This is a genomic window from Micromonospora sp. CA-249363, from assembly GCF_050950185.1.
Lineage (GTDB): Bacteria > Actinomycetota > Actinomycetes > Mycobacteriales > Micromonosporaceae > Micromonospora.
In genome coordinates this window covers 5,136,269-5,191,068 of the sequence record NZ_CP192020.1, presented here as the reverse complement: position 1 = coordinate 5,191,068, position 54,800 = coordinate 5,136,269, and the positions used below count along the sequence as shown (strand labels likewise).

At 73.5% G+C, this 54,800-nt stretch carries 56 protein-coding genes (2 of these 56 running past the window's edge); 30 read left to right on the top strand and 26 right to left on the bottom strand.

Going from position 1 to position 54,800, the window contains the following annotated elements:
• Both ACQPZK_RS22965 and ACQPZK_RS22960 read left to right on the top strand, forming a co-directional pair.
• On the top strand, positions 1–578 hold the final stretch of the coding sequence (locus tag ACQPZK_RS22965; RefSeq protein ID WP_433534964.1) for a M48 family metallopeptidase. The gene continues 682 nt to the left of window position 1, outside the view; only the last 578 of its 1,260 coding nucleotides appear in the window; its start codon lies off the left edge, out of view; it ends in the stop codon at positions 576–578.
• Positions 575–1,699: a glycosyltransferase family 4 protein gene (locus ACQPZK_RS22960; RefSeq protein ID WP_433534963.1), complete on the top strand. Its 1,125-nt coding sequence runs from the start codon at positions 575–577 to the stop codon at positions 1,697–1,699. Before ACQPZK_RS22965 ends, ACQPZK_RS22960 begins: the two co-directional genes overlap by 4 nt.
• On the opposite strand, the gene ACQPZK_RS22955 is transcribed toward ACQPZK_RS22960, so the two are convergent.
• From ACQPZK_RS22955 to ACQPZK_RS22925, 7 genes are all read right to left on the bottom strand, one after another.
• The gene (locus ACQPZK_RS22955; RefSeq protein WP_433534962.1) at positions 1,696–2,358 is read right to left on the bottom strand and encodes a lysophospholipid acyltransferase family protein; all 663 of its coding nucleotides are present in this window, start codon (positions 2,356–2,358) and stop codon (positions 1,696–1,698) included. The genes ACQPZK_RS22960 and ACQPZK_RS22955 overlap by 4 nt on opposite strands.
• A 12-nt stretch (positions 2,359–2,370) precedes the next feature.
• Positions 2,371–2,955 carry a TetR/AcrR family transcriptional regulator gene (locus ACQPZK_RS22950; protein WP_433534961.1) on the bottom strand — a complete coding sequence of 195 codons (585 nt, stop codon included), beginning with the start codon at positions 2,953–2,955 and terminating at the stop codon, positions 2,371–2,373.
• Between the two features lie 71 nt (positions 2,956–3,026).
• Positions 3,027–4,685, bottom strand: coding sequence for a putative bifunctional diguanylate cyclase/phosphodiesterase (locus ACQPZK_RS22945; protein ID WP_433539286.1), 1,659 nt, complete (start codon positions 4,683–4,685; stop codon positions 3,027–3,029).
• 79 nt (positions 4,686–4,764) lie between these two features.
• Positions 4,765–5,574, bottom strand: coding sequence for an SAM-dependent methyltransferase (locus ACQPZK_RS22940; protein WP_433534960.1), 810 nt, complete (start codon positions 5,572–5,574; stop codon positions 4,765–4,767).
• 189 nt (positions 5,575–5,763) lie between these two features.
• Positions 5,764–6,432 carry a response regulator transcription factor gene (locus tag ACQPZK_RS22935; RefSeq protein WP_007072219.1) on the bottom strand — a complete coding sequence of 223 codons (669 nt, stop codon included), beginning with the start codon at positions 6,430–6,432 and terminating at the stop codon, positions 5,764–5,766.
• A 7-nt stretch (positions 6,433–6,439) separates the two neighbouring features.
• Positions 6,440–8,131: a sensor histidine kinase gene (locus ACQPZK_RS22930; RefSeq protein WP_433534959.1), complete on the bottom strand. Its 1,692-nt coding sequence runs from the start codon at positions 8,129–8,131 to the stop codon at positions 6,440–6,442.
• A 14-nt stretch (positions 8,132–8,145) separates the two neighbouring features.
• Complete coding sequence (locus tag ACQPZK_RS22925; protein WP_433534958.1) at positions 8,146–9,963, bottom strand: AMP-dependent synthetase/ligase; 1,818 nt, start codon at positions 9,961–9,963, stop codon at positions 8,146–8,148.
• Positions 9,964–10,118: 155 nt separating this feature from the next.
• Here ACQPZK_RS22925 and ACQPZK_RS22920 point away from each other — a divergent pair, with 155 nt between their 5' ends.
• From ACQPZK_RS22920 to ACQPZK_RS22895, 6 genes are all read left to right on the top strand, one after another.
• Entirely contained in the window at positions 10,119–10,574 is a 456-nt protein-coding gene (locus ACQPZK_RS22920) for an SRPBCC family protein (protein WP_433534957.1), read from the top strand.
• 28 nt (positions 10,575–10,602) lie between these two features.
• Positions 10,603–11,295 carry a hypothetical protein gene (locus tag ACQPZK_RS22915; protein WP_433534956.1) on the top strand — a complete coding sequence of 231 codons (693 nt, stop codon included), beginning with the start codon at positions 10,603–10,605 and terminating at the stop codon, positions 11,293–11,295.
• Between the two features lie 79 nt (positions 11,296–11,374).
• Positions 11,375–12,322 carry an ROK family glucokinase gene (locus ACQPZK_RS22910; RefSeq protein ID WP_433534955.1) on the top strand — a complete coding sequence of 316 codons (948 nt, stop codon included), beginning with the start codon at positions 11,375–11,377 and terminating at the stop codon, positions 12,320–12,322.
• A 13-nt stretch (positions 12,323–12,335) separates the two neighbouring features.
• The gene (locus ACQPZK_RS22905) at positions 12,336–13,028 is read left to right on the top strand and encodes an endonuclease/exonuclease/phosphatase family protein (RefSeq protein ID WP_433534954.1); all 693 of its coding nucleotides are present in this window, start codon (positions 12,336–12,338) and stop codon (positions 13,026–13,028) included.
• Positions 13,029–13,143: 115 nt separating this feature from the next.
• Complete coding sequence (locus tag ACQPZK_RS22900) at positions 13,144–14,550, top strand: flavin-containing monooxygenase (protein ID WP_433534953.1); 1,407 nt, start codon at positions 13,144–13,146, stop codon at positions 14,548–14,550.
• A 52-nt stretch (positions 14,551–14,602) separates the two neighbouring features.
• Entirely contained in the window at positions 14,603–15,415 is an 813-nt protein-coding gene (locus ACQPZK_RS22895) for an alpha/beta hydrolase (protein ID WP_433534952.1), read from the top strand.
• 13 nt (positions 15,416–15,428) lie between these two features.
• Here the strand turns inward: ACQPZK_RS22895 and ACQPZK_RS22890 are convergent, their stop codons facing one another.
• Positions 15,429–16,910 carry an alpha,alpha-trehalose-phosphate synthase (UDP-forming) gene (locus ACQPZK_RS22890; protein WP_433534951.1) on the bottom strand — a complete coding sequence of 494 codons (1,482 nt, stop codon included), beginning with the start codon at positions 16,908–16,910 and terminating at the stop codon, positions 15,429–15,431.
• A 160-nt stretch (positions 16,911–17,070) separates the two neighbouring features.
• Positions 17,071–17,931, bottom strand: coding sequence for a DUF308 domain-containing protein (locus ACQPZK_RS22885; protein ID WP_433534950.1), 861 nt, complete (start codon positions 17,929–17,931; stop codon positions 17,071–17,073).
• Between the two features lie 440 nt (positions 17,932–18,371).
• Between ACQPZK_RS22885 and ACQPZK_RS22880 the strand changes: the two genes are divergently transcribed.
• Together ACQPZK_RS22880 and ACQPZK_RS22875 are read left to right on the top strand one after the other, a co-directional pair.
• On the top strand, positions 18,372–18,821 hold the full coding sequence (locus ACQPZK_RS22880; RefSeq protein ID WP_433534949.1) for a hypothetical protein: 450 nt from the start codon (positions 18,372–18,374) through the stop codon (positions 18,819–18,821).
• Positions 18,822–18,911: 90 nt separating this feature from the next.
• The gene (locus ACQPZK_RS22875) at positions 18,912–19,592 is read left to right on the top strand and encodes a lysophospholipid acyltransferase family protein (protein ID WP_433539285.1); all 681 of its coding nucleotides are present in this window, start codon (positions 18,912–18,914) and stop codon (positions 19,590–19,592) included.
• A 9-nt stretch (positions 19,593–19,601) separates the two neighbouring features.
• On the opposite strand, the gene ACQPZK_RS22870 is transcribed toward ACQPZK_RS22875, so the two are convergent.
• On the bottom strand, positions 19,602–23,168 hold the full coding sequence (locus tag ACQPZK_RS22870; RefSeq protein WP_433534948.1) for an ATP-binding protein: 3,567 nt from the start codon (positions 23,166–23,168) through the stop codon (positions 19,602–19,604).
• A 125-nt stretch (positions 23,169–23,293) separates the two neighbouring features.
• Here ACQPZK_RS22870 and ACQPZK_RS22865 point away from each other — a divergent pair, with 125 nt between their 5' ends.
• Complete coding sequence (locus tag ACQPZK_RS22865) at positions 23,294–23,491, top strand: hypothetical protein (protein WP_433534947.1); 198 nt, start codon at positions 23,294–23,296, stop codon at positions 23,489–23,491.
• A 93-nt stretch (positions 23,492–23,584) separates the two neighbouring features.
• On the opposite strand, the gene ACQPZK_RS22860 is transcribed toward ACQPZK_RS22865, so the two are convergent.
• Entirely contained in the window at positions 23,585–24,277 is a 693-nt protein-coding gene (locus ACQPZK_RS22860; RefSeq protein WP_007463121.1) for a Crp/Fnr family transcriptional regulator, read from the bottom strand.
• 113 nt (positions 24,278–24,390) lie between these two features.
• Here ACQPZK_RS22860 and ACQPZK_RS22855 point away from each other — a divergent pair, with 113 nt between their 5' ends.
• From ACQPZK_RS22855 to ACQPZK_RS22830, 6 genes are all read left to right on the top strand, one after another.
• Positions 24,391–24,570 carry a hypothetical protein gene (locus ACQPZK_RS22855; protein WP_433534946.1) on the top strand — a complete coding sequence of 60 codons (180 nt, stop codon included), beginning with the start codon at positions 24,391–24,393 and terminating at the stop codon, positions 24,568–24,570.
• Positions 24,571–24,581: 11 nt separating this feature from the next.
• On the top strand, positions 24,582–25,079 hold the full coding sequence (locus ACQPZK_RS22850) for a polyadenylate-specific 3'-exoribonuclease AS (RefSeq protein WP_433539284.1): 498 nt from the start codon (positions 24,582–24,584) through the stop codon (positions 25,077–25,079).
• 77 nt (positions 25,080–25,156) lie between these two features.
• Positions 25,157–25,660: a pyridoxamine 5'-phosphate oxidase family protein gene (locus ACQPZK_RS22845; protein ID WP_433534945.1), complete on the top strand. Its 504-nt coding sequence runs from the start codon at positions 25,157–25,159 to the stop codon at positions 25,658–25,660.
• Between the two features lie 159 nt (positions 25,661–25,819).
• Positions 25,820–26,848 carry a 6-phosphofructokinase gene (locus ACQPZK_RS22840; protein WP_355049614.1) on the top strand — a complete coding sequence of 343 codons (1,029 nt, stop codon included), beginning with the start codon at positions 25,820–25,822 and terminating at the stop codon, positions 26,846–26,848.
• 73 nt (positions 26,849–26,921) lie between these two features.
• A complete protein-coding gene (proC, locus tag ACQPZK_RS22835) occupies positions 26,922–27,740 on the top strand; it encodes a pyrroline-5-carboxylate reductase (protein ID WP_433534944.1) in 819 nt (272 codons plus the stop codon).
• A gap of 50 nt (positions 27,741–27,790) precedes the next feature.
• Positions 27,791–28,141, top strand: a complete 351-nt coding sequence (locus ACQPZK_RS22830) for a DUF2203 domain-containing protein (RefSeq protein ID WP_355049422.1) — start codon at positions 27,791–27,793, stop codon at positions 28,139–28,141.
• A 29-nt stretch (positions 28,142–28,170) separates the two neighbouring features.
• Here the strand turns inward: ACQPZK_RS22830 and ACQPZK_RS22825 are convergent, their stop codons facing one another.
• Positions 28,171–28,836: a class F sortase gene (locus ACQPZK_RS22825; protein ID WP_433534943.1), complete on the bottom strand. Its 666-nt coding sequence runs from the start codon at positions 28,834–28,836 to the stop codon at positions 28,171–28,173.
• The gene (locus tag ACQPZK_RS22820; RefSeq protein ID WP_433534942.1) at positions 28,806–29,660 is read right to left on the bottom strand and encodes a DUF4397 domain-containing protein; all 855 of its coding nucleotides are present in this window, start codon (positions 29,658–29,660) and stop codon (positions 28,806–28,808) included. The genes ACQPZK_RS22825 and ACQPZK_RS22820 overlap by 31 nt, the downstream gene beginning before the upstream one ends.
• A gap of 218 nt (positions 29,661–29,878) precedes the next feature.
• Between ACQPZK_RS22820 and ACQPZK_RS22815 the strand changes: the two genes are divergently transcribed.
• Positions 29,879–31,480 (top strand): glycosyltransferase 87 family protein, encoded by a 1,602-nt coding sequence (locus tag ACQPZK_RS22815; RefSeq protein WP_433534941.1) that lies wholly within the window; start codon positions 29,879–29,881, stop codon positions 31,478–31,480.
• 25 nt (positions 31,481–31,505) lie between these two features.
• Here ACQPZK_RS22815 and ACQPZK_RS22810 read toward each other — a convergent pair whose 3' ends face one another.
• Positions 31,506–32,180, bottom strand: a complete 675-nt coding sequence (locus ACQPZK_RS22810; protein ID WP_433534940.1) for an NADPH-dependent F420 reductase — start codon at positions 32,178–32,180, stop codon at positions 31,506–31,508.
• Positions 32,181–32,765: 585 nt separating this feature from the next.
• Positions 32,766–33,254: a glutathione peroxidase gene (locus ACQPZK_RS22805; RefSeq protein ID WP_433534939.1), complete on the bottom strand. Its 489-nt coding sequence runs from the start codon at positions 33,252–33,254 to the stop codon at positions 32,766–32,768.
• A gap of 166 nt (positions 33,255–33,420) precedes the next feature.
• Here ACQPZK_RS22805 and ACQPZK_RS22800 point away from each other — a divergent pair, with 166 nt between their 5' ends.
• The 4 genes from ACQPZK_RS22800 (at position 33,421) to ACQPZK_RS22785 (ending at position 38,305) form a co-directional block, all read left to right on the top strand.
• Positions 33,421–35,061: a glycosyl hydrolase family 18 protein gene (locus ACQPZK_RS22800; RefSeq protein ID WP_433534938.1), complete on the top strand. Its 1,641-nt coding sequence runs from the start codon at positions 33,421–33,423 to the stop codon at positions 35,059–35,061.
• Between the two features lie 179 nt (positions 35,062–35,240).
• Positions 35,241–35,729: a hypothetical protein gene (locus ACQPZK_RS22795; protein WP_433534937.1), complete on the top strand. Its 489-nt coding sequence runs from the start codon at positions 35,241–35,243 to the stop codon at positions 35,727–35,729.
• An 87-nt stretch (positions 35,730–35,816) separates the two neighbouring features.
• Positions 35,817–37,223: a class II 3-deoxy-7-phosphoheptulonate synthase gene (locus ACQPZK_RS22790; protein WP_433534936.1), complete on the top strand. Its 1,407-nt coding sequence runs from the start codon at positions 35,817–35,819 to the stop codon at positions 37,221–37,223.
• A gap of 50 nt (positions 37,224–37,273) precedes the next feature.
• Entirely contained in the window at positions 37,274–38,305 is a 1,032-nt protein-coding gene (locus tag ACQPZK_RS22785) for a threonine aldolase family protein (RefSeq protein ID WP_433534935.1), read from the top strand.
• A 102-nt stretch (positions 38,306–38,407) separates the two neighbouring features.
• On the opposite strand, the gene ACQPZK_RS22780 is transcribed toward ACQPZK_RS22785, so the two are convergent.
• Positions 38,408–39,001, bottom strand: a complete 594-nt coding sequence (locus tag ACQPZK_RS22780; RefSeq protein ID WP_433534934.1) for a TetR/AcrR family transcriptional regulator — start codon at positions 38,999–39,001, stop codon at positions 38,408–38,410.
• Between the two features lie 75 nt (positions 39,002–39,076).
• On the opposite strand from ACQPZK_RS22780, the gene ACQPZK_RS22775 reads away from it, so the two are divergent.
• Complete coding sequence (locus ACQPZK_RS22775; RefSeq protein ID WP_433534933.1) at positions 39,077–39,943, top strand: alpha/beta hydrolase family esterase; 867 nt, start codon at positions 39,077–39,079, stop codon at positions 39,941–39,943.
• A gap of 30 nt (positions 39,944–39,973) precedes the next feature.
• Here the strand turns inward: ACQPZK_RS22775 and ACQPZK_RS22770 are convergent, their stop codons facing one another.
• Positions 39,974–40,849 (bottom strand): deoxyribonuclease IV, encoded by an 876-nt coding sequence (locus tag ACQPZK_RS22770; RefSeq protein ID WP_433534932.1) that lies wholly within the window; start codon positions 40,847–40,849, stop codon positions 39,974–39,976.
• A complete protein-coding gene (gene pknB / locus ACQPZK_RS22765; RefSeq protein WP_433534931.1) occupies positions 40,849–42,837 on the bottom strand; it encodes a Stk1 family PASTA domain-containing Ser/Thr kinase in 1,989 nt (662 codons plus the stop codon). The genes ACQPZK_RS22770 and pknB overlap by 1 nt, the downstream gene beginning before the upstream one ends.
• Positions 42,838–42,879: 42 nt before the next feature.
• On the opposite strand from pknB, the gene ACQPZK_RS22760 reads away from it, so the two are divergent.
• Together ACQPZK_RS22760 and ACQPZK_RS22755 are read left to right on the top strand one after the other, a co-directional pair.
• Positions 42,880–43,011: a hypothetical protein gene (locus ACQPZK_RS22760; RefSeq protein WP_433534930.1), complete on the top strand. Its 132-nt coding sequence runs from the start codon at positions 42,880–42,882 to the stop codon at positions 43,009–43,011.
• Positions 43,012–43,015: 4 nt separating this feature from the next.
• Complete coding sequence (locus ACQPZK_RS22755; protein ID WP_433534929.1) at positions 43,016–43,390, top strand: Rv2175c family DNA-binding protein; 375 nt, start codon at positions 43,016–43,018, stop codon at positions 43,388–43,390.
• Between the two features lie 152 nt (positions 43,391–43,542).
• Here ACQPZK_RS22755 and ACQPZK_RS22750 read toward each other — a convergent pair whose 3' ends face one another.
• Entirely contained in the window at positions 43,543–44,625 is a 1,083-nt protein-coding gene (locus ACQPZK_RS22750) for a polyprenyl synthetase family protein (protein ID WP_433534928.1), read from the bottom strand.
• A gap of 9 nt (positions 44,626–44,634) precedes the next feature.
• Positions 44,635–45,024 (bottom strand): helix-turn-helix domain-containing protein, encoded by a 390-nt coding sequence (locus ACQPZK_RS22745; RefSeq protein ID WP_433534927.1) that lies wholly within the window; start codon positions 45,022–45,024, stop codon positions 44,635–44,637.
• Positions 45,025–45,268: 244 nt separating this feature from the next.
• On the opposite strand from ACQPZK_RS22745, the gene metF reads away from it, so the two are divergent.
• Both metF and ACQPZK_RS22735 read left to right on the top strand, forming a co-directional pair.
• On the top strand, positions 45,269–46,186 hold the full coding sequence (metF, locus tag ACQPZK_RS22740) for a methylenetetrahydrofolate reductase [NAD(P)H] (protein WP_433534926.1): 918 nt from the start codon (positions 45,269–45,271) through the stop codon (positions 46,184–46,186).
• 21 nt (positions 46,187–46,207) lie between these two features.
• Entirely contained in the window at positions 46,208–46,921 is a 714-nt protein-coding gene (locus ACQPZK_RS22735; RefSeq protein ID WP_433534925.1) for a CDP-alcohol phosphatidyltransferase family protein, read from the top strand.
• A gap of 15 nt (positions 46,922–46,936) precedes the next feature.
• Here ACQPZK_RS22735 and ACQPZK_RS22730 read toward each other — a convergent pair whose 3' ends face one another.
• The 6 genes from ACQPZK_RS22730 to ACQPZK_RS22705 all read right to left on the bottom strand — a co-directional run bounded on the left by ACQPZK_RS22730 (position 46,937) and on the right by ACQPZK_RS22705 (position 52,304).
• Entirely contained in the window at positions 46,937–48,424 is a 1,488-nt protein-coding gene (locus ACQPZK_RS22730; RefSeq protein WP_433534924.1) for a phytoene desaturase family protein, read from the bottom strand.
• Positions 48,425–48,435: 11 nt separating this feature from the next.
• Positions 48,436–49,563, bottom strand: a complete 1,128-nt coding sequence (locus ACQPZK_RS22725) for a glycosyltransferase (protein WP_433534923.1) — start codon at positions 49,561–49,563, stop codon at positions 48,436–48,438.
• Complete coding sequence (locus tag ACQPZK_RS22720; protein WP_433534922.1) at positions 49,560–50,453, bottom strand: carotenoid biosynthesis protein; 894 nt, start codon at positions 50,451–50,453, stop codon at positions 49,560–49,562. The genes ACQPZK_RS22725 and ACQPZK_RS22720 overlap by 4 nt, the downstream gene beginning before the upstream one ends.
• On the bottom strand, positions 50,450–51,001 hold the full coding sequence (locus ACQPZK_RS22715; RefSeq protein WP_421472336.1) for a GNAT family N-acetyltransferase: 552 nt from the start codon (positions 50,999–51,001) through the stop codon (positions 50,450–50,452). Before ACQPZK_RS22715 ends, ACQPZK_RS22720 begins: the two co-directional genes overlap by 4 nt.
• Entirely contained in the window at positions 50,998–51,717 is a 720-nt protein-coding gene (locus ACQPZK_RS22710; protein ID WP_433539283.1) for a monooxygenase, read from the bottom strand. The genes ACQPZK_RS22715 and ACQPZK_RS22710 overlap by 4 nt, the downstream gene beginning before the upstream one ends.
• Positions 51,718–51,815: 98 nt before the next feature.
• A complete protein-coding gene (locus tag ACQPZK_RS22705) occupies positions 51,816–52,304 on the bottom strand; it encodes a YbaK/EbsC family protein (protein ID WP_433534921.1) in 489 nt (162 codons plus the stop codon).
• Between the two features lie 454 nt (positions 52,305–52,758).
• Here ACQPZK_RS22705 and ACQPZK_RS22700 point away from each other — a divergent pair, with 454 nt between their 5' ends.
• From ACQPZK_RS22700 to ACQPZK_RS22690, 3 genes are all read left to right on the top strand, one after another.
• Positions 52,759–53,208 carry an SAV_6107 family HEPN domain-containing protein gene (locus ACQPZK_RS22700; RefSeq protein ID WP_234589090.1) on the top strand — a complete coding sequence of 150 codons (450 nt, stop codon included), beginning with the start codon at positions 52,759–52,761 and terminating at the stop codon, positions 53,206–53,208.
• Positions 53,209–53,304: 96 nt separating this feature from the next.
• Positions 53,305–54,030, top strand: a complete 726-nt coding sequence (locus ACQPZK_RS22695) for a hypothetical protein (RefSeq protein WP_433534920.1) — start codon at positions 53,305–53,307, stop codon at positions 54,028–54,030.
• Positions 54,027–54,800: the beginning of a DNA polymerase Y family protein gene (locus ACQPZK_RS22690; RefSeq protein ID WP_433534919.1), read on the top strand. 1,083 nt of this gene lie beyond the right edge of the window; only the first 774 of its 1,857 coding nucleotides appear in the window; its start codon is at positions 54,027–54,029; the stop codon falls past the right edge of the window. The genes ACQPZK_RS22695 and ACQPZK_RS22690 overlap by 4 nt, the downstream gene beginning before the upstream one ends.

Below are 54,800 nucleotides of genomic sequence, written 5' to 3'. Positions count from 1 at the left end.
TGCGCGACGTGCTCGTCGCCGACGCCTCGCGGCGAACCCGGGCGGTCAACGCGTACGTCTCCGGTCTCGGTCCGACCCGCCGGGTGGTGGTGTACGACACGCTACTGCGCGAGGCCACTCCCGCCGAGGTGACGGCCGTGGTGGCGCACGAGCTGGGTCACGCGAAGGACTCCGACGTGGCGGTGGGCACCTTGACCGGGGCGCTGGGCGCCGCCGCGGCGGTGGTGGCCCTCTACCTGCTCGGCTCGTGGGGCCTGCTGCTGCGGTTCGCCGGCGTCGACTCGATCGCCCATCCACGCGCGTTTCCACTGGTGATCGCCTTGGTCACGGTGGCCGGTCTGGTCGCCGCGCCGGTGCAGGCGCTGATGTCGCGGCGGGTGGAGGCGCGGGCCGACGCGCACGCGCTCGCGCTCACCGGCGACCCGGTGGCCTTCGAGTCGATGCAGCGCCGTCTCGGCACGGTCAACCTGGGCGACCCCGACCCGCCGCGGTGGGAGTACCTCTACTCGGCCTCGCATCCGTCCACCGTGGAGCGGATGGCCGCCGCCCGCGCGTATGCCCGGGAGGCACGCCGATGAGCCGCACGTTGCTGATCACGAACGACTTCCCGCCCCGCCCGGGTGGCATCCAGTCCTTCGTGCACAACCTCGCGGTGCGTCAGCCCGCCGGGTCGGTGGTCGTCTACGCGTCGAGCTGGCGCGGTGCGGAGAAGTTCGACGCCGACCAGCCGTTCGAGGTGATCCGGGAACGCACCCGGGTGCTGTTGCCCACCCCGCTGATCGCCCGGCGGGCGGCCCGACTCGCCCGCGCGTACGACTGCGACACGGTGTGGTTCGGCGCGGCGGCCCCGCTGGGGTTGCTCGCCGCCGGCCTGCGCCGGCGTGCGGGCGTACGCCGGGTGGTGGCGCAGACCCACGGCCACGAGGTCGGCTGGGCGGCGCTGCCGGCCGCGCGGCCGGCGCTGCGGCGCATCGGGCGTGGCGTCGACGTGACCACCTACCTCGGCGAGTACACGCGGGCCCGGCTCGCCCGGGTGCTGGCCGGGGTGACCGATCTGCGGCGGCTCGCGCCCGGTGTGGACGTGGACACCTATCACCCATCGGTGGACGGCGAGCCGGTCCGGGCCCGGTTAGGGCTGACCGACCGGCCGGTGGTGGTCTGCGTGTCCCGCCTCGTGCCGCGCAAGGGCCAGGACATGCTGATCCGGGCACTGCCGGAGATCCGCCGTCGGGTGCCGGACGCGGTGCTGCTGATCGTCGGTGGCGGTCCGTACCGGGCCACCCTGGAGAAGCTGGCCCGCCAGATCGGCGTCGAGCGGGACGTCGTGTTCACCGGCTCGGTGCCGGCGGCCGACCTGCCCGCGCACTACGCGGCCGGCGATGTCTACGCGATGCCCTGCCGTACCCGCAACCGGGGCCTGGACGTGGAGGGGCTGGGCATCGTCTACCTGGAGGCGTCCGCGACCGGCCTGCCGGTGGTGGCCGGCGACTCCGGCGGCGCGCCGGACGCGGTCCGGGAGGGCGAGACCGGGTACGTGGTCCGTGGCCGGGACGTCGCGCAGCTCGCCGACCGGGTGGCCCGGCTGCTCGGCGATCGGGACCTGGCCCGCCAGCTCGGCGCGGCCGGCCGGGCCTGGGTGGAGCGGGAGTGGCGCTGGGAGGCGCAGGCCCAGCGGATGGCGGCCCTGCTGGCCGGCTAGGGTCCGGGGCGGGCCGGCCGGGGCGGGGCGTAGCGGGGGACGTATTCCTGGTTGGTGAGCCCCTGGATCGCGGCCATCACCTCGTCGGTGACGGCCCGGATGTCGCGCGGCCCGGTGATGCGGTCGGCGACCGGGATCGCCGGGCCGAAGCGCAGGGTGACCGGGTGTCGGCGGGGGATTCGCGCGTCGACCGGCAACACCTCGGCGGTGCCGAGTACGCCGACCGGGATGATCGGCACCTCGGCGTCGCGGGCCAACCGGGTCATTCCGGTGCGACCGCGGTAGAGCCGCCCGTCGGGGGACCGGGTGCCCTCCGGGAAGATGGCGACGAGACCGCCGGCGCGCAACACCGGCACGGCCGCGTCGAAGGCCGTGAGGGCGGCCCGGCCGCCGGCGCGCTCGACGCGGATGGCGCCCATGCCGGCCACGACGTACCGGCTGAGCCAGCTGCCGGTGAAGTACTCGGCCTTGGCCCAGAACGTCACGTGTCGGGGTGTCAGGCAGCCGAGGACCACCTGGTCGGCGACGGACAGGTGGTTGCTGGCGAGGATCGCCCCGCCTCGGCGGGGCAGGTGCTCCAGCCCTTGGACGCGGGGTCGCCAGCCCAGTCGCAGGGCTGAGCCGACGGTCAGTTTACTGAGGTCGTACAGCAGGGGCACGTCTTCTCCCGTTCAGTTCCGCGCGGGGCCGAGGTGCGCGTCGAGCGCGGCTCGCAGCAGGGTGTCGTCGTCGCGGTCGCCGGTGGCCAGCGGCAGGCTGCCCCAGGCCCAGAGCTGGGCGATGCCGTGCAGGTTGGCCCAGAGCGCGCCGGCCACCACCGGCGCGGGCGCGTCCGTCGGCCGGCGTGTCCGGGCGACCAGGTCGGTCAGGAGGGTGAACAGCGGCAGGCTGGTCTCGCGCAGCCGCAGACGACCGCTGGCCAGCAGGTCGTGGCGGAACATCAGCTCGAACATGCCGCGGTGCCCCGCGGCGAAGTCCAGGTACGTCCGGGCCAGCGCGACCAGCTGCGTACGCGGCTCGTCGCCGGCCGTGTGCATCGTCCGCTCGACCCGGGCGGTGAGGTCGGCGAAGCCCTCCCGGGCGATGGCGGAGAGCAGGTCGACGTGGGTGGGGAAGTAGCGGCGCGGAGCGCCGTGCGACAGGCCCGCCCGCCGGGCGATCTCCCGCAGGGACACCGCGGACTGGCCCTCGCGCAGCACCAGGTCGACTCCGGCGGCCACCAGTCGGGCCCGAACTCCGGCCTCCTCCACACTCATAGACACTGTCTACCAGGTCTCCGTAGACAATGTCTACGGTGGTGGCCGCCGAGGCGGACGCGCGTGGGCGCTCAGCGGATGCGGGCCAGGATGCGGTCGGCGGGCGCCGGACGGCCGAAGTGCCAGCCCTGGGCGGCGTCGCAGCCGATCGCCCGCAGCCGCTCGGCCTGCCCGGCGGTCTCCACCCCCTCGGCGGTCACCGTGAGGTCGAGCGCGTGCGCCAGCGACACCAGCGAGGCGAGGATCCGCTCGTCGGTACGCCCCACCGCCGGCGACCGCAGCCCGGCCACGAACTCGCCGGCCACCTTCAGCTCGGTGACGGGCAGATCCCGCAGGTACGCCAGGTTGCTGTAACCGGTGCCGAAGTCGTCGATGGCGATGCGTACGCCCAGATCGGCCAGCACCCGTAGCGCCCGGACGGGCTCCTTGGCGCTGCTCATCATCGTGCTCTCGGTGATCTCCAACTGGAGCCGTTCGGGCGGCAGGCCGGTCTGGCTCAGCAGCGTACGGACCTCGGCCACCAGGCCGGGCCGGTGCACCTGCCGGACGGCCAGGTTGACGCTCACGAACGGCGCCTGCGCGCCACCCGCCGACCACGCCTCCGCCTCCCGGCACGCCTCGGCGAGCACCCACCCGCCCAGTTGCACGATCAGCCCGGTCTCCTCGGCCAGCGCGATGAAGCTGTCCGGCCGTAGGACGCCCAGCTCCGGGTGCCGCCAGCGGACCAGCGCCTCCACGCCGAGCAGCCGGCCGTCGCGCAGCGAGGTCAGGGGCTGGTAGTCGAGATAGAACTCGCCCCGCTCCAGCGCGGCCGGGATGGCCGCCGAGAGGGCGTACCGGGCCAGCTCGCGGCGGTTGCGCTCGGCGTCGTAGAGCGCCCAGCGCGCCCCTCCGGCCGACTTCGCCCAGTGCAGGGTGCTGTCGGCGGCCCGCATCAGGTCGGTCGGGCTGGAACCGGCCACCTGCCGCTCGACGATGCCGAGGCTCGCCGTGACCTGGAGCTCGTGCCCGTCGACCACCGCCGGTGTCCGGACCGCCGCCAGTGCGCTCTCGGCGACCTCCACGACCGCGTCGGTGCCGCCCGCGCCCTCCACCAGGATGACGAACTCGTCCCCGCCGAGGCGGGCCACCAGATGCTCACCGAGGGCCTGGCGCAGCCGGTCGGCCACCGTGGTCAGCAACCGGTCGCCGACCTGGTGGCCCAGACTGTCGTTGACCACCTTGAAGCGGTCCAGGTCCAGGAAGCACACCCCGACGCGCTGGGCGCCCCGACCCGGTTCGTTGAGCGCGGCGGTGAGCCGCTCGGTGAACAGCGTCCGGTTGGGCAGACCGGTGAGCGGGTCGTGGGTGGCCTGGTGGCGGAACCGCGCCTCGCTGGCCCGCAGTGCTCGTTCGGCCTGCGTGCGGGCCATCATGGCGGCCCGGCGGATGGACTCCTGCTCGTCGAGCGTGCGGTCCCGCAGCGCGCGGGCGTAACCAGTCGCCACGGCGGCCAGGAGTCGGGCCATCCGGTCCTCGACGTCCTCGGCCACCAGCCCCAGGTCTCGCACGAGACGGAGCTGGATCACCTCGACGGTACGGCCCAGTCCTTCGGCGGACGCGATGTACGCGGCGACCAACTCCGCGCCGACCCGGTGCCCGGCCCGCAGGTCGAACGGCTCGGCGAGCAGCGCCTGCGCCAACTGACCGGTGAGCCTCTGCAACAGGGCCTCGAGCTGAGCCTGTGTCATCGGCAGGTAGCTCGTACCGGAGACCGCCTTGGCCCAGGCGCGGGCGAAGGTGCCGGGGCGGGTGACCGCCGAGGGCGGCTCAGTCACCGAGTCGCCCGACGCCGCCCATGAAGACCGCCCGCTCGGCGTCCTCGGCGCTCTCGGGGGTGTCCGGTCGCCACTGCGGCACCCAGACGACGCCCGGGTCGACAAGCTCGAACCCGTCGAAGAGGGCGGTCAGCTCGGCCCGGCTGCGGATCGTGAGCGGGCTGTCGGTACGCCGGTAGACGCGTTCGGCCTCGGCGCGCTCCTCCTCGGCGCGGCCGTCGTCGCTGGCCTGCGACAGCACCAGGTAGCTGCCGGGCGCCAACGCGGCCCGAAGCGTCGCCAGCAACTCGGCCGGCCGGTCGTCGTCGGGGACGAAGTGCAGGACGGCCACGATCATCACGGCCACCGGCTGACCCAGGTCGAGCAGCCTGCGCGTGTCGGGGTGCGCCAGGATGCGGTCCGGGTGCCGCAGGTCCTCCTGCACGATGGTCGCCCGGTCGTTGCCGGCCAGGATCTCCCGGCTGTGCGCCACCGCGACCGGGTCGACGTCCACATAGACCACGCGCGACGCCGGGTCGATCCGCTGGGCGATCTCGTGCACGTTGCCGACCGTGGGGATGCCCGAGCCGATGTCCAGGAACTGGCGGACGCCGGCCTCGGCGAGGTGGTGGACCGCCCGGCGCAGGAACGCCCGGTTGGCCTGCGCGGCCAGCGGCGCCTCCGGGACGGCCGCCACCATCGCCTGCGCGGCGGCCCGGTCGGCGGCGAAGTTGTGCGATCCGCCGAGGTAGTAGTCGTACATCCGGGCGACGCTCGGGCGCTCGATGTCGATGGTCTCGGGCGCCCAGTCCGGCCGCTGCATGCGCTCACCCCTTGAGTCCACGACGCGGGCGCACTCGCCCGCGCGGGTATTCTGCCCCCGCGGTACCCGCCAGACCATAGCGTGCCCGTCCAACCGTCGCGGACGTCGGTCGATACGCGAAGGTCCGCACCGGCGGCGAGCCGGCGCGGACCTTCGATCAACGGATTCCGCTCGACGAGCGGGCGCAGGTCAGAACTTCGGGGCGTCCGGCGCTTCGAGCAGGCCGAGTCGCAGCGCGGTCATCAGGGCCTGTGCCCGGTTGGCGGCGCCGAGCTTCTCGTAGAGCTTGGAGATGTGCGTCTTCGCCGTGGACTCGCTGACGAAGAGCTGCTTGGCGATGCCCGCCACGCTCATGCCGTCGGCGAGCAGCCGCAGCACCTGCCCCTCGCGGGGGGAGAGCTGCGGACCGGAGGGAGCGAGCCGACGCTTCATCGCCTCGGCCAGGTCGGCGGCGGTGAACGCGCTGGGCGACGAGGCGGCGTGCCGCGCGGCGGCCACGACCTCGTCGGCCGGGGCGGTCTTGGGCACGAAGGCGCTCGCCCCGGCCTCCAGGGCGCCGAAGAGCTGGTCGTCGCCGGCGTACATGGTCAGCACCACGATGCCCATCGACGCGCTGGACTTGCGCAGCGCGCGGGTGGCCTCCAGGCCGCTGCCGTCGGGCAGCCGCAGATCCATGATCACCACGTCCGGCTGGAGGGCGCCGGCCTGGCGTACCCCCTCTGCCGCGGTCGCGGCCTCGCCGACGACCTCGAACTGGCGGTCGCGCTCGAAGGCGTGCCGCAGGCCCTTACGGATCAGGTCATGATCGTCGACAAGGAGGACCTTGGTGCGGGTGGCCGGTGTCGGGCTTGTGGTCATCCTCGGGTTACTCCCCTTCTGGTGCTGCACTGTCACGCACGTTATCGCGCCGGGACGAGGTGCCGAGAACCACCGCCACGGTCGTGCCGCTGGGTTGCCGCGGCCTGATCTCCAACCGGCCCCGGATACGTTCCGCCCTCTCGGCCATGATCGCAAGACCGTACCGCCCGTCGGGGCGCTGGTCAGCCATCCCCTGACCGTCATCCGACACTTCTATTTGCGCGTACGGGGGGTCGACCTCACACGTGACCCACAAATTCGACGCCCCGGCGTGCTTGCGGGCGTTGGTCACCGCCTCCTGGGCGATGCGCAGCAACTCGGCCTCGGTGGCGGCCGGCAGGCGGGCCGTGGACTCGTCCAGCGACAGGTGCACCCGCAACCCGCCGGAGGCGCCGACGGTGCGGGCGTACTCGGCGATCGCCGCGGCCAGCCCGCCCTGGCGGTCCACCTCGCTGCGCAGCTCGAAGAGGCTCAGCCGCAGCTCCTGGATCACCCGGGTCACCTCGGCGCGCAGCGTCCGCAGCGCCTCGGCGGTCTCGTCCGCGTCGTCGAAGACGGTGGCCATGGCGTTGTCGATGCCGTAGCCGACCATCACCAGTTCCTGCGCCACCCCGTCGTGGATCTCCCGGGCCAGCCGCTGCCGCTCCTCGTTGGTGGCCAGCGAGCGGACCTCGTCGAACAGCAGCGCCGCCTCCAGCCGCAGGGCGGCCGGGCGGGTCAGCCCGGTCACCCGGGCCACGACCGGCGGCGGGTACGCCTGCGCGACATCGGCCTCCAGCACCACCAGCCCCACCGTGCGTACGCCCGCGACGAGCGGGACGATCAGCGCGGACACGTCCCCGCCCCGGTGGGAGCGGGACTGCGAGCGGGCGGCGGTGGTGGCCTGCTGGCTGGCCCAGGCGTCGGCGATCGCCGAGTCCGCGTCCAGCGTCGTCTCCCAGTCCACCCGGTCCGCCCCGGCCTGGGCGAGGACCACGAGCCGGCCGCCGCCGCTGGCGGACAGCACCGCGCCCCGGTCCGCCCGGGCCACCGTGCGCAGCTCCTCGATCAGGTGCTCGGAGATGCCCCCCGGGTCCAGGGTCGCCCCGGGCAGTTGCCGGGCCACCGTCCGCAGCTGGGTCAACAGGCGGGTGGCCTCGGCGTACGGCTGGGGCTTGCCGTCGGCGCGTACGGCCATCACCCGGTGCAGGGTGCCGGCGGCGTAGAGCCCGAGCGCGGCCAGGATCAGCCACTGCGCGCAGACCGCGAGGTAGCCCACCTGGCCGAGCTGACGCCCCCCGTCGACCTCGGTCAGCGACCCGCTGACCAGCAGCGTGCCGGCGGTCACCGCGAGCAGTGCCGCGCCCTCGCGGAAGCGGCGGCGCAGCGCGGTGACGGTCACCGGCACCGCCAGGTACGGCAGCACGGCGGAGGCGCCGAGCCCGTCGACCGTGCCGCCGATCGACGCGACCGCGGCGACCTGACTCGCGGCCAGCCCCAGCACCACCACCTCGGCCACCCGGCTGAGCGGCCCGACCAGCCGGTGCTGCGGAGCGAGCAGGGAGGGCAGCCCGGCGACCGCCAACAGCGCGATCCACCACAGCTGGGTGACGTCGCGGGTGGCGAACAGGGTCAGGATCGCGACCAGCGCCAGCATCACCAGGCGGGCGGCCGCGGCGAGAGGATGCGGGTGTGGGGCGGCGGTTGTGGATGCGGGCACGTGACGGATCGTAGTCAGCCGCGGTAGATGTCGGCGATCTCCGCCGCGTACGTCTTGTGGACGACCTGCCGTTTGACCTTGAGCGACGGAGTCAGCTCGCCGGTGGCCTCGGTGAAGTCACGGGGCAGGATCCGGAAGACCTTGATCGCCTCGGCCTTCGACACCGCCTGGTTCGCGGTGTCGATCGCGGACTGCACCTCGGCGCGCAGGCCCTCGTGCTCGCGCAGCGCCTCGACCGACGTCTCCGGGGGCATTCCGGCGTTCGCCAGGAAGGTCGGCAGCGCCTCCTCGTCGATGGTGACCAGCGCCGCGATGAACGGCTTCGCGTCTCCGACGACCACGCACTGACTGATCAACGGGTGCGCCCGGACCTGGTCCTCCAGCACCGCCGGGGCGACGTTCTTGCCGCCGGCGGTCACGATCAGCTCCTTCTTGCGGCCGGTGATGCTCAGGTAGCCGTCGGCGTCGAGCTGGCCCAGGTCACCGGTGCGGAACCAGCCGTCGGCGCTGAGCGCTTCGGCGGTCGCTTCCTCGTTGTGCCAGTACCCCTGGAAGACCAGCTCACCGGAGATCAGGATCTCGCCGTCGTCCTCGATCCGGACGGTCACGCCGGGCAGCGGCCGGCCGACGGTCCCGATCCGGGTGCCGGTGGGCAGGTTCGCGGCGGCGGCGGGCGACGTCTCGGTCAACCCGTACCCCTCCAGGACCGTCACGCCGACGCCCCGGAAGAAGTGACCGAGCCGCGCGCCCAGGGGCGCGCCGCCGGAGATGGCGTCGCGGCACCGCCCGCCGAGCGCGGCGCGCAGCTTGCGGTAGACGAGCCGGTCGAAGACCGCGTGCTGCGCGCGCAGCGCCAGGCTCGGGCCGCGCGGGGTCTCCAGAGCCTCGCTGTACGAGATGGCGACCTGCTCGGCGCGGGCGAAGACGCCGCCCTTGCCGTCGGCCTCGGCCTTCTGCTTGGCCGCGTTGTAGACCTTCTCGAACACCCGGGGTACGGACAGCACGAAGGTCGGGCGGAACTCCTGTAGTTCGCCGACCAGGTTCTTGGTGTCGGCGCAGTGCGCGAGGGTGGCCCGCGCCTGCACCACCCCGATCTGGATGAGCCGGGCGAACGCGTGCGCCAGCGGCAGGAAGAGCAGGGTGCTCGCACCGGCGTTGAACAGGTTCGGCAGCACCGGTACCGCGTTGGCGACGTCGGCGTACATGTTGCGGTGGGTCAGCACGCAGCCCTTGGGGCGGCCGGTGGTGCCGCTGGTGTAGATGATGGTGGCCAGGTCGTCGGCGCGGACGGCCTTGCGGCGCTGCTCCACCTCGGCCAGCTCGACCGTCGCGCCGGCGGCGACCAGCTCGTCGACCGCGCCCCGGTCGATCTGCCAGACGTTGTTCAGCTCGGGCAGGCGGTCGCGGACACCGGCGATCAGGTCGGCATGGGCGCCGGTTTCGACGAGCGCGGCGACCGCGCCGGAGTCGGCGATGATCCAGGCGGCCTGCTCGGCGCTGGAGGTCTCGTAGATCGGTACGGTGACCCCGCCGGTTGCCCAGATGGCGTAGTCGAGCAGCGTCCACTCGTAGCGCGTGCGGCTCATCAGGGCGACCCGGTCACCGGGCTGGACGCCGACGGCGATCAGGCCCCGGGCCACGGCCGCCACCTCGTCGCGGAACGCCAGACAGGTCACCTCGGTCCAGGTGGTGGCGCCGCCACCGTCGGCGGAGCCGGTGGCGCGGGCGAACTGGACCGTGTCCGGCGCGATCTCGGCGTTGTCCCAGACCGGATCGGTGAGGTTGGCCGCCTCGCCAACGGTGACGATCGGCGGAACGGAGAACTCGCGCACCTGCACTCCTTCGTGCTCGCACTGGCCTGGGCCGGTCGCTGCCCGAGGGCATCGACTCTGTCGAAACCTACCCGGCGGGGGGTTCGGGTGAGGTAGGCAGGGCGCGGCGGGGGCGGCGCGGGGTGTGGACGGTGTCCGCCGGGTAGCCTCCCCCCATGGCGGACTCCTCCACCCAGTCGATCACCATCGGCGCGTCACCCGACCGGGTGGCGGCGGTCATCTGCGACTTCCCGAGTTACCCGGAGTGGACCGAGGCGGTCCGCCGTGCCGAGGTGATCGAGGAGTACGAGGACGGCTACGCCAGCCAGGTGCGTTTCACCATCGACGCCGGCGTGATGGCCGACGAGTACGTGCTCGCCTACGAGTACGCCGAGGACCTGTCCCGCGTCGAGTGGCAGCTGGTCGCCCCCTCGAAGATGCAGAAGAGCCAGCGTGGCTCGTACGACCTGGTGGCGAACCCGGACGGGACCACCACGGTGACGTACACGCTGGAGGTCGAGCTGTCCGTGGGGATGCTGGGGATGTTCCGGCGCAAGGCCGAGAAAATGATCATGGATACGGCGTTGAAGCAGCTCAAGCGCCGGGTAGAAACACCCGGTGCGGCGCAGTGACGCGTCCGGCGGCGTAGAGGAGCCGAGGGTGGGCGGAACGGACCCGGGTTCGGCCCGGGAAGAGGCGGAGCGACTCGTGGCGGCCCTGCTCGCGGGGGCGCGTCTGGCGTCCAGCGGGTCGGCGGGCGGCGCGTTCGGCCCGTTGGGCGGGATGGTGGCCGGTGTCCTCGGTCACAGTGCCGCTCCGGGCGGCGGTGATCGCGCGCGTGGTGGTTTCGCCACCGGTTCGGCCGAATGCTGCGTCTGCCCGGTCTGTCGCGGCATCGCCGCGTTGCGCGATCCGAGTCCGGAGTTCGCCGAACGCCTCGCCACCGGCGCGGGCGACCTCGCCGCGGGCGTGGCCAGCCTGCTCCGCGCGTTCGCGCCGCCGGAGCCGTCCCCGACGACCGCGCCGGACCGGTCCGCGTCGTCGCAGGCCGCAGCGGGCGCGGGCGGCGACGGCGAGCCGGTGCGGCCGACCCCGAACGCCCGGTCGGCCGAGGCCGTCGACGAGCACGTGTGGCGCGATGCCACCCGCACCGGGCATGATTCCCAACCGGCGCCGGAGCGGGATGTCTGGTCGGTCGCCACCCGGTCGGCGGACACACCCGCCCCGGCCACCGCGGCACCCGTCGACGACGCCGGGGCGGTGGCCGCGCCGGTGCCGGCCAGCCGACCCGTGGTGCCCGCTTCGCGGGCGTCCGACGACACCGGCGCGGACGCGCCGGGCGGCGGCGCCTGAGCGCGGGACATCGCGATCCGGACCGGCGTGCCTCGTGGCGCGCGCGGGCCGGACAGCACAGCAGAGGGGAGCGGCGGCGGTGACGCTGACCATCGGAGTGGACGTGGGTGGCACGAAGGTGGCCGGCGGTGTCGTGGACGACACCGGCACGGTCCTCGTGCAGAGCCGACGGGACACCCCCGCCGACGACGTCGCCAAGACCCGCGACGTCATCATCGAGCTGGTCGACGAGCTGGCCGCCGGGCGGACGATCGAGGCGGTCGGCATCGGCGCGGCCGGCTGGATCGACGCCACCCGCTCGACCGTGCTCTTCGCCCCCAACCTGGCCTGGCGCGACGAGCCGCTGCGCGAGTACGTCAGCAGCGCCGTCGGCCTTCCGGTGATCGTGGAGAACGACGCCAACGTGGCCGCGTGGGCCGAGTTCCGCTACGGCGCAGCCCGCGCCGCCGACGACTCGATGATCATGTTCACCATCGGCACCGGCGTCGGCGGTGGCATCGTCCTCGGCGGCGAGCTGATGCGCGGCGCGCACGGCATCGCCGCGGAGCTGGGCCACATGTTGGCCGTGCCGGACGGGCACCAGTGCGGCTGCGGGCGGCTCGGATGCATCGAGCAGTACGCCAGCGGCAGCGCCCTGGTCCGCTTCGCCCGTGCCGGCGCCCGACAGGAACCGCAGCGGGCCACCGCCCTGCTGGAGCTGGCCGGCGGTGAGCCCGAGGCGATCACCGGCCACATGGTGACCGCCGCCGCGCAGGGCGGCGACCCGGTCTCCGCCGAGGCGTTCGCGCAGATCGGCCGGTGGCTCGGCACCAGCCTCGCCGACATGGCGCAGATCCTCGACCCGCAGACCCTGGTCGTGGGCGGCGGTGTGATCGACGCCGGTGACCTGCTGCTCGGCCCGACGCGTCGCTCGTACGTCGACGCGCTGGCCCAGCGGGGACGCCTGCCGGTGGCCGAGGTGCTCCCGGCGGAGCTGGGCAACAGCGCCGGGGTGATCGGCGCGGCCGACCTGGCCCGCCGGATCTGAGGGCGGTCAGGAGATGGGCGTACCGCTGCGCGTGGTGTCGTACAACATCCACAGCCAGCGCGACGACACCGCCGCGCTGGCGGCGGTCGTCCGGGCCGCGAAGCCGGACGTCGTGATCGTGCAGGAGGGCCCGCGCCGGTTCCGGTGGCGGCAGAAGTCCGCCACGCTGGCCGAGTCGTTCGGCCTGGTGGTGGCCGCCGGAGGTCTGCCCGCCCTGGGCAACCTGCTGCTGACCAGCCTGCGGGTGCAGGTGCGGAGCGCCCGGTGCCAGCGGTTCCCGCTGACCCCGGGCCGGCACCTGCGCGGCGCCGCGTACGCCGACTGCCGGGTCGGCGACGCCCGCTTCACCCTCGCCGGCTCGCACCTGTCCACCGACCCGGCGGAGCGGCCCGCGCAGGCCGCCGAGTTCCGGCGCGGTCTGGACGCGGCGGGCGCGCCGGTGGTGGCGGGCGCCGACCTGAACGAGGGCCCGGACGGGCCGGCCTGGGCGACGGTGGCGCGCGGCCTGACCGACGCCGCGGTCGCGGCCGATCGGGCGGAACGACTCACCTACTCGTGCGCCGACCCGCGTCGGCGCATCGACGCGCTCTTCGTCGATCCCCGGATCACCGTGGTCGACTACGACGTGGTGGACACTCCGCAGACCCGCCGGGCCAGTGACCACTTCCCGGTCCTGGTCGACCTGCTGCTGCCCACCACGGCCTGACCCCCACCGGTCGAGACCCGCCGATCGGTCCGCGCCGGGGCTGGACATCCGGCTCCGATGTGGAGAGGATTTCGCGGCGAACCGGCACCCGTGCCGCACAAAAGGAGATGTCCCGGTGTCCACCTCCACCGACCAGGGCCGGCCCGACCCGGACGCGATCCCGTCCGCGCAGAGCCGCGACGGCCGCTCGCTCTCCGACCGGGGCGACACGGTCTGCGTCATCGGGGCCGGGGCCAGCGGCCTGACGGCCATCAAGAATCTGCGCGAGCACGGGTTCGGGGTGGACTGTTACGAACGCGAGACCGGCGTCGGCGGCGCCTGGAACTGGCGGCACGACCGCAGCCCGGTGTACGCCAGCACCCACCTGATCTCGTCGAAGCCGTTCACCCAGTTCCCCGACTTCCCGATGCCGGACGCCTGGCCGGACTACCCCCACCACAGTCAGCTCCTGTCGTACTTCGAGCGGTACGCCGACCACTTCGACCTGCGCTCGCACATCTGGTTCGGCACGGAGGTGGTCCGGGTCGAGCCCGCGCCGGGGGAGCGGTGGGACGTGACCACCCGCTCCACCGGCGGGTACGGCCCGGAGCGCACCTCCCGCTACGCCGCCGTGGTGATCGCCAACGGTCACAACTGGTCACCGAAGCTCCCCCGCTACGAGGGCTTGGAGGAGTTCCGCGGCGAGATCATGCACGCGTCGTCCTACAAGGACCCGGCGCAGTTGCGCGGCAAGCGGGTGCTCGTGGTCGGCGCCGGCAACACCGGTTGTGACATCGCCGTCGAGGCCGCCCAGCAGGCGTCGCGCTGCTGGCACTCCACCCGGCGTGGCTACTGGTACGCCCCGAAGTACGTCCTGGGCCGTCCGGCCGACCAGATCAACGACGCGATGCTGGCCCTGCGGGTGCCGCTGCGGGTCCGCCAGTGGCTCTACCACTGGACGATGCGGTTGACCGTCGGCAACCTGACCCGCTTCGGGCTGCCCAAGCCCGACCACCGGGTGTACGAGACGCACCCGATCGCCAACAGCCAGCTCGTCTACTACGTGGGCCACGGCGGGATCGGCCCGGTGCCGGACATCGCCCGGTTCCAGCCGTACGGCGTGGAGCTGGCCGACGGCCGCGAGATCGACCCGGAGCTGGTCATCTTCGCGACCGGCTACCTGCCGCGCTTCGAGTTCCTCGACGCGTCGGTGTTCGGCGACAGCGCCGGCACCGGCCGCCCGACGCTCTGGCTCAACGCCTTCACGCCGGGGCATCCCACGCTGGCCGTCGCCGGTCTGGTGCAGCCGGACTCCGGCCTGTTCGCCCTGTCCCACTGGCAGACGGTGCTCTTCGCGCGGCTGCTGCGGGCCCGACGGGACCGACCCGAGCGGGCCGCCGCGTTCGCGCAGCGGGTCCGGGACCGGGCGGGGGAGCGTTACGCGGGCCAGGTCAAGGACAGCAGCCGGCACTGGTTCGAGGTCGGGCACGCCGACTACCTGCGCGCCGTCCAGCGCGCCCTGCACGACCTGGAGGGCAAGTGAGCGCGACGAGTGAGCTGGCGAGCCCCGCAGTCGCGAACGGAAGGCGAAACCGATGACCGAGCTGCGGATCATGCGGGGCCGGGAGTGGGCTCGTCCGGTGCGGCCGGCGCGCCGTGAGGTGCTCAGCGCCGTACCCGAGCTGGAGCAGGGGCGTCCGCCGCTGCTGTTCGTACCCGGGTTCGGGCACGGCGCGTGGGCGTTCGCCGAGCACTGGCTGGGCCACGCCGCGTCGCGGGGCTTCCCGGCGTACGCGCTGAGCCTGCGGGGGCACGGCGGCAGCGAGCCGGCGCCGGAGGCGACGCTGCGGGCGTACGCCCATGACGTGACCCAGGTGGCCGCGAGCCTGCCGCGCCAGGCGGTGCTGGTGGGGCACGGCGCCGGGGCGCTCGTGGTGGCCCACGCGATGGCGCGCTACCCGGCGCGCGGCGCGGTGCTGGTGGCGCCGGTCTTCGGCGGCTGGGGCATGCTTGCCACGGCGGTACGCCGCAACCCGGCCGGGACGCTGCCGGCGGTGTTCGGCGGCCCGCTGCGGCTCAGCCGCACGCAGCTGTTCAGCCGCGAGCTGCCCGACGAGGAGGCCCGACGGCACGTGGCGCGGCTGGGCCGGGCCGGTCGGCGCGCGCAGTGGGCGCTGCTGGGCGAGCCGCAGGCCGAGCCGGCCGTGGGCGAGCCCCCGGTCCTGGTGCTGGGCAGCCCGGACGACCGGGTGGTGCCGGCGTCGACGTTGACGCGGGTCGCCCGCCGGTACGGGTCGGCGCCGCTGCTGTTCCCCGGCATGGGGCACGACCTGATGCTCGACGCGCGTTGGGCCGAGCCGATCGACGCGATCCTGGACTGGCTGGAGAAGGAGCCCGCCGGCCGCTGACGTCGCGCCCCGGTCAGCCGCCGGCGTGCTGGCTGGCGGGGGTGGCCCGGGTCGCCGGCTGCGGCACCCGGGCGGTGCCGTCGGTGCTGGTGAGGCGGCTGACCAGCGCGCCCGTCTCGTCGAGGGCGCTGAGGTAGGAGCGGGCCCAGGCCCGGATGTCGTGCTCGTGCAGATGGGCGCGCATCGCCCGCATGCGGTCGGTGACCTCGGCGGGGTCGGCCCGCAGCGCCGTACGCAGCGCCTGCTTGAGCCCCTCCAGGTCGTGCGGGTTCACCAGGTACGCCTGGGACAGCTCGGCGGCGGTGCCGGCGAACTCGCTGAGTAGCAGCGTGCCGGTGTCGTCCACGCGGGCGGCGACGTACTCCTTGGCGACCAGGTTCATCCCGTCGCGCAGCGGGGTCACCGCCATCACGTCGGCCACCCGGTAGAGCGCCGCCAGCTCGGCCCGGTCGAAGGGCTGGGTGAGGTAGTGGATGGCCGGCTCGCCGACCCGCCCGAACTCGCCGTTGATCCGGCCCACCTCGCGCTCGATGCGCTCGCGCAGGATCTGGTACTGACCGACGCGTTCCCGGCTGGGCATGGCGACCTGCACGAGCACCGTGTCGCGGACCTTGACGTCGCCGCTGGCGAGCAGCTCGCTGTACGCCTTGAGCCGCTGCTCGATGCCCTTGGTGTAGTCCATCCGGTCCACGCTGAGGATGACCTGCCGGGGGTCGCCGAGATCCTGCCGCAGGCGGCGGGCGCGGGCGGCCACGTCGGGGCGGGCGGCGAGGGCGGCCATCTCGGCCGTGTCGATCGAGACGGGGAACGCGCCGATGCGGACCACCCGGTCGTCGATCCCGATCCGACGGTCGGTGGCCGGCAGCTCCAGCACCCGGGTGACCAGCTGGGCGAAGTTGTGGGCCGCCTGGGCGCGCTGGAAGCCCACCAGGTCGGCCCCGAGCATGCCGCGCAGCAGCTCGGCGCGGCGCGGTAGCTGCATGAACAGCTCCGGCGGCGGGAACGGCACGTGCAGGAAGAAGCCGATGCGCAGGTCGGGGCGGAGCGCGCGCAGCAGCCCGGGTACGAGTTGCAGGTGGTAGTCCTGTACCCAGACCACGCCACCCGGCTCGGCCACCTCGGCGGTCGCCTCCGCGAACCGCTGGTTGACCCTCTGGTACGCCTCCCACCAGCGCCGGTGGTGCTCGGGTTGCTCGACGGCGTCGTGGTAGAGCGGCCAGAGGGTCGCGTTGGCGAAGCCCTCGTAGTGGTCGCGCAGGTCCTCCTGGCTGAGGGCGACGGTGTGCATGTGGACGCCGTCCACGTCCGGCAGGGCGGGCGCCGGACCGGTGCCGCCGGCCCAGCCGACCCAGATCGCCGGGGTGTGTCGCAGCAGTGGATGTAGCGCGCTGACCAGCCCTCCGGGGCTGCGTCGCCACTCGCAGGCGCCGTCCGGGGCCTGGTTGTCGTCGATGGGGAGGCGGTTGGCCACCACCACGAGGGAACTCTGTCGCATCTCGGGCATTCCGATCAGCAGAGGACTGACCGCAACGAGAAAGGGAAAACCGGTCAGTCAGCGGGGGAAGTGACGTACAGCGGTATTCCTACTGACAGTAAGTTACACCACTGTTACGCCCCGAGTGAGGGCGGTCGCGTCCCGCGATGCGGGCCCGAGTTCAGACGACGGCGCCGTTGTCGGGGTCGTCGTCCTCCTCGTCGCCGGGACGCAACCGCCAGATCAGCGTGACGAAACCGGCCAGGATGCCCGTGAATCCGAACAGGGTGACCGCCGAGCGGTCCACCGGGAGCAGCGACGGGAAGAGGAAGAGCACGAACCCGACGACCACGGCGAGCGCGCCGACCACCGCGTACTTGGAAACGCGGGGCAGCGGTGGCGGCGGGGGCGGGTGGTAGGTGTCCTCGTCGTCGTCCGGCAGGTCGGCGCCGAAGGTGTCCAGACCGTCCAGCAGCGAGGGCTCGTCGTCCCGGGTGTTCCGGCCGACCGAGATCCCGGAGAAGTCGGTCGCCGACGGCAGCCGGCGGACATCGGTCGCGGTCGGCCCGGCCTCGTCGACGCCGGAGCGGGCGAGGGGACCGGCCGCCGACTCGTCCCGGGTGTCCCGGTCGTCGCGCTCGTCCACGTCCTCCGCGGCCGGCCAGGGCCGCTCGTCCGTGGACGAGGAGGTGTTGTGGAAGCCGGCCACGATCCGGGCCCACTCCGCGTCGATGTCCGGCTCGTCGCGGGCCGGGGGCTGCTCCGGGGCGCTCTCGTCGGCGAGCTGCGTCAGGTAGTCGCGCGCGGTGCGCAGGTGGGACCGGTCGACGTAGAGCCGGTCGACCGGGCGGGCCGGGACGGTGGTGGTACGGGTGACCGGGTTGAGGTCGGCCGACGGTTGCAGGTAGGCGGCGATCCCTCCGGCGGCCAGCACGTCGAGCAGGTGCTCGCCGACGCGCGGATCGACGTCGCCGACGACGGCGTACTCGCTCGCGTCGAGCCCGTTGTCCCGCCGTCCCCGGCGGGCCCCACCCGCTGACACCCGGCCATCCTCCTCAACGCGCCCTGCGGCGCGGCCACCCCTGCCCCCTCGACGCCCGTGCGCACGCCGTGCTCTGAATCGTGACACGTCGGGGGCCGGTTCCGGGAGTGCGTTGTGTCGCGTCTTGGAAAGTCACCGGCACTGTCGCTGGTCACGGCGGTGCCTCTTTGTCCGTTGTTGCGCGAGACGTGCGATCTCGGTGCTCGTCCGGGGCGGGCGGTGCGCTGGTGAGCTGCGGCGATTGCGCCCAGGCGGCACAGCTCTCGCGTCGCGTGCCAAGATCCGAGCAGTTTCCCTGTTGTTGCTGCCACAGACGGGTGGAAAGCAGCAACAACCCTGATACTGCGCAGAGCTGACCGGGCCGGGGTCGGGGCGGCGGCTCGGAGCGCGTACCAGTCGGTGCGCCATCGAGTGACGGAGGCAGTGACGTGGACCCGGCGATGGTACTGACGACCTGGCTGGCCGGTCCTGTTGCGCGGTTCCTCGATGCGGACGGCGATACGCCAGAGGCGCGGCGCGCCGAGGTGATCGAGCACGCGGCCCTGCCGGGAGAGGAGGTCGAAGATCTCGCCCTGCGGCACATCACCCGTGGGGCGGCCTGGCTCATCCTCTTCGGTATGGCGTTCGCCGTGGGCGCGCTGATCCTGCTCCCGGTGTCCCTCCTGGCCGCCCAGCCGGTGCAGGATCTGGCCTTCGACATCGCCGCCTGGGTGGTCTTCTTCCCCTTCTGGATGGCGGCCGTGCACATCGTGAAGATGCTCGTGATCTGGTATCTGCCGGAGCGCCGGTGGAATCCGCGCAGTCGCCGGTGGCGGGCGGCGCTGCTGGCCCGGACTCCGGAGTACGTGCTGGCCGCCGTGGCGACCGCGTCGGCCGCGACGTGGTGGTGAGCATCCGTCCGTTGTGGTGAGAGCGCTCGCTTCGTAGGCTCGTCGGGGATGACGGCCGGCGCTGTCGCGGCCCCCTCGGAAAGGACGCCGGTGCTCTACTGGCTGTTGAAGCACGTGATCCTCGGTCCGCTGCTCAAGCTGATCTTCCGTCCGCAGGTGGAGGGGCTGCGCCACGTGCCGGCGACCGGGCCGGTGATCCTGGCCAGCAATCACCTCTCCTTCTTCGACTCGATCTTCATCCCGTTGATCGTCTCGCGGAGGGTCACCTTCGTGGCCAAGGCCGAGTACTTCACCGGCAAGGGGATCAAGGGCTGGTTGACGAAGATGTTCTTCGTCGGCACCGGCACCATCCCCGTGGACCGCTCCGGCGGCCAGGCCGCCCGCGCCGCCCTGGACACCCAGCTGCGGGTGCTGCGCGCCCAGGGGGTGGCCGGCATCTACCCCGAGGGCACCCGCTCCCCGGACGGGCGGCTCTACCGGGGCAAGACCGGGGTGGCCCGGCTCGCGCTGGAGAGCGGCGCGGTCGTGGTGCCGGTGGCGATGCTCAACGCCGACGAGCTCCAGCCGCCCGGCAGGCTGATTCCCCGGATCGGCCAGGTGCGGGTCCGCTTCGGCGCGCCCCTGGACTTCTCCCGCTACGCGGGGCTGGCCGGCGACCGGTTCGTCGAGCGCGCGGTCACCGACGAGATCATGTACGAGGTGATGGAGCTCTCCGGCCGCGAGTACGTCGACATCTACGCGCAGAAGCTCAAGACGCCGGTAGCCGCCTGAGCGCCTGCTTCAGCAGGCGACGGCCGGTCCGGTCGGGCTGATGGGCCGACCGGTCAGCGCCAGCAGGCCCGGCGCGTCGTTGCGCAGCGCGAAGGTGCGTACCTCGGCGCGCGCCGCCCGTGCGCCGGCCAGGTCACCCGCCTGGCTCAGCTCCGCGGCCGCCAGCGCCAGCGCCAGCACCCGGTCGCTCGCGTCCGGAATCCTCCCGTACGTCTCGGCGGCGGCCAGGTGCAGCTCGGCCGCACGCCGGTGGTCGCCGTCGGCCGCCGCCACCGCCGCCGTCACCGTCCGCAACGCCGCCTCCGACCACGGCGTCCGATGTCCGACCCGGTCCAGCATCGCCCGGACCCGCACCGCAGCGTCCCGGCCGGCCAGGGCGCCGGCGTACGCGGCCGCGGCGATCCACTCCCCGCTGGCCAGCGCCGGCACCTCCGACCAGGACCGCTCCAGCTCCTCGATCAGCTCCGCCGCCTCGGCGTGGCGCTCCTGCAACGCCCGGCACAGCGCCGCCATGCCCAGCATCGTCCAGCGCAGCCGGTGGAAGCCGCTGCGCCGGGCGGTGGTCAGCGCGTCGGCCAGGTCGGCCGGGTCCTCGTCGTCGCGCAGCACCAGCAGGCAGCAGCGCAGCCCTCGCACCTGCATGTCCCAGCTACCGGTCGGCGTGTCCACGAACGCCTCCGCCGCGGCGAGCAGCCGGCCGAAGTCTCCCTCGAACCAGGCCCGCATCGCCTCGGCGGAATAGCTGGTGGTCAGCGTCTGCCCGCTGGCCGTACGCGCCGGCGCGGCCGAGAGCAGGGCGTCCGAGCGCAGCCAGTCGCCCTCCTCACGGATGGCCCAGGCCAGGTTCTGCGTGGCCCGGGGCAGCGCGAGCAGCTGACCGGCCCGGCTGAACTCGACGATCGCGTGCAACTCGTCCAGGCCGACCCGGTCGCCGCCCTGGTAGCGGGCCGTCGCCGCGGTGATCCGCGCGTTGGTGCGCGTCTCGGTCAGGCCCAGCCGCTCCGCGATCTCCGCCGCCGTGTCCGCCGCCGACACGGCCGGGTCGCGTTCGTAGTTGAGCATGTGCAGGCGGCCCAGCTCGGCGTACGCGTCGGCCTTCTGCGGGCTGTCCGGTAGCTGCTCGAACAGTTCGACCGCCCGATCCAGGCAGGCCAGCGCCTCGCCCCGGTCGGCGCGCAGCCACGCCGCCTGGCCGAGCAGCGTCCACGCCCGCGCGGCGCACGCGTCGTCGCCGTGCGCCGCCAGCCGGTCGGCCAGCGCGTGCACCTGCTCCGTCCCACCCCCGGAGAGGAACGCGTTGCCGTCCCGGTAGAACGAGATCTCCGTGCTCAGCAGCTCCAGTTGCAGCCGCCCCACCGGGTCGCTGTCGTCGGCGAGGCCGAGCGCCCGACCCGCGTGGCTCGCCGCCGCCTCCAGCCCGTGCAGGGCGTACGCCCGGCGGGCCGCCCGGTGCAGCGCCTGCCGCGCCGGCCCCGCGTACCGCTGGATCTTCATCCCGAGGGACCGCGCGATCTCGTGGGCCGCCCAGCGGTGATGGGCGAGGACCTCGGCCAGGTCGGTGTCGCGGCTCTGCGACAGCGCGTCGAGCCAGTCCGCGGCCCGCTCGTGCCGTGCCACCCGCTCGGTGCGGGGCAGCCGCTGGTAGCAGACGTCGCGTACCAGCACGTGCCGGAACCGGAACTCGGCCTGCCCGGCCATTGTCGACGCGGCCTGCTCGTGCACGAAGTCGCGCTGTTCCAGGCGGCGAAGCGCGCGCTCGACCGACTCGACCGGCTGCCCCAGCGCGGCGGCCACCGCGCCCGGCCAGAACTGCACCCCGACCACCGAGGCGGCGAGCAGCACGCCCCGGTCCTTGGCGTCCAGCAGGTCCACCCGGTTGGCGATGACCGCGTGCACGCTCTCCGGCATGGTCAGTTCGAGCTGCTTGTCCAGCGACCAGCCCCGCCCCGACTGGCGCAGCGCGCCCTGCTCGATCAGCATCCGGACGTACTCGTGCGCGTAGAGGGGGTTTCCGCCGGCCACCTCGATGAGCGGCGTCAGCATCTCGGCGGAGAACGCCGCCTGCCCGAACAGGTGCGCGTACAAGGCGGCGATGCCGGTGTCGCGCAGCGGCGGCAGGGTGATGGTCACCGAACCCGTGATGGTTCCGGCCCAGCTCGGGTCCCGGTCGACCAGCTCCGGACGGGCGGTGCACAACAGCAGGAGGGGCACCTCACGGGCCGCCGCCCCGAGCAGTTCCACGAAGCGCAGCATCGCGTCGTCCGCCCAGTGCAGGTCCTCGAAGACCAGCACGGTGGGGCGGCGGGCCGCCAACGCCAGCAGGAACCGCCGCCACGCCGACTCCGCCTCCTCCGCCGGCAGCGGCGTGCCGGGCAGTCCGACCAGCGGCCGCAGCGCGTCGACCACCCGGTCGCGCTCACCGGGCCCGATCAGCTCCCCGACGGCGGCGCCCAGCCGCTGGGCCGCGCTGGCGGCCGGGTCGGTGTCCAGGATGCCGGCCTCGGACTTGACGATGTCGGCGAGCGCGGCGAACGTGACGTTCTCGCCGAACGGCGGGCAGCGTCCGGTCCGCCACGTCAGCGGCTCGTCGACCAGCCGGCCGGTGTGCCGGTACAGCTCGCGCAGCAGCCGGCTCTTGCCGATCCCGGCCCGGCCGAAGATCGTCACCACCTGGGGCAGCCGGTCGCGCAGCGACCGGTGCAGGGCGTTGACCAGCATCCCCAGCTCGTGCTCGCGGTCCACCAGGGGCGTCGTGTCCGGCTCCCGATCGGTGGGCTGGCGGCGCAGCGGGGACAGGGCGAGCCAGACCTCGGTGGGCGAGGAGCGTCCGCGCAGGGTGACCGGGGGCTGCTCCTCGTAGCGGATCGCGTCCTTGGTCAGGGCGTGCGTGGTGCCGCAGACCAGCACCCCGCCGGGCGGCGCGACCGACTGCATCCGGGAGGCGGTGTTCACCACGTCGCCGGCCACGATGGCCTGCCCACCGTCGCGGGCGGCGGCCACGTCGACAAGTGCCTCACCGGTGGACACCCCCACCCGGAAACGCATCTCGGTGCTGCCCGTCGGCGCGAAGCGGGTGAGCACCCGTTGCAGCTCGAGCCCCGCCCGCACGCAGCGCAGCGCGTCGGTCTCGGTGGCGATCGGCGCGCCGAAGAGCGCCATCACGGCGTCGCCGATGTACTTCTCCACCACCCCGCCGTACTGGCCGACCACCCTTCGGGCCGCCGAGAAGAACCCCGTCTGCATCCCGCGGACCTGCTCCGGGTCGGCGCGCTCGACGTACGGGGTGAAGTCGATGAGGTCGACGAAGAGCACGCTCACCCGTCGGCGGTCCTCCTGCGGGGTGACCGCCACGGTCCGGTCCGTGCCCGGCCGGGGTGACCCGCACGAGGTGCAGAACGCGACGTCCGAGGCGAGGGGACGCAGGCAGTGCGGGCAGACGGCACCCAGCTCGGCGCCGCAGCCACCGCAGAAGCGGTCACCGTCGGCGGCCGTGCGTCCACAGCGCCCACACTGCGCGGCGATGACACACCCTCCACTGGCGATACCGGCCGACGCCCCCAGCGCCGTCGCTCGCAAGGAGTATCGCCGCCGGAAGGGCTGTCGGGTACCGGCCTGTTGGTTTGTGGACAGTCCACCAACGGCCTGAGCGACTACATTCAGTCCGCCACATCTTCGATCAACGACCAGAGGGGGACAGGTCAATGGTGTACGTCAAGCTGGAGAGTGACTGGACCGACGGCAACGGGGTCAGCCACTCGGCGGGTGAGTCGGTGGACGTCGACGCCGCCACGCTCGCCACGCTGCAGGCCGAGGGAATCGTCAGCGAGCAGTCCTCGGGCTCGGGCGGCGACGGCAAGGGCCCGAACAAGTGGGCCGGCCCGGGCAGCCCCGGAGTCTGAACCTCGGTGACACAGCGCGACGGCCGGGCCGCCCACGGGCGGTCCGGCCGTTTCTCGTGTACCGGGTTGACGGCGCCGGGCCGTCACGTCAGCTCAGCGGTCGTTCATACCCGCCCGACGGCGCAGCGCGGCGACGTCGGTGACCACGATCCGACGCCCCTCGGTCCGCAGCCAGCCGCGGCTGGCGAAGGAGCCGATGGCCTGGTTGACGCTCTGCCGGGAACCACCGGCCATCTCCGCCAACTGGCTCTGGTTCAACTCGATCGTGATCATCGGGGCCTGGCTCTCGCCGGCCAGTCGGACCAGCGTCTTGGCGACCCGACCGGGCAGGTCGAGGAAGACGTGGTCGGCGTTCTGCTCGGTGAGCCGGCGGATCAACCCGCCCAGCGACCGCATCACCGCGTCCAGGATGCGTGGGTTGGAGTGCACCAGCTCCATGAACGCGCCCCGGGAGAGCGCGAGCGCCGCGCAGTCCTCGATGGCCTCGGCCGACGCGGAGCGCGTGGAGGCGTCCAGCAGGGAGACCTCGCCGAGCACGTCCGGCGGACGGATCACCGACAGAACCGCCCGCTCGCCGGTCGGCGCGGTGCGGAACACGGCGACCGCGCCGCGCCGCAGCACGATGAGCGACTCGCCCGGGTCGTTCTCGACGAACAGCAGCTGACCCTTGCGGTAGGTGCGCGGAACGGCGGCCGCGATGACCCGCTGCCGCACCTCGGGCTCCAGCCCAGCGAACATCTCGACACCCGTGAGCGCGTCACCCGGCTCCGGCAGGCGCATCTCCACGGCCCAACCCCTCCCCGGTCATGGACCACACAATCGCTCACCGGGTGAACCTGATGGCCCTGACGAGGTGAACTGACACCGGTTCGGCATCCGGTAGCGGTACACATCAGATCATGACGGTCCGGTCGCTTGCTGTACACCCCTCGAAGCACTTCCGTGACCGTCGCGAGCTGCGGCGTACCCCCGGGAACGTCACCGGCGTGGCGCCGGCGGCCCGGATCGTCGCCGGCCCGCGGCGGACCGACCGGGGCCGCACCGGGCCCCGCCGGATGGCGGCGGGCGGCGGTGGGTGAGGATGTCCGGAATGGTCTACCGCTACTTCTACGACTGCGAGTTCATCGAGGACGGCCGGATCGTCGACCTCGTCTCGATCGGTGTCGTCGACGAGTACGGCCGTGAGTTCTACGCGGTCTCCACCGAGTTCGACGACTCCCGCGCCGTGCCCTGGGTCCGACGTAACGTCCTGGACCGGCTGCCGTCGCCGGCGGACCGGGCCTGGCGCTCCCGCGAGCGCATCCGTGACGACCTGTACGACTTCCTCATGGAACCCGTCCGGGACCGGCCGGGCGAGCAGTTGGAGCTGTGGGCCTGGTACGCGGCGTACGACCACGTGGTCCTCGCCCAGCTCTGGGGGGCGATGCCGGCGCTGCCCCGGGAGATCCCCCGGTTCACCAAGGATCTGCGCCAGCTGTGGGACGACCGGGGCCGGCCGACCCTGCCGGACGCGGACGCGGCCCGGCACGACGCTCTGGTCGACGCCCGGCACAACCTGGCCCGCTGGCGAGCGATGACGACGCGCTGAGCGATGGTCATACGTCTGTAGGTTTGACCGGTTCTGTCCTGGGCAACGGTTCGACAGCCGAGCCGAGGGAGACCGCCATGAGCAACGATCCGACCAGCGTCACCGACGCCCGGGCGCGGGTCACCGAACTGATCCGCGCCGCCCGGATCTGCATGCTCACCACCATCGCGCTGGACGGGCGGCAGGTGAGCCGACCGATGGGACTGCAGGAGGCGGAGTTCGACGGTGACCTCTGGTTCTTCGCCTACGCCGATTCGGCCAAACTGCGCCAGATCCGGGTGAACCCGGAGGTCAACGTCGCCTTCTCCGACCAGAAGCACAACTCCTGGGTCTCGGTCTCGGGCACCGCCAGTGAGAGTTCCGACCGCGAGCGCGCCGAGCGGCTGTGGAACCCGCTGCTCAAGACCTGGTTCCCGGACGGGCTGGACACTCCCGGCCTGACCCTGCTCAAGGTGCACGCCAGCTCCGCGGAGTACTGGGACTCCCCGAGCAGCACCGTGGTCAACCTGCTCGGCTTCGCCAAGGCCGCCGTCACCGGCCGTCCGCCGTCGCCCGGCGAGAACCGCGAGGTGACCTACTGAGCCGCCGCCGCCCGGGGCGCGCTGTCGTCGCGCGCGCAGGCCGACTACAGTGCGCAGTGACGGCCCGCCCCGGGCCGGCAACGGCGCCGATGGTCTGACCTGACACATACCCTGGGGCATATCGGGCTTTACCTGATGCTCCAGGAGGATGAGCGGATCATGCGTATCGGCGTGCTCACCGGCGGCGGCGACTGCCCGGGTCTCAACGCGGTCATCCGGGCGGTGGTCCGCAAGGGCGTCGCCACTTACGGTCACGAGTTCGTGGGCTTCCGGGACGGTTGGAAGGGCCCGCTGGAGGGTCTGTCCCGCCCGCTCGGCATCGCCGACGTGCGCGGCATCCTGCCCCGGGGTGGCACCATCCTCGGCTCGTCCCGGACCAACCCGTTCAAGATCGAGAACGGCGTCGAGCGGATCAAGGACAACCTCGCCGAGCAGGGCGTGGACGCGCTGATCGCGATCGGCGGCGAGGACACCCTCGGCGTGGCCACCAAGCTGCACGAGCTGGGCGTGAACGTCATCGGCGTGCCGAAGACGATCGACAACGACCTCGGCGCCACCGACTACACCTTCGGCTTCGACACCGCGGTCAACATCGCGATGGAGGCCATCGACCGCCTGCACACGACCGCGGAGAGCCACCACCGCACCCTGGTCGTCGAGGTCATGGGCCGCCACGCCGGCTGGATCGCCCTGCACGCCGGCCTGGCCGGCGGCGCCAACGTGATCCTGCTGCCCGAGCGGCAGTTCGACGTCGAGCAGGTCGCCGGCTACGTCGAGAAGCGTTTCCAGCACCAGTACGCCCCGATCGTCGTGGTCGCCGAGGGCGCCCAGCCGCTCGACGGCCAGATGGTGCTGCACAACCAGGAGCTGGACGCGTTCGGCCACGTCCGCCTCGGCGGCATCGGCCAGTGGCTCGCCGAGCAGCTGGAGGCCAAGACCGGCAAGGAGGCCCGTACCGTGGTGCTGGGTCACATCCAGCGCGGCGGCACCCCGACCGCCTTCGACCGGGTCCTCGCCACCCGCCTCGGCCTGCAGGCCATCGACGCCGCGAACGACGGCGACTGGGGCAAGATGGTCGCGATGCAGAGCACCGACATCGTCCGGGTACCCCTCGCCGAGGCCACCCGCGAGCTGAAGACCGTGCCGCTGGAGCGGTACCAGGAGGCCGAGGTCTTCTTCGGCAGCTGATCGACAGGTCGACGGCACGGCGGGCCTCCGGGTCCGCCGTGCCGCCATCCGACGCGAGGGGGTACGGGCCGACATGTCCACCGACGTGCACACTGTCGCGGTGATCGGCGCGGGCAAGATCGGGGAGCTGATGCTCTCCGGGCTGCTGCGCTCGGGATGGCCGGTGGACCGGCTGCTGGCGACCGCCCGCCGACCCGCCCGCGCCGAGGAGCTGACCGCCCGCTACGGCGTCCGGGTGGTCGACAACCTGACCGCCGTCGACGAGGCGGCCGTGCTCGCCGTCTCGGTCAAGCCCCAGGACGCCGCCGCGCTGCTGGACGAGATCGGCCCGAAGGTGCCCGCCGACAAGCTGGTCATCTCGCTCTGCGCCGGCTTGCCCACCAGCTTCTTCAACCGTCGGCTGCCCGACGGCACCCCGGTGGTCCGGGTCATGACCAACACCCCGGCCCTTGTCGACGAGGCGATGACCGCCATCTCCGCCGGCGCGTACGCCACCGGGGCGCACCTGAGCCTGGCCGAGGAGATGTTCAAGCCCCTCGGTCAGACCATCCGGGTGCCCGAATCGCAGCAGGACGCGGTCACCGCGCTCTCCGGCTCCGGCCCGGCCTACTTCTACCTGCTGGTGGAAGCCATGATCGATGCCGGGATCCTGCTCGGCCTGCCCCGCCAGGTGGCGCACGAGCTGATCGTGCAGACCGCCATCGGGTCCGCCGTGATGCTGCGCGACTCCGGCGAGCACCCGGTCAAGCTGCGCGAGGCGGTCACCTCGCCCGCCGGTACCACCATCTCCGCGGTCCGCGAGCTGGAGAAGCACGGCGTCCGCGCGGCGCTGCTCGCCGCGCTGGAGGCGGCCCGGGACCGCGCCCGCGAGCTGGCCGCCCAGGCCGACTGACCGCGCCGCGCGGGGTCACCGCGGCGCGGCACGTGGCGCATACTGGCGGCGTGTTCACTCTCGCCCAGGCCCGGCACCTGGTGGCCACCCTGCAGCCGCGTGTCGACGAGCTGATCCGTGTCCGCGCCGACCTGGCCGAGCTGCGCGTCGACCTGGCCGACCACGGCGTGAGCGCGCTCGGCGGGCTGGCCGAGGTCAAGGGGCTGGAGGCTCGACTGCACGCCGTCGTCGACGAGCTGCACCAGCACGAGATCCAGGTCAAGGGCATCGCGCCGGTGCTGCTCGACTTCCCGGGCGAGCGTGAGGGCCGCGCCGTGCTCTGGTGCTGGCTGGAGGGCGACTCCGACGTGCGGTGGTACCACCGCGCCGAGTGCGGCTTCGCCGGCCGTCGCCCGCTCTGACCCGGCGTCGCCCGCTCTGACCGGGCCGCTCACCCGTCGAGGACCGCGAACACCACCACGTTGTCCCGGTAGTGCCCGCGCCGCCGGTCGAAGTCGCCCCCGCAGGTGACGAGGCGCAGCTCCGGCCCGGGTGTCGGGCCGTAGACCGTGGCCGTCGGGAACCTGTCCTTGTGGGTGCGCAGCGACCCGGTCACCCGGAACGACAGCCACTGCCCGTCGCGCCACACCTGGACGCGGTCGCCGGTGCGCAGCTCGCCGAGCCGGGCGAAGACCGCCGGGCCGCGCCGGGAGTCCAGGTGCCCGGCGAGCACGGCCGGACCGGTGTCGCCGGGGGCCGGGCCGCCCCCGTACCAGCCGGCCGTGTCGAAGTCGACCGGCGGAACGAGCGCGCCGGAATCGTCCAGACCCAGCACCGTGAGCGCCGAGTCGACGCCGATGCGCGGCACCCGTACCCGGGTGGGTGGACCCTGTGGTCGCGGCGACGCGGCCACCGACGCGCAGCCGTCGGCGCAGCCGGGGTGCCAGGCCGCGACCGGCGGCGGCGGGTCGGTCGTCGCGAGCCCGACGCCGGTGCCGGCGGCCAGGCAGACTGCCGCGCCGGCCGCGACCAGCGCGGCCAGCGGCGCCCGGCGGTCGCGGTGCCGTCGGATCGCGGGCCCGATGCTCACCAGGTGGTGCGCCGCCGCCGACGCCACAGCAGCAGGCTCGCCACCACGGCCGCCGCGGCCACCGCGCCGGCCATCAGGGGGTACGCCCCGAGCCCGCGCCCGGCCGCGCCACCCGCGCCGGTGTCCACCCCGCCCGCCGGTACGACGGTGCCGCCCTCGGCGTCCTGACGCAGCTCGGCGGTGAGCCCGCCCTGCCTGCCGTCGAGCACCAGCAGCGAGTAGACCGCGCCGCCGGTGAGCCGTACCTCGGCGTCGGTGCTCGGACCGCCCGCGCCGGTCAGCCGCAGCTTCCAGGTGCCCGGCTCGACCTGCTGGTAGTCGGTGGTGGTGGCGAACTGCACGCCGTCGGCGATCGCCGGGCCGTCGGCGGCGGCCACGTCGAGGACGGGCGTGCGCACCGACGCCTGCACGACGCGCACCTTGGCCCGGCCCTGGGAGGGAGCGCTCAGGTCGTCGGTGAGCACCCGCAGCCCCAGGTCGGCGTGCCGTCCGACACCGGCCACCGTGTACGCGCCGCCACTTCGCACCGCGACCTCGGTGGTGAGAACCGGCGGCTCGCTGGCGGGCGTGCCGGCCTCGCGCATCGCCACCGCGTACCGGCCCGGGGGCAACTGGAGATAGTCGGAGACCACGCCGTAGCCGACGCCGGGAAAGACCTGCGGCTTCGCGGCGTCCGGGGCGGCGAGGTAGACGTCCACCGCCGGGGTGTCGGGGGAGAGGTGGGCGAGTCGGACGTACCCGACGCTGGCTGCGCCGGCCGGGCCCGACACGGCGATAGTGAGGGCGGTGCCGAGCAGGAGCGCGCCGGCACCGGCCAGCAGCCGGCGGGACGCGGTACGGAGCGTGTGCATGTCGCCTCCGAGGCACGTTCGGTGAGCGGGCGGCAACCCACCGACAGAGTCCCGTGCGTGAGACTCGCGCGCAAGTGGGGCGCGCCGGTGGGGTCGATGTACATGACCGACACGAGATCGCCGATGTTGGGGTATCCCGCGACTCGGAAAGCGCCACCTCGCCGATCTGGTGTGGATCAGGGCCGTCGCTCGCCTCGGGTTCGCCTTATTCTCGGGCGATGCGGGATCGACGCGTGACGCTGGTCTGGGCGGCGTTCGTCGTCGTCGCGACGGTGTCGTGTGTGCTCGTGCTGACCCGCGACGATCGGCTCTCCGACCTGCACATCTACTACGGCGCACTGTCCGATCTGCACGCCGGCCGTCCGCTCTACGAGTACCGCGCCGCCAACGGCGGGCCGTTCACCTACCCGCCGTTCGCCGCTCTCGTGCTGGGGCCGATCATTCTCGTGGGTGAGGGCGTACTCCAGGGGATCTGGCTGGTCGCGACCTGCGCGGCCGTCGTCGCCGTCGCCGGGATGGTCGGTGTCGCGCTGAGCGCGGACCGGTCCCACCGCCCGCTTGTTGTCGCGGTGGCCGCCACGGTGTTGATGCTCTCGGCGCCGGTGCAGAGCAACCTGCGTTTCGGCCAGGTCAGCATCTTCATCGTGTTGCTGGCACTGCTGGACGGCATGGGCGTCGTCCCGCCACGGCTGCGGGGAGTGCTCGTCGGGGTGGCGGCGGCGATCAAGCTGACGCCGCTGCTGTTCGTCGTCTACTTCCTCGCCACCGGGCGTTACCGCGACGCCGGGCGGGCGGTGGCGACCTTCGTGGCGTGCGCCGGTCTGGCGGCGCTCGTGCTGCCCGGCGAGAGCTGGATCTACTGGACCGAGGCCGTTCGGCAGACCTCACGGATCGGCAACCTGGCCTCGCTGGGCAACCAGTCGGTGCACGGGATGCTGTTGCGCGTCGGGGTCGACGAGGCCACCCTGCCCGTGCTCTGGGCTGCTCTGGTGGCGGTCATCTGCGGGGTGGCGCTCCTTCGCGCCCGCCAGTTGGCGGCGCGGGCCCGTCCCGGCCACGCCGCCGTGCTCGTCGGCTGCGCCACGGTGGCCGCGTCCCCGGTGTCCTGGACCCACCACCAGGTGTGGCCGGTGCTCGCCGCGATGCTGCTGGTCGGGGCGTCCGGCGTGACCCAGCGGGTGGCCGGCGTGGCGCTGCTCGCCGCCATGGTCGTCTCGCTGGGGGCGGTCCTCGGGCCGGTGTCGACGCGGCCGGGCGTGCAGTTCCTGTTCGAGAACGCCCGCACCGTCGGGACGTGCCTGCTGTGCCTGGCCGGCTTCGGCGGTGTCGCGGTCGCCGCCGCCCGGGGCAACCGTCGCCCGGTCGCGCGGCGGGCCGGGCTGCGGGTGGGCGTCACGGCCGCCGTGGCCCTCGCCTTCTTCGCCGTACAGCCGCTGCCCGCCGGGGCGGACCCGACATTCAAGGCGTACGTCCTCGACGACGTGGCCAACCCGCGATACTTCTTCGTCTGCCGAGGGCCGGCCGAGTGCGCGGCCTACGCCACCGACGCGCCGGTCACGTTCGGCACACGGGCCGAGAAGACCAAGGTACGCGTCAACGGCGTGGTCTCCGTGCGGGTGGCCCGACTGGAGTACTACTCCGCCCCGGGCGGCGCGCCCCGGAGCATCCCCCTGCTGGCGGCGTACCCCGGAACGCGGACGTTCTCGTTCCGGTCGGCCAGCATGGCGCAGGGCCGGCTGGTGGCGTACGGCCTCGATGGCCAGCCCATCGCCAGTTACGACGACGAACTGGCCGCCGCCCTCCGGACGACCACCCGGTAGGCGGTCGCCCGAGGGCGGCGTCTACTCAGCGGGTGGCGGCGGCCAGGGCGGCGCGCAGCTTCTCGGCGTCGCCCGGCGTCGGGTGCTCCCAGTCGGTCGGGGTGGCGGAGTAGAGCGTGCCGTACGCGGGGGTGTCCGGCTGGTACCGCCAGCCCTCCGCCAACGGGCCGACGTCGACGGCGTCGTAGCCGATACGGTCGAGAAAGGCCGTGACCTCGGCCTTCGCGGCAGCGTCGTCGCCGGCGATCGCGAGAGCGCTGCGGTCGGCGGCACCCGACGGCCGGGCGAGCGCGGCCAGGCCACTGAAGTAGATGTTGTTGAAGACCTTCACCACCCGGGACTCCGGCAGGTGCTGCTGGAGGAGCTCGCTGCTGGTGGTCTCCCCGGAGTCCAGCTCAGGGAAGTTACCGTCGCGCTGCGGGTAGTAGTTGTTGGTGTCGATGACGACCTTGCCGGCCAGCGGCTGGACGGGCACCGCCCGGTACGCCTTGAGCGGCACCGTGACCACCACCAGATCGCCGACCCGCGCCGCGTCCTGCGCCGTGGCGGCGCTGGCCCGCTCGCCCAGCTCGTCGATGAGTTCGGTGAGGGTCTCCGGCCCGCGCGAGTTGCTCAGCACCACGTCGTAGCCGGCGGCCACGGCCAGCCGGGCCACGGTGCCGCCGATGTTGCCACTGCCGATCAGTCCCACAGTTGTCATGCTGCTTCCCAACTCCGTCCACCCACGACGCATTCCCGACCAATGCGGTGGGTTATTCCGGTTGCTGGCCGGTCGGCTACCCGGCGGTGGCCCACCGTGCCGCCGTGCGCTGCCTCGTCGAGGGTCGCGACCTTCACCGCCGCGTCACGCCTGGCCACGCGCCGGTCCTGCACAACGTACTGCGCGTACGTGCCGCCCGGCCGTCTTCCCCGGATCGAGCCACCCTCCGGTGACCGCCAGCGGCCCTGCCTCGGCCGACGTCCCCGACCCTGCCCGCGCCCCGGCCCTGCCCGCGCCCCGGCCCGCCCGGCGCGTCGGCCCGCCCGGCGCGTCGGCCCGGCTGGCGCGTCGGCCCACCCCCGCCACTCCACGGTGATCAAGAGGTTTGCGTCACCGATTGGCCGATTCCTGACGCAAACCTCTTGATCACCTGGGCGGGATCGGGCTCGGACCGGGGCGGGGCAGGACTGGGATCGGGCTGGGACCGGGGCCGAGCGGGACCGGGCCGGGGCGGGACCGGGGCGGGGCCGGGGCGCGGCCGGAGTGGGGCCGGGCCGGACCGGGGCGGGGCGGGGGCGGGGAGGGTCAGGCGGGGAGGGTCTTTTCGATGGCGGTGCGCAGGTCGTCGGAGTCGGGCTCGACCGTGGGGGCGAAGCGGCCGGCGACCGTGCCGTCCGGCGCCACCAGGAACTTCTCGAAGTTCCAGCGGACGTCTCCGGTGTGCCCGTCGGCGTCGGGGGTGTCCACCAGTGCCGCGTAGAGCGGGTGCCGGTCGGGCCCGTTGACGTCGACCTTCTCGGTCAGCGGAAAGGTCACGCCGTAGTTGACCTGGCAGAAGTCGCTGATCTCGGCGGCGCTGCCCGGCTCCTGCCCGGCGAACTGGTTGCACGGCACGCCCATCACGACGAGGCCGCGCTCGGCGTACGTGTCGGCGAGGTGCTGGAGGCCGGCGTACTGCGGGGTGAGGCCGCAGCGGGAGGCGACGTTGACGACCAGCAGCGCCTTTCCGCGGTAGCGGGCGAGGTCCGCGGGGCCGCCGTTGAGGGCGCCGATCGGGATGTCGAAGACGGTCATGGGCCGAGGCTACGCGCCAGAGGTGGGGCCGCCCGGGCGGGCCGTGATCGGCCCGTTCCTACACCAGCGGAAATCGAAACATGGACATCTTGACGGAGTGATGACGGTGTGAGTACGGTCTCACCATCTCTTTTGGAAAGTTTCCTAACAGTACGGGAGACGCCTCATGAAAAGATCGTTCCGCCGGGCCCTCTGGGCCGGCGTCGTGGTCGCCGTGACCGTCGCGGCGGTGCCGATGACGACCGCGTTCGGCGCCGGCACGGTCACCACCACGTTCGCCAAGGCGCAGGACTGGGGGACCGGTCACGAGACGAAGGTGACCGTGACCAACGGCACCAGCGCCACGGTCGCCACCTGGCGCATCGAGTTCGACCTGCCGTCGGGCACCACCATCAGCAGCGCGTGGGACGCCGACGTCACCAGCAGCGGAAACCACTACGTCGCGGTCAAGAAGAGCTGGGCCGGCGGGCTCGCCCCCGGTGCCTCGTTCAGCTGGGGCTACAACGGCACCGGCGCGTACAAGGCGCCGCTGAACTGCACCGTCAACGGCGCGTCCTGCGGCGGCGGCAGCACCCCGACGACCCCACCGACCACGACCGCGCCGCCCACCACGGCGCCCCCGACCACCGCACCGCCGACCACGGCGCCGCCCACCACCGCGCCCCCGACCACCACCCCGCCGCCCAACACGGGTGGTAAGAAGGTCGTCGGCTACTTCGCCGAGTGGGGCGTCTACGGGCGCAACTACCACGTCAAGAACATCCAGACCAGCGGCTCGGCGGCCAAGCTGACCCACATCCTGTACGCCTTCGGCAACACCACCGGCGGTCGCTGCACCATCGGCGACAGCTACGCCGACTACGACAAGGCGTACACGGCGGCGGAGAGCGTGGACGGCGTCGCCGACACCTGGGACCAGCCGCTGCGCGGCAGCTTCAACCAGCTGCGCAAGCTCAAGGCGCTCAACCCGCACCTCAAGGTGATCTGGTCCTTCGGTGGCTGGACGTGGTCCGGTGGCTTCACGCAGGCCGCCCAGAACCCGGCCGCGTTCGCCGAGAGCTGCTACAACCTGGTCGAGGACCCGCGCTGGGCGGACGTGTTCGACGGCATCGACGTCGACTGGGAGTACCCCAACGCCTGCGGTCTGAGCTGTGACAGCAGCGGCCCGAACGCGTTCAAGAACGTGATCAGCGCGCTGCGGTCGCGGTTCGGGTCGAACGCCCTGGTCACCGCCGCCATCACGGCGGACGGCAGCAACGGCGGCAAGATCGACGCCACCGACTACGCCGGTGCCATCGGCAACCTCAACTGGCTCATGCCGATGACGTACGACTACTTCGGCGCGTTCAACGCCCAGGGCCCCACCGCCCCGCACTCGCCGCTGACGTCGTACACCGGTATCCCGCAGCAGGGCTTCAACTCCGACGCGGCGATCCAGAAGCTCAAGAGCAAGGGCATCCCGGCCAGCAAGCTGCTGCTCGGCATCGGCTTCTACGGCCGGGGCTGGACGGGCGTCACGCAGGCCGCTCCGGGCGGCAGTGCCACCGGCGCGGCGCCGGGCACCTACGAGGCGGGCATCGAGGACTACAAGGTCCTCAAGAACACCTGCCCGGCCACCGGCACGATCGCCGGCACCGCGTACGCCAAGTGCGGCAGCAACTGGTGGAGCTACGACACCCCGTCGACCATCAACGGCAAGATGACGTACGCGAAGAACCAGGGCCTCGGTGGCGCGTTCTTCTGGGAGCTCTCCGGCGACACCAGCAACGGTGAGCTCATCGGCGCCATCAAGGGCGGTCTCGGCTGAGCCGAGGGCCGACGCACCACCCACACGGCGGGAAGGGGCCCGCACCGCCCCTTCCCGCCCGTGCCGTAGCGGCCCGGTCGACGCCACGCGTCGGCCGGGCCGCCGGCCTTGGGCGGGTCGAGTCCGATATGGCAGACTCGCGGCTCGGCAGGTCTTGATTTCCGTTCGACGGAGGTGTCATGCGCGCGACCCACCGTGGGCTGGCGATGACCGCCGCCGCGTTCGTGCTGCTTCCGGCCGCCCTTGCCGGCTGCGGGAGCGGCGACGACGCCGACGAGCAGACGGCCACGCCCCAGCGGGCTCCCGCCGAGGAGGCCGCCACCCGGTCCCGCGAGCGCGTGCAGGCGTACCTCGACGCGATGACCGCCAAGGACGTCGCCGCCGGTCGCAGTCAGCTCTGCGCCGTGCTGCACGACGGGTTCGACGCCGCGGCCACGGGCCCCAACGGCGACTTCGCCGACCACTTCCAGGTGCCCCAGGCGACCATCACCGACGTCCGGTCCGGTCAGCGCGGCCAGGAGGTCAGCGTCTCGGTCTCGGTCACCGCCGGCAAGAGCAAGGTCACCCGGCCGCTGGTGTTCACCGTCACGCGGGACGGCGGCGACTGGTGCATCGCGAGTGAGGCGCCGGGCGGCAACCCGGCCACCAGCCCCTCACCCGCGTCCTGACCGACGTGGGTGGGATCGACCTCCCACTTGCCGGAACCGTCACCCTCGCCGCCCGGTCACACGCACGGTCGCCGTACGCTTTCTCTCATGCGCCATGAGTGGCACCAGCTGAGCCATCCCGCGGTGGGTAGCCCGGGCCTGCAGACCAGCCGTCCGACCGTCGACTCCGCCGAGGACGCCGCCCTCGGCCTGGACCGCTGGCGGGAGCTGCCCCGCGAGCAGGTCCCACCGTGGTCCGACCCGGCCGCCGTCGCCGAGGTCTGCAAGGTGCTCGACACCGTGCCGTCGGTCGTCGCGCCCTACGAGGTGGACCAGCTCCGGCAGAAGCTGGCGCTGGTGTGCGAGGGCAAGGCGTTCCTGCTCCAGGGCGGTGACTGCGCCGAGACCTTCGCCGACAACACCGAGAGCCACCTGCTGGCCAACGCCCGCACCCTGTTGCAGATGGCGATCGTGCTCACCTACGGCGCGTCGCTGCCGGTGGTCAAGGTCGCCCGGGTCGCCGGCCAGTACACCAAGCCCCGCTCGCTGCCCACCGACGCGCGCGGCCTGCCCGCGTACCGCGGCGACATGATCAACTCGCTGGAGGCCGATCCCGCCGCCCGCGTCGCCGACCCGCAGCGCATGATCCGGGCGTACGCCAACTCGGCCGCCGCGATGAACATGCTGCGGGCGTACCTCGCGGGCGGGCTCGCCGACCTGCACGCCGTCCACGACTGGAACAAGGGCTTCGTGCGGACCTCCCCGGCGGGGGAGCGCTACGAGGCGATCGCCCGGGAGATCGACCGGGCGTTGGCCTTCATCCGGGCCTGCGGAATGACCGACGACGAGGCCCTGCGGACCGTCACCCTGTACTGCTCCCACGAGGCCCTGGCCCTGGAGTACGACCGGGCGCTCACCCGGGTCTCCGACCGCCGGGCGTACGGGCTGTCCGGCCACTTCCTCTGGGTCGGCGAGCGCACCCGGCAGATCACCGGCGCGCACATCGACTTCATCTCCCGGATCGCCAACCCGATCGGCGTCAAGCTCGGCCCGACGACCTCCCCGGACGAGGCGATCGAGCTGTGCGAGAAGCTCAACCCGGACAATGTCCCCGGCCGGCTCACGCTGATCAGCCGGATGGGCAACCACCGGGTCCGCGACGCCCTGCCGCCGATCGTCGCCAAGGTCACCGCCTCCGGCGCCAAGGTGGTCTGGCAGTGCGACCCGATGCACGGCAACACCCACGAGTCGTCCAACGGCTACAAGACCCGGCATTTCGACCGCATCGTCGACGAGGTGCTCGGCTACTTCGAGGTGCACCGGGGTCTGGACACCCACCCCGGCGGCATCCACGTCGAGTTGACCGGTGAGGACGTCACCGAGTGCCTCGGCGGCGCCCAGGGTATCGAGGATCTCGACCTGCCCGACCGGTACGAGACCGCCTGCGACCCGCGGCTGAACACCCAGCAGTCGCTGGAGCTGGCCTTCCTCGTGGCGGAAATGCTCCGTGGCTGACGCGAGGAGTGAGCCTGCGAGCCCCGCGACCGGCTGCCGAAAGGATGACTGTGGCTGACCTCGTCGACCTGCGTTCCGACACGGTGACCCGGCCGACCGCCGGGATGCGCGAGGCGATGGCCGCCGCCGAGGTCGGTGACGACGTCTACGGCGAGGATCCCACCGTCAACGCGCTGGAGGCGGAGGTCGCCGCGCTGTTCGGCCACGAGGCGGCGCTGTTCGCCCCGAGCGGGTCGATGGCGAACCAGATCGCCCTGCAACTGCTCGTGCCGCCCGGCGAGGAACTGTTGTGCGACGCGGACGCGCACGTCGTCACGTACGAGATCGGCGCCGCGGCCGCGTACGGCGGAATCTCCTCGCGGACCTGGCCGGCCGTCGGCGCGGACATCGACCCGGAGGTGGTCGCCCGGATGATCCGTCCGGACGGCTACTTCGCCGTGCCCACCCGCGCGATCGCCGTCGAGCAGACCCACAACCGGGGTGGCGGCGGCGTGATCCCGCTGGACACCCTGCGAGAGTTGCGTGGCGTCGCCGACGACGCGGGAGTGGCGCTGCACTGCGACGGCGCCCGGATCTGGCACGCGCACGTCGCCGACGGGGTGCCGCTGACCGAGTACGGCCGGCTGTTCGACACGCTGTCCGTCTGCCTCTCCAAGGGGCTCGGCGCGCCGGTCGGCTCGCTGGTGGTGGGCAGCGCGGAGAAGATCGAACGGGCCCGGATGATCCGCAAGCGGATGGGTGGTGGGATGCGTCAGGCCGGCATCCTCGCCGCCGCCGGCCGGTACGCGCTCGCGCACCACGTCGACCGGCTGGCCGAGGACCATGCGAGGGCGGCCCGGCTCGCCGAGGCGGTCGCGCCGTTCGGGGTGCTCGCCAGCACGGTCCGTACGAACCTCGTTCCGCTGGACCTGACCAAGCACGCGTTGGACGCCCGCGCCCTGGCCGCCGCCGCGCGCCAGGAGGGCGTACTGATCTCGGTGCTCGGGCCCCGTACCGCTCGTCTGGTCACCCACCTGGACCTCGACGACGAGGGCCTGGACCGCGCGCTGCGTGCGCTACCCCGCATCCTGGCGGCGGCCTGACCGCGGTCCCATCCGGCCCCACCCCCGCGGCCGTGATCGAGCGGTCCGAGGTCTCGCCGACCTGCCACCCCGGCCCGACCTAGGGTTCCGCGCCGGCGCGCGTCAGGCCGTACCCGGTCGTTCGTCGCGGCTTCGCAGCCCCTCGAGCAGGACGTCGAGGTACCGGCGGGCGGTGACGGCGCGTTCCTCGTCGTTGACGGCGGAGTGCACGCGTACCGCGAACGTCAGGCCGCACATCAGGGGACCCATGTCGGCGGGAGTGATCGACGGGTTGACGACACCTGCCGCGCGGGCCCGGTCGACGATCCCCGCGAACAGGTCGTTCAGGTGGCGCATGAGTTCGGTGGTGCGGGTCAGGGCGTGCTGCGGCGCGGCGACGACCCGCGCGAGTGCCACGTCGGTCATCTGCGCGTCGACGGCCGCGTGCAGGAAGTCGCGGAGCGCCGACCAGGCGTCGTCACCAGCCAGGGCCTGCTCGGCCTGCTGTTCGAGCGACTCCAGGCCGGGCGCGGCCAGGGTCTCGACCAGGGCCTCCGGGGTGGGGAAGTGGCGGTAGACCGTTGCCACGCCGACCGAGGCGGTCCGTGCGACGTCGTTGAGCTGGATCGGCAAGTCCTCGTCCACCAGGCGGCGGCCGACCTCCACGATCCGGTGCCAGTTGCGGGCGGCGTCCTTGCGCAGTGGTGCGGTGGTCATGCCCTCGAGCGTACCGGATAGCTAATCCGCTTGTGCTAGATTGAAACGGATGACCCATCCATTTCAGGGGGCTCCATGCGCGACAACATCACGGTGAACGGCACCCGGCGGACGTACGAGATCATCGGGGCCGCGGACGGCAGCCCCGGACGCGCTCTCGTGCTCGTCTTCCACGGCTCGAAACAGACCGGGGCCAAGCACCGGGAGTTCATCGGCCGGGCCTACGACGCGCTCGCCGAGAGCGGCGCGGCCGTGGTGGTCTACCTCGACGGCCACCGGGGCAACTGGAACGACGCCCGGCGGGAGAGCTCCTTCCCGGCCCGCACCGACAACAGCGACGACGTCGGTTTCGTTCGCGCCCTGATCGAGAAGGTGACCTCCAGCCACGACATCGACCCGGCGAGGGTGTACGCGGTCGGCTACTCCAACGGCGGCCAGATGGTGATACGCCTCGCCCACGAAACTCCGGTGCTGATCGCCGGTGCGGCGGTGATCGCCGCGACCATGCCGGCACCCGAGAGCTTCCTGCTCGGCGACGCGTCACCCGCGCCGATGCCGGTCCTGTTGATCAACGGCACCAAGGACCGGATCGTCGCTTACGCCGGGGGTGCCTACAGCTGGTGGGCGCGCCTGGTCTTCAAGGTCGGCGGACGCAACCTGTCCGCCCCCGAGTCCGCGGCCTATTTCGCCGCCCGCAACGGCATCACCGCGCAACCCACCACCACGAAACTGCCGGCCGCGAACCCCGCGACCTGGATCGAACGCACCGAGTACCGGCAGGCCGGGCACCCGCCGGTGGCGCTGCACACCGTGCACGGCGGTGGGCACACCATCCCAGGGCCGACCAGAGCGCCTGCCGTGCTGGGCAGGACCAACCAGGACGTGCAGACCGCCCGGCTCATCGACGAGTTCTTCGCCATCTCCGCACCGGCGCACCGGTGAGGGCGACCGGCCGTACCCCGTGGGTTGACCTCAGGAAGGACGACGGGCCAGGCGGCTGAGGATGGTGATGTCGGCGGCGTGGCCCAACTGCTTCTCGCTCGGGGTCTCCACCACCACGGGTACGCCGGCGGTGGCCGGGTGGGTCATCAGCTCCGCGAAGGCCGGCTCGCCGATGGTGCCCTTGCCGATGTTCTCGTGCCGGTCCCGGGTGGAACCGCACAGATCCTTGGAATCGTTGGCGTGCACCAGCCGCAACCGGTCGGCGCCCACGGTGGCCACCAGCGTGTCGAGGGTCGCGGTCATGCCGCCCTCGGCGGCCAGATCGTGCCCGGCCGCCCAGGCGTGGCAGGTGTCGAAGCAGACGCCGAGCATCGGATGCCGGTCCACCGCGTCGAGATACGGCCCGAGCTGCTCCACCCGCGAGGCGAGGGAACGACCGCCGCCGGCGCTCGGCTCGACCAGCAGCATCGGCCCGCCGGCCTCGGCGGTCCAGTCGAGCAGGGGTAGCAGCTCCCGGCGGACCTGCCGCATCGCCTCCTCGGCGTACCCCTCGTCGACCGCGCTGCCGGCGTGGAACACCACCGCCCGCGCCCCGATGGCCACGCCCCGGCGCAGCGCGTGCGCCAGGGTCAGCGCCGACTTCTCGACGGTGGCCGGGGTGGGCGAGCCCAAGTTGACCAGCAGCGAGGCGTGGATGAACGCAGGGATGCCCCGCTCGGCACAGCCGTCGCGGAACAACGCGTCCTGCGCCGGGTCGCCCGATGGCAGCGCCCAACCCCGCGAGTTTGAGACGTACACCTGCACGGCCGCGGCGCCGGTCGCGTCGACGTACGGCAGGGCGGCCTTGGCGAGCCCGCCGGAGGTCGGGGTGTGCGCGCCCACCGGCCGCGCGGTGTTCTCCGCCATCAGAAGCACGTGAGGGTGACCGGGGTGCCCGGGGGCACCTGCGAGTTCTCGCCCGGAGCCTGGATCCGTACCGTGGCGTTCGGGTTGAGTACGACCGTCACCGGATAGCCCTGGCTCTCCAGCAGTTGCTTGGCCTGCTGACAGGGCAGGTCGATCACCCGGGGCACCACGACCAGCGGCGGACCCTTGCTGATCTCCAGCTTGACCTCGGTGCCCTTCTCCACACCCGCGCCGTCGGCCGGGCTCTGGCCGAGGATCTCGTCCTTGGGCTTGTCGGAGTCCTTGAAACTCTCCACCGGGACCAGGCCGAGCTGGCCCAGTTTGGTGCGCGCCTCAGTCAGGCTCTTGCCCACCAGGTTCGGCACCGTCACCGGCGCCCGGCCACGGCTCAGAATGAGCGTGATCTTCGTGCCCGGCTTGACCTCGGCGCCCACCTTCGGGTTGCTGTCCAGGACGACGCCGGCCGGCAGGGTGTCGTCATAGCGGGGGGCGCCCTTGGCGACCACCAGTTGGGCGTTGACCAGATCGGCCTCGGCCAGCTCGTACTCCTTGCCGATGACGTCTGGCACGGGGAATCGCTCCGGGCCCAGCGAGAGGGTCAGGGTGATCGTGCCGCCCTTGACGATCTTGCTCGACGACGCCGGGCTCTGCCCCAGCACGCTGTCCTTCGGGGCCTTCTCGTCGAAGCGCGGCTCTCCGTACACCAGGGTCAGGCCGGCGCGCTCGGCCTGTGCCTGCGCCTCGGCCTTGTTCAGGCTGACCAGCTGCGGGGCGGACGTGTAGCGGCCGACGCCGAACCACCAGCCGCCGAGCGCGGCCACCAGGCCCAGCGCCACGACCACGACCGCGACCGCCAGGCGACCCTGTGAATTGCCCAGCACCCTGGCGCGCAGCTCGGCGAGCCGCGCGGCCAGACCCTCCGCGGGCTCCGGGGCGGCCCGCCGCCGGCCCGGGCCCTGGCTGCCACCCTCGGGCAGCCGCGCCCAGGTCGGCCGTTCCGCCGGGCGGATCGCGGCGACCATCATGGTCGGCTGGGAGGCCGGCGGCTCGTCGGTGACCCGGCGCAGGACGGCGGTACTGGTGCTGTTGACGTTGCCCAACTGGTCCCGGGCCACCTGCACCTCGGTCAGCAGCGCGCCGGCGTCGGCGGGCCGGGCGGACGGGGCACGCCGGGTGGCGCGCTGCACCAGCGCGTCGAGGGCCGGCGGCAGGCCGGGCACCAGCGTCGACGGCGCCGGTACGTCCCGGTCGACGTGCTGCCAGGCGACGTCCACGGGACGGCCCCCGTCGTACGGCACCCGACCGGTGAGCATCTCGAACAGCACGATGCCGGCGGAGTAGACGTCCGTGCGCGGATCGGCCCGACCCTCGGTGACCAGCTCCGGGGCCACGTACGCGACGGTCGCCATCAGCTGGTTGCCCTGCTCGGCGTCGGCGCTGGCCTCGACCGCGCGGGCGAGCCCGAAGTCGGCCACCTTGACGACGCTGTCCACCAGGTTGGCGACACCGCCGGTGGGCGCCTCGGCGACCAGCACGTTCTCCGGCTTGACGTCGCGGTGCACGAGGCCGGCCCGGTGTGCGGCGGCGATCGCGGCGAGCATCTGCTCGGCGATGGCCAGCGCCTCGTCCGGGTTGAGTCGGCGGCGTTCGGCCAGCACGTCGCGCAGCGTACGGCCGCGGACGTACTCCATCACCAGGTACGGCAGGCCGGCGTGGGTGCCCTGGTCGTAGACCGCGACCACGTTCGGGTGGGTCAGCCGGGCGATGGTCTTGGCCTCGTCGGTGAACCGTGCCACGAAGTTGGCGATCCGGGCCCGCGCCTCGGGCGCCTGGGTCGGATGAATGATCTTGACCGCGACCGTGCGCTCGAGGCGTTCGTCGGTGGCGGTGTACACGGTCGCCATGCCACCACGGGCCACGCGACCGCGAATGCGGTAGCGCCCGTCGATCAGCGAGCCCAGCAACGTGTCGGCGACCTGTGTGTCCATCGGCAGGGAGTCTATGTGTCCAGGGGGTGGGAGTTGAACAGGATGCTACAGCCCGAAGGCGTACCGGTCCGTCCCGTCGTGGCCGGCACCCCCGACGCCGGCCCTGATCCGCTGCTCACCGACGGTCCGTGCGGGGTGCCGATGGCTCCCGCCGGTGACGGCGTGGCAGGGTGATCGGGTGACCGAATCCGTACCCGACCCCGAGCTCGCCGGCCCCACCGACCCGTCCGGCTGGCTCACCCTGCCCGACGTCGCCGAGCGGCTCGACGTGTCGATCAGCAAGGTCCACCAGATGATCCGCGACCGGGAGTTGCTGGCGGTCCGCCGCGACGGCGTACGCCGGATACCCGCGGACCTGGTGGCCAACGCGACAGTTCTCAAGCACCTGCCCGGTGTGCTCAACCTGCTGGCCGACAACGGCTACGACGACGAGGCGGCCCTGCGCTGGCTCTACGAGCGGGACGACACGCTTCCCGGCAACACGCCCGCCGCGGCCCTCTCCGGCGACCAGGCCCGCGAGGTCAAACGCCGAGCCCAAGCCCTGGGCTTCTAACCCCTGCCCGCCCTGTCCGCCGGCCCACGCTGCGCCGATCTTGCACTTTGTGTTGCCCTGATGGGCTGGTCTGCCCCTAATGTCGCCACAGAAACTGCAAGATCGACGCGGGTGGGGGGCGGGGCGGGCAGGGAGGGCAGGGAGGGCGGGGGTTAGTCGGAGCGGCGGGTGGCGGCTATGGCCAGGTCTACCAGGGCTTGGCGGGCTTCGGTGTCCAGGTCTACGGCGGCCAGGGCGGCCAGGGCGGTGTCGGTGAGCGTTACGATGCGCTGTTCGGTGCGGGTCAGGGCCCCGCTCGCGTGGATCAGCTCGCGCAGGCGGGCCACGCCCTGCTCGTCCAGGTCGGGGTTGCCGAGCTGGCCGAGCAGCAGTTCCCGGCCCGCGTCGTCGGTGGTCTCCACGGCCGCCGCCACCAGATAGGTGCGCTTGCCCTCACGCAGGTCGTCACCGGCCGGTTTGCCGGTCTGCGCCGGGTCGCCGAAGACCCCCAGCACGTCGTCGCGGAGCTGGAACGCCTCACCCAACGGCAACCCGTACGCCGAGTAGGTCGTCCGGATCTCCTCGCCCGCGTCGGCCAGCGCGGCGCCGAGCAGCAGCGGTCGCTCGACGGTGTACTTCGCCGACTTGTACCGGGCGACCTTCCCGGCCCGTTCCAGCGAGGTGTCCCCGGTGGCCTGGGTCAGCACGTCGAGGTACTGCCCGACGGTGACCTCGGTGCGCATCTCGTCGAAGACCGGCCGGGCCCGGGCCAGCGCCCGCAGATCCAGGCCGGCGGAGTGCAGCAGCTCGTCGGACCACACCAGGCACAGGTCGCCGAGCAGGATCGCGGCGGCGTCGCCGAACCCGTCCGCGTCGCCACCCCAGCCCGCCGCCCGGTGCCGACTGGCGAACCGCCGGTGCACCGCCGGCTCACCCCGCCGGGTGTCGGAACGGTCCATCAGGTCGTCGTGGATGAGGGCGCTGGCCTGCACGAACTCCAACGCCGCGAGCGCGGTGAGCACCTCGTCGCCGTCCACCCCGCCGGCGCCCCGGAATCCCCAGTACGCGAACGCCGGGCGTAGCCGCTTGCCGCCACCGAGCACGAACGCCTCGATCGCCTCCGCCACCGGGACGAGGGCCTGGTCGACCCGGGTCAACCGGGCCCGCTGGCCGGCCAGGAACTCGGTGAGCGCCTCGTCGACCCGCTGCCGCAGGCCGGCGCGGTCGACGGGGGACACGGGAGCAGCATGGGTCACGCCACGACGCTAGCGGTTCGCCACTGCCCGCGCCCCACCGCCACGCGTAGTACCGCCGGCACGACCCTCACCTGCCCGCCCGGCTGGCCGCGCAGCCGCCGCGCCGCGCCGGCCCGGCCCGGCGGTCGCGGGCGGTCCGGACCGCCGGGTGCGCGCGGCCGCCTCGGTGAGGACCGCCGCCGGTACGTCCAGCACGACGGCGAGCCAGCCGAGCCAGAACCCACCGGGTACGCGTCGCTGCCGCTCCCACCGGGACACCTCGTGGCGGCTCAACGTGGCGACGCCCGCCGCGGCGCACAATTCGGCGGCGGCCCGACGCTGACTCCACCCTCGGGCCAGCCGATGCCGGACCAGCAGCGGCCCGAGCTGTGCGCGATGCGGCGGTGCGGGCGAGATCATGGGTCCTCCCGGCGGGTCGACGCGGTGCAGCCCTCGCCCGCGAGACGGGCCGGGCGCACCTCGGCTGCGTGACCCCCACGCCGGAACCGGGCCGCCCCCGCCGCCCCTTCCGCGCCCCCCGTTCCTACCCCCGGGGTACGACGATTCCCCCGCCCGGCCGCGCCGCCGGGCCCGGACCGGACAACTCGTCCACGACGGTGGGAAGCTCCTGGGGCCCGACGGCGCCGCCCGCTAGAGTCGGGTCGTGGCGCTCGGTCTTCCCTCGGTACTCCCCAATCCGCAGCCGGCGATCGGGGCGCTCATCCGTGACCGTCAGCCGACGTTCTCGTTCGAGTTCTTCCCGCCCAAGACCGAGGCGGGGGAGCGGCTGCTCTGGCAGGCGATCCGCGAGCTGGAGTCGCTGCGTCCGTCGTTCGTGTCGATCACCTACGGTGCGGGCGGTTCGACCCGGGACACCACCGTGGCGGTGACGGAGCGGATCGCCACCGACACCACGCTGTTGCCGATGGCCCACCTGACCGCCGTCAACCACTCCGTGGCCGAGCTGCGACACGTCATCGGGCGGCTCGCCGGGGTGGGGGTGCGCAACGTGCTGGCCGTCCGCGGCGACCCGCCCGGCAACCCTGGTGGCGAGTGGATCCGGCATCCCGAGGGCGTCGACTACGCCGAGGACCTGGTCCGGCTGGTCCGCGACTCCGGCGACTTCAGCGTCGGGGTGGCGGCCTTCCCGTACAAGCATCCCCGCTCACCCGACGTGGCCAGCGACACCGCGCAGTTCGTCCGCAAGTGCCGCGCCGGCGCCGAGTTCGCGATCACCCAGATGTTCTTCGAGGCCGACGACTACCTGCGCCTGCGCGACCGGGTGGCCGCCGCCGGCTGCGCCACCCCGATCCTGGCCGGGGTGATGCCGGTGACCCAGATCGGCACCATCGAGCGGTCCGTGCAGCTCTCCGGAGCGCCCTTCCCGCCCGCGCTGGCGGCGCGCTTCGAGCGGGTGGCCGACGACCCGGAGGCGGTGCGTCAACTCGGCATCGAGCAGGCCAGCGAGATGTGCCGTCGGCTGCTGGACGAGGGCGTCCCCGGAATCCACTTCATCACCCTCAACCGGTCCACCGCCACGCGGGAGGTCTGGCAGAACCTCAAGGCCGGCGCGCGGGTGTGAACGCGGAGTCGGCGACACCTGATGCCCGGCACGACGGTTGATCCCCAGGTGGGCACACAGCTGAACTGGGACCAGTACGCCACGGCGTGGGCGCGGCTGCACGGCGGGTTCGACCCGCGGGTCGCCGCGCCGGTGGTACGCGCCTGGCTGCGGTTCGCCTACCACGTCGGGTACGTGCTGGGCCGGCTGCGGGTCGGCCCCACCCCGGTCACCGTCGTCGGGGTGCTGCTCTGCTTCTGCGTACCGTTGCTGGCGACCCGCCCGGGCGACGGCCCGTTCCTGGGCGCGTTGTTCGTGCTGTTCGCCGCCGTGGCCGACAGTGTGGACGGCGCCGTGGCGGTCGCCACCAGCCGTACCACCCGGCTCGGCTACGTCTACGACTCGCTGGCCGACCGGCTCGGCGAGGTGGCCTGGCTGCTGGCGTTCTGGCTGGTCGGCGCGCCGGGCGCGCTGGTCGTCGCGGCCGGTGCGCTGTCCTGGCTGCACGAGTACGTGCGGGCCCGCGCGGCCCTGGCCGGTATGCGCGAGATCGGCGCGGTGACCGTCGGCGAGCGACCCACCCGGGTCTCGGTCGCGCTGGCGGGTCTGGTGGTCGCCGGGCTGGCCGGTCTGATCGAGCCGGACCTGGCCGCCGGCACCATCACCATGGCGACCGCGGTCTGGGTGCTGCTCGCCGGCTTCGGGCTGGGGCAGCTGCTGTCCACCGTCCGCCGCGCGCTCATCGACGCCGGCTGAACAGCGCCCGCCCAGCTACCAGGCGGGACCGATCTCGTCGGCGACGATCTGCGCGGAGAGGGTCACCATCGGCAGGCCGCCGCCGGGGTGGCTGGAGCCGCCCACCAGCCACAGCCCGTGCGCCGGGCCCCGGTTGGCCGGGCGGAGCAGGCCGCCGGCGGTGCCGTAGATCGTGCCGCCCGGCGCCCCGGTCGCGGTGTCCAGGTCGGCCGGGGTGCGGACCTCGCGGAACAGCAGCCGGTCCCGCACGTCCACGCCGCGCTCGGCCAGCACGTCCAGGATCCGGTCGGCGTACGCGTCGGCGAGCTCCGGGCGTCGCCAGTCGACCGCCCCACCTGCGGTGCCCTGCCGGGCCGCGTTGACCAGCACGAACCACGCCTCGTGCCCGGCCGGACGGACCATCGGGTCGTCCGCCACGGTGACGAAAACCGTCGGGTCGGCCGCCGGCCGGGCCCGTACGCCCCGACCGGGGTTGCCGAAGACCGCGTCGAACTCGGCGTCGTAGTCGCGCGGGAAGAAGACGTTGTGGTGGGCCAGCCCGGTGCTGCCGGAGACGCCGAGCAGCAGCACGAAACCGGCGAGGCTGCGGTCGGCCAGGCCGGCCAGCCGGCGCGGGTGCGGCAGCAGGTCACGGTAGACGGTGAGGGCGTCCACGTTGGCCACCACCACGTCGGCGGGCACCGGCGCGGCGACCCCGGCGAGGCGTACCCCGTGCACCCGGCCGCCCGTCGCGTCGATCCGGGTGACCCGGGTGTCGGTCTGCACGACCACGCCCAGGTCCAGGCAGCGGGTCAACAGCGCGTCGGCGAGCGTGCCCAGCCCGCCGCGCAGGTACCAGCCGCCGAAGGCCAGCTCGGCGTAGGGGACGGCGACCAGCGCCGCCGGCGCCCGGCGTGGGTCGGCGCCGGTGTAGGTGGCGTACCGGTCCAGCAGCATCCGCAGCCGGGGGTCGGACAGGTGCCGGCGGCCCAGGCCGCGCAGGGTGCGGCCCGGCGCGATGGCGGCCAGGTCGCCCACCCGCCAGGCCAGCGACGCGAGGTCGCGGGGGGAGTCGACGGTACGGCGCAGGATGTCCCGGGAGGACGCCTCCCACACCCGTGCGGCCCGCCGCCACAACCGCTGCCAGTCGGCCGCCGCCCGGTCACCGAGGGCGGCCCCGATGCGCGTGGCGAACTCCGCCGGGTCGGCGCACGAGTCCAGGGTCGGGCCGCCGCCTGCGAAGACGTGCCGGACGATCGGGTCGAGCGGGACCAGGTCCAGGTACTCGTCGAGCTTCGCCCCGGTCGCCTCGAACAGGTCGTGGAACACCTCGGGCAGGGTGAGCAGGCTCGGCCCGGTGTCGAAGTGGAACGTCCCGGCCGGGGTGTCGTGCGCGTACCGGCCGAGCTTGCCGCCGACCGTGTCGGCGGCCTCGAAGACGGTCACCTGGTGCCCGGTGGCGGCCAGCCGGGCGGCGGTGGCGAGGCCACCCACCCCGGCGCCGACGACCACGATCCGCGCCATGCCGCGCCTCCCTAGCTGACCGGGCGGCCCCGCCAGGTGAGGCGGCGTCGCTTCCGCAGATGGTACGACCGCAGTGTCAACCAACCGAGGACCACGACCGACACGGGGTGTGCGAGCGCGTCGGGCCACCACCGGCCCCCGGTCGCGCGGGCGGTGAGCGCCCGCCCGGTGACCCCGAGCAGGTAGCCGGCCAGTCCCACGGCGGCCACCCGTGGCGCACCGGCCGCGAGGCCGACCAGCGCCACCAGCGGCGGGGCGGTGTAGAGCAGCAGCAGCGCCGCCACGACGGCCGCCGCCGCGCCCGGGTGCCCGAACGACGCCCACAGCGACTTCGAGTACCCGTCGCGCAGTTGCGGCCAGTCGTCGTACATCCGGCAGCTGGCCAGCCGCGAGCCGTCGGCCAGGGCGATCCGCCCGCCGGCCCGCTTGACCGCCCGGGCCAGCTCGACGTCCTCCAGGATCTTGTCGGCGACCGCGGCGTGCCCGCCGGCGGTCGTGTAGCCGGCCCGGTCCACCACCAGGAACTGCCCGCCCGCCGCGGCCAGCGACGGCCGCGGCGAGCGCTCCATCGCCCGCAGCGGCAGGAAGGTCAGCCAGAGCCACTGCAACAACGGCTGGACCAGCCGGTCGGCCGCCGTCGCCACCACGATCCGGGGGTACGGCGACAGCAACGTCGCGCGGGCGGCGCGCAGCTCGGTGGCCGCCGCCGCCACGGCGTGCGGGGCGAGCACCACGTCGGCGTCGACGAAGACCAGCGCGGTGGCCTCCGGGGCGGCCCGGGTGGCGAGCTGCCAGCAGGCATGCGGCTTGCCCAGCCAACCCGGCGGCGGGGCGACCCCGGTGAGCACGGTGACCCGGGGATCGTCGCCGGCCACCGCGCGGACCACGTCGGCGGTGCCGTCGGTGGAGCCGTCGTCGAGAACCACGACGTGCAGCCCGGGTACGCCGCGCTGGGCGAGCAGGGCACGCAGGCAGGGCGTGACCCGGGTGGCCTCGTCGCGCAACGGCAGCAGCACGGCCACCGGCTCGCCGACCTCGTCCGGCGCGTCGGTGGGCCGGCGCAGCCAGCGGGTGGCGTTGACCCAGGTGTGCGCGGTCAACGCGGCGACGGCGACCAGCAGGACGTACAGGACGGTCATCGGGTCGCGTCGACGCCGGCGCGGTCCGGCCGGTGGTCCTCGCGGCGGACCTCGCCGGCTCGGCGGACGCGCAGCAGGGTCACCGCCAGCGGCACGGCGGTGACCCCCATGCCGGCGGCGCCCCAGAGCGCCGAGGCGGGCAGGTCCAGGAAGACGGCGTGGGCCAGGATGCTGGAGAAGTACGTCCACAGGTAGAGCGCGACCATCGGATGGTCCCGCCGGTCGGTGCGCTCGGCGCTTCCGCCGGCCAGCGGGCGCAGCGCGCTCATCAGCAGCACCGCGAAGAGCAGCCAGCCCAGGTAGTTGCTGACCGGGATGCCGGTCAGCCCGGGCAGCGCGGGGGTGGCGTCGCGCCAGACCCAGTAGCCCTCGGCGACCATCTGCGGGTCGAGGAAGAGGTCCCAGGCCGCCAGGCCCACCGCGGCCAGCGCGATCCTGCCCACCCACCGACCGGCGGTCGCGCCCCTGCCGCCGGCCGTCGACCCACCGCCGGTCAGCGGTCCGCTGCCGGCCGGTGCGGCGGCACCGCCGGTCAGGCGGACCGCGGCCAGCCAGGCCGGCCAGGCCATCCAGGTCCAGGCCAACGGAATGATCAACGGCACGCCGGCCAGCTTGGGACCCAGCTCGCCCGAGTAGTCGTAGCTGCCGAACGGCACACCGGTGGCCACCCCGATCGCCTCGATCGCGAACCCACCGCCGGTGGCCACCGCGACCAGCGCCGCCGCCACCCGGGGCCCCCGACTGAGCAGCGCGTGGCCGACCGAGAGCAGCCAGCCGAGCACGACGGTGGCCACGGTCAGCCCGGCCCGGGTGGCGCCGGTGGTGAGCGGGTAGCAGATCTGGGCGAACACCAGGACGCCGAGCAGCGTCCAGGAGATCCGCCGGGTCATGACGCCGGGGGATCGAGCGGCAGATCCCGACCGAGTACGCCGAAGGGCCGCTCGTCACCGGGGAAGTGGAAGTCGCGCAGCACGTCGACGAAGCCGAAGCGCCGGTACAGCCGCCAGGCGCGCGAGGTCTGCTCCTCCGCCTCCGGGGTGGACAGCAGCGTGGTGTCGCCCTCGGCCATCGTGAGCAGCGCCCGCAACTGGCCGGCGCCCAGGCCGTGCCCCTGCGCGGGCGGGCGGACGTGCAGCTCGACCACCTCGAAGCAGTGGGTGAGCCAGCGCTTGCGGGTCGGGCCGTCCAGCGCCCGGTGCACCTGGTCGTGCCACCACTGGCCGGCGCCGCCCAGGTAGCCGTACCCGAAGCCGGCGAGGTGGCCCTCGCTGGTCAGGCTGGCCACGGCCCGGAACCCCGGCCGGCGGACGTGGGTGGCGATATAGCCGCGCCGGGCCTCCAACAGGTCGGTGCGGTACCCCATCGCCTCGCCGTAGACGGCCACCACATCGTCCAGTCGTCGGACGAGATCGTCCGGCGTCCAGCGCACCAACCTCATGCCCGTCCATCCTTCACTGTCACCTGGTCGCCGTCGGCGACCCACCCGAGGACCGTCCGGTCGCCGAGGACGTCGCGTACCTCGAACCGGGCGAACAGTTCCTCGGCGTACCAGCCCGCGGTGGGAGTTCGCATGATCGCCGCCCGATGCTCCGGGTGACGGTACGCGAACGCGACCAGGTCCGTCGGGTCGCGCCACACGCTGACCGTGCCCTGCCAGCCCAACGGGGCCTCACCCACGCCGAACCGGGCGAGCAACCCCGGCGCGTCGCGCAGGGCCGCGGCCACCGGCGGGATCGCCCGCCAGAAGGTGGCCGCCCGACGTGCCCGCAGCCGGGCCCGCGTCAACGCCAGCACCGGCCCGGTCACCCGACCGCCCGGCGGTTCGCCGAACGGCCGCTGGCCGGACCACTCGCCACGGCTGCTCAGCGGACGCAGGTCGACCCGGACCTGCGCCTGAGCGATGCGCGCCCAGGCCCGCCCGACCGGCGAGTCGTCGAAGCCGGCCGCCGCGGCGGGGGAGTCCCAGACGGTCAGCGCCGCCCACCTGGTGAGGTCGGCGTCACCCGGGCCGAAGCCGGTGCCCGTCCCGGTGCCCAGCAGCTTGCCGAACCGGACGCCCGGCAGGGCGCGCAGCCGACGCGGATCCACCGCCATCCGGGTCAGCGCCCGGGGCAGCGCGCTCCGGGCGATCCGCCAGACGTGCAGGGTGACCAGCTCCGGTACGGCGCTGCTGTGCCGCTCGCTCGCGCCACCGCTTCGCGGCGGCGCGAGCGCATCGCTGCTGTGCCGGCTGGTTCGCTCGCTCCGCTCGCTCACGCCACCTCGGCCGGGGTGCCGGCGGTGACGCGGAGCAGCTCGGCGTAGGTGGTGGGGAAGACCGCCTGCGGTACGCCGCCCGCGGCCCAGACCTGCGGGTACGCCGCCAGCGCCGTGTCCACCAGGGTGCGTAGCGCCCGAGGGTGACCGAGCGGGGCGACCCCGCCGATCGGCTGCCCGGTGTGCTCGCGGACGAACTCCGGGGTGGCCCGGCGCAGCCGGGTGACGCCGATGGACGCGGCCAGGCCGGCGGTGTCCACCCGGTGCGCGCCGGAGGTGAGCACGAGCAGCGGCGCCTCGTCCGCGTCGAAGATCAGCGAGTTGGCGATCTGGCCCACCTCGACGCCGAGCGCCTCGGCGGCGGCTGCCGCGGTGTGCACCGCGGCGGGCAGGAGGCGGACGGTGCTTGGCTGACCGGCGTCGTCCAGCGCGCCGGCGCCGTCCAGCGCGTCCTGCACCGCCCGTACGTTCGGGTGTGGCTGCATTCCGTCATTCTTCCCGGTTCGTGTGCGCCGGTTCACCCCGGCACACGTCACGGCGAGTCCTGGCGCGTCACACGTTGCATTTTCGTCGGAGGGGAGGTGTACTGTCAGCAGCAGTTAGAACGAGTGTTCGATTGCCTCGAACGCTCGTTCCAACCAGCCGGAGCGCGGTGTTTCGCGGCGCCAGTTCCGGCCGGTGCGGCTCCGCGGGCCGCACCTGGGTTTCCGGGCAGTCGCGAGCCCGGTCCCATCAGGCAGGAGCGTCGCCCGCCGCCCACGACCCCCGGGCGGCGGGCGACGAACCCGCCGGTACGCCGGCCGGGTGTGGTGTGGGGAAGCATCCACACCCCGGCCGGCCACCCCCGGTGCGTCTTCCTCCGCACCCACCCGACCTCGGCGTCTCGTCGGCGGCACCACCGCCCCGGCCGACGCCCCGGCCACGTGGAGGAGACAGTCCATGCCGACCAACCCGGCTCAGGCACCGACGGTGCCGGCGCACGTGCTGCCGCACCGCACCCCTGCCCAGCTCCTCACCCTGGCCCGCCGTGGGCTGGTCGAGGCCGGCCAGACCCGACCCGACGGCCTGCGCTACGCCGCCGCCCACCTGGCGGCGCTGCGCGCGGCGGCCGCCCTGCTCGCCGCCCGGGCCCGTCCGGCCCCGAGCCGGCGCAACCGGATCACCAGCGTCTGGGTCCTGCTCTGCGCCGTCGCCCCCGAGCTCGACGAGTGGGCCCGGTTCTTCGCCGCCGGGGCCAGCAAGCGAGCCGCCGCCGAGGCCGGCATCCCCCGGGTCGTCAGCGCCCGGGAGGCCGATGACCTGCTCCGCGCCGCCGAACAGTTCGTCACGGTGGTGGAGACCGCGCTCGGCGTGGCACACCAACCAGCCCTGGACGGCCTCGCGGCGTGAGACCGCCGTGACGCCGGCCGCCTGGAAGGGAAGCCGGGCGGCTGGCGTCACGGTGCGGCCTGATCTGTTCCACAGCAACGACGGGGGGTTGGTCCAATGGCGGGCCGCATGGTGGTCGGTTCCGCCGCGCTGGCCGATCTGGTACGCCCGGCGAGCGCGCCCGATCCGGTGGGCGGCCATCGCGTACTACCGGTGACGCCCGAGCTGACCGGCCTGTTGCCCAACCGGGGCCTACGCCGGGGCAGCACGATCGCCGTCGCGACCGGTCAGCCCCGCCGCAGTGGAGGCACCTCGCTGGTGCTCGCACTGCTGGCCGAGGCGTCGCGGGCCGGCTCGTGGTGTGCCGTGGTCGGGGTGCCGACGTTCGGCGCTGGCGCGGCGGCCGAGCTGGGCATCTCCCTGGACCGGCTCGCCCTGGTGCCGAATCCGGGCCCCGAATGGGCCACCGTGGTCGCCGCGCTGATCGACGGGGTGGACGTCGTGGTCACCGCCGTACCGGCCGCGGTCTCCGCCTCGGTCGCCACCCGGCTGGCCGCCCGGGCCCGACAGCGCGGCAGCGTGCTCGTCCCGTACGGCCGGTGGGACGGCGCGGACGTGACGCTGCAGGTGGTCCGCGGGGTCTGGGAAGGGCTCGGTCAGGGTCGGGGGCGGCTGCGTCGCCGTGAGGTCACCGTGTCGGCGCGCGGGCGGGGAGCGGCCGCCCGCCCCAAGGAGATCAAGGTCTGGCTCCCCGACGCCGAGCTCACCCGTGTCATTCCCCGGGCGGTGCGGTCGACCGTGGGCCGACCGCCCGTGCCGCTCGCCCTGGTCGGGTCGGGGTGACCGGCTCGCCGACCCGGACCCTGCTGCTGTGGTGCCCGGACTGGCCGGTGCTCGCCGCCGAGATCGTCGACGGGATACCAGCCACCGGCCCGGTCGCCGTACTGCACGCCAACCGGGTGGTCGCCTGCTCCGAGCGGGCCCGCGCCGAGGGCGTACGCCGAGGGCTGCGCAAGCGCGAGGCGCAGGGTCGTTGCCCGCAGCTCACCGTCGTGGACTACGACCCCGGCCGGGACGCCCGGGCGTTCGAGCCGGTGGTCGCCGCGCTGGAGGAACTGGTGGCCGGCGTCGAGGTGGTCCGGCCGGGCGCCTGTGCGGTTGCCGCCCGGGGCCCGAGTCGCTACCTCGGCGGCGAGGAGGCGGCCGCCGAACGGCTCATCGAGCATGTTGCCCAGTCGTGTCTGGTGGAGAGCCAGGTGGGCATCGCCGACGGGGTGTTCGCCGCCGGGCTGGCCGCCCGCGCCGGCCGGGTGGTGGCACCGGGTGGGACGCCGGAGTTCCTGGCCGGGATGCCGGTCGAGGCGCTCGGCCGGTCCGCGCTGGCCGACCTGCTGCGCCGGCTGGGGGTGCGGACCCTCGGTGACTTCGCCGCGCTGCCGGCCGGCGACGTGCTGGCCCGATTCGGGTTCGACGGCGCGCTGGCCCACCGGCTGGCCGCCGGCCGGGACCACCGTCCTCTCGCCGTCCGGCAGCCGCCCACCGACCTGACGGTGACCGCCGGGTACGACGATCCGATCGACCGGGTCGACGCGGCGGCGTTCGCCGCCCGTGCC

What these genes read in the sequence shown, in the direction of transcription:
- ACQPZK_RS22960 (WP_433534963.1), top strand. Translation starts at nt 575, where the DNA reads ATGAGCCGCACGTTGCTGATCACGAACGACTTCCCGCCCCGCCCGGGT.
- ACQPZK_RS22950 (WP_433534961.1), bottom strand. Translation starts at nt 2,955, where the DNA reads ATGAGTGTGGAGGAGGCCGGAGTTCGGGCCCGACTGGTGGCCGCCGGA.
- ACQPZK_RS22945 (WP_433539286.1), bottom strand. Translation starts at nt 4,685, where the DNA reads ATGACACAGGCTCAGCTCGAGGCCCTGTTGCAGAGGCTCACCGGTCAG.
- ACQPZK_RS22940 (WP_433534960.1), bottom strand. Translation starts at nt 5,574, where the DNA reads ATGCAGCGGCCGGACTGGGCGCCCGAGACCATCGACATCGAGCGCCCG.
- ACQPZK_RS22935 (WP_007072219.1), bottom strand. Translation starts at nt 6,432, where the DNA reads ATGACCACAAGCCCGACACCGGCCACCCGCACCAAGGTCCTCCTTGTC.
- ACQPZK_RS22920 (WP_433534957.1), top strand. Translation starts at nt 10,119, where the DNA reads ATGGCGGACTCCTCCACCCAGTCGATCACCATCGGCGCGTCACCCGAC.
- ACQPZK_RS22905 (WP_433534954.1), top strand. Translation starts at nt 12,336, where the DNA reads ATGGGCGTACCGCTGCGCGTGGTGTCGTACAACATCCACAGCCAGCGC.
- ACQPZK_RS22895 (WP_433534952.1), top strand. Translation starts at nt 14,603, where the DNA reads ATGACCGAGCTGCGGATCATGCGGGGCCGGGAGTGGGCTCGTCCGGTG.
- ACQPZK_RS22890 (WP_433534951.1), bottom strand. Translation starts at nt 16,910, where the DNA reads ATGCGACAGAGTTCCCTCGTGGTGGTGGCCAACCGCCTCCCCATCGAC.
- ACQPZK_RS22880 (WP_433534949.1), top strand. Translation starts at nt 18,372, where the DNA reads ATGGTACTGACGACCTGGCTGGCCGGTCCTGTTGCGCGGTTCCTCGAT.
- ACQPZK_RS22865 (WP_433534947.1), top strand. Translation starts at nt 23,294, where the DNA reads ATGGTGTACGTCAAGCTGGAGAGTGACTGGACCGACGGCAACGGGGTC.
- ACQPZK_RS22855 (WP_433534946.1), top strand. Translation starts at nt 24,391, where the DNA reads ATGACGGTCCGGTCGCTTGCTGTACACCCCTCGAAGCACTTCCGTGAC.
- ACQPZK_RS22850 (WP_433539284.1), top strand. Translation starts at nt 24,582, where the DNA reads ATGGTCTACCGCTACTTCTACGACTGCGAGTTCATCGAGGACGGCCGG.
- ACQPZK_RS22845 (WP_433534945.1), top strand. Translation starts at nt 25,157, where the DNA reads ATGAGCAACGATCCGACCAGCGTCACCGACGCCCGGGCGCGGGTCACC.
- ACQPZK_RS22840 (WP_355049614.1), top strand. Translation starts at nt 25,820, where the DNA reads ATGCGTATCGGCGTGCTCACCGGCGGCGGCGACTGCCCGGGTCTCAAC.
- proC (WP_433534944.1), top strand. Translation starts at nt 26,922, where the DNA reads ATGTCCACCGACGTGCACACTGTCGCGGTGATCGGCGCGGGCAAGATC.
- ACQPZK_RS22820 (WP_433534942.1), bottom strand. Translation starts at nt 29,660, where the DNA reads ATGCACACGCTCCGTACCGCGTCCCGCCGGCTGCTGGCCGGTGCCGGC.
- ACQPZK_RS22815 (WP_433534941.1), top strand. Translation starts at nt 29,879, where the DNA reads ATGCGGGATCGACGCGTGACGCTGGTCTGGGCGGCGTTCGTCGTCGTC.
- ACQPZK_RS22810 (WP_433534940.1), bottom strand. Translation starts at nt 32,180, where the DNA reads ATGACAACTGTGGGACTGATCGGCAGTGGCAACATCGGCGGCACCGTG.
- ACQPZK_RS22805 (WP_433534939.1), bottom strand. Translation starts at nt 33,254, where the DNA reads ATGACCGTCTTCGACATCCCGATCGGCGCCCTCAACGGCGGCCCCGCG.
- ACQPZK_RS22800 (WP_433534938.1), top strand. Translation starts at nt 33,421, where the DNA reads ATGAAAAGATCGTTCCGCCGGGCCCTCTGGGCCGGCGTCGTGGTCGCC.
- ACQPZK_RS22795 (WP_433534937.1), top strand. Translation starts at nt 35,241, where the DNA reads ATGCGCGCGACCCACCGTGGGCTGGCGATGACCGCCGCCGCGTTCGTG.
- ACQPZK_RS22790 (WP_433534936.1), top strand. Translation starts at nt 35,817, where the DNA reads ATGCGCCATGAGTGGCACCAGCTGAGCCATCCCGCGGTGGGTAGCCCG.
- ACQPZK_RS22780 (WP_433534934.1), bottom strand. Translation starts at nt 39,001, where the DNA reads ATGACCACCGCACCACTGCGCAAGGACGCCGCCCGCAACTGGCACCGG.
- ACQPZK_RS22775 (WP_433534933.1), top strand. Translation starts at nt 39,077, where the DNA reads ATGCGCGACAACATCACGGTGAACGGCACCCGGCGGACGTACGAGATC.
- ACQPZK_RS22770 (WP_433534932.1), bottom strand. Translation starts at nt 40,849, where the DNA reads ATGGCGGAGAACACCGCGCGGCCGGTGGGCGCGCACACCCCGACCTCC.
- pknB (WP_433534931.1), bottom strand. Translation starts at nt 42,837, where the DNA reads ATGGACACACAGGTCGCCGACACGTTGCTGGGCTCGCTGATCGACGGG.
- ACQPZK_RS22760 (WP_433534930.1), top strand. Translation starts at nt 42,880, where the DNA reads ATGCTACAGCCCGAAGGCGTACCGGTCCGTCCCGTCGTGGCCGGCACC.
- ACQPZK_RS22745 (WP_433534927.1), bottom strand. Translation starts at nt 45,024, where the DNA reads ATGATCTCGCCCGCACCGCCGCATCGCGCACAGCTCGGGCCGCTGCTG.
- ACQPZK_RS22735 (WP_433534925.1), top strand. Translation starts at nt 46,208, where the DNA reads ATGCCCGGCACGACGGTTGATCCCCAGGTGGGCACACAGCTGAACTGG.
- ACQPZK_RS22730 (WP_433534924.1), bottom strand. Translation starts at nt 48,424, where the DNA reads ATGGCGCGGATCGTGGTCGTCGGCGCCGGGGTGGGTGGCCTCGCCACC.
- ACQPZK_RS22725 (WP_433534923.1), bottom strand. Translation starts at nt 49,563, where the DNA reads ATGACCGTCCTGTACGTCCTGCTGGTCGCCGTCGCCGCGTTGACCGCG.
- ACQPZK_RS22720 (WP_433534922.1), bottom strand. Translation starts at nt 50,453, where the DNA reads ATGACCCGGCGGATCTCCTGGACGCTGCTCGGCGTCCTGGTGTTCGCC.
- ACQPZK_RS22715 (WP_421472336.1), bottom strand. Translation starts at nt 51,001, where the DNA reads ATGAGGTTGGTGCGCTGGACGCCGGACGATCTCGTCCGACGACTGGAC.
- ACQPZK_RS22705 (WP_433534921.1), bottom strand. Translation starts at nt 52,304, where the DNA reads ATGCAGCCACACCCGAACGTACGGGCGGTGCAGGACGCGCTGGACGGC.
- ACQPZK_RS22700 (WP_234589090.1), top strand. Translation starts at nt 52,759, where the DNA reads ATGCCGACCAACCCGGCTCAGGCACCGACGGTGCCGGCGCACGTGCTG.
- ACQPZK_RS22695 (WP_433534920.1), top strand. Translation starts at nt 53,305, where the DNA reads ATGGCGGGCCGCATGGTGGTCGGTTCCGCCGCGCTGGCCGATCTGGTA.